Origin of the sequence: Pseudomonas sp. NPDC089396 (assembly GCF_044749545.1) — a bacterium.
Lineage (GTDB): Bacteria > Pseudomonadota > Gammaproteobacteria > Pseudomonadales > Pseudomonadaceae > Aquipseudomonas.
In genome coordinates this window covers 111,162-159,652 of record NZ_JBIVIC010000001.1, presented here as the reverse complement: position 1 = coordinate 159,652, position 48,491 = coordinate 111,162, and the positions used below count along the sequence as shown (strand labels likewise).

Below are 48,491 nucleotides of genomic sequence, written 5' to 3'. Positions count from 1 at the left end.
CAAGCCCGAATCCAGGAAGACCTGACCGTCGGTGATGGAAATCACGTTGGTCGGAACGAACGCGGAAACGTCGCCAGCCTGGGTTTCGATGATCGGCAGAGCGGTCAGGGAACCGGTTTTGCCAGTCACTGCGCCGTTGGTGAACTTCTCGACGTACTCTTCCGAAACGCGCGATGCACGCTCCAGCAGACGGGAGTGGAGATAGAACACGTCGCCTGGGTACGCTTCACGTCCTGGTGGACGGCGCAGCAGCAGGGAGATCTGACGGTAGGCAACGGCCTGCTTGGACAGGTCATCGTAAACGATCAGTGCGTCTTCACCGCGGTCACGGAAGAACTCGCCCATGGTGCAACCGGCGTATGGCGCCAGGAATTGCAGTGCGGCGGATTCCGAAGCACTGGCAACAACCACGATGGTGTTGGCCAGGGCGCCGTTTTCTTCCAGCTTGCGAACGATGTTGGCAACGGTGGAACGCTTCTGGCCGACAGCAACATACACACAGAAAATACCGGAGTCTTTCTGGTTGATGATGGCGTCGATGGCCATGGCGGTCTTGCCGATCTGACGGTCACCGATGATCAGCTCGCGCTGGCCACGGCCGACAGGGATCATGGCGTCAACGGACTTGTAGCCAGTCTGTACAGGCTGGTCTACCGACTTACGCCAGATCACGCCTGGAGCTACTTTCTCGACCGCGTCGGTCTGGGTGTTGCCCAGAGGACCTTTGCCGTCGATCGGGTTGCCCAGTGCGTCGACGACGCGACCCAGCAGTTCCTTACCAACCGGAACTTCCAGGATGCGGCCGGTGCACTTGGCGCTCATGCCTTCGGCGAGGGTGTCATAGGCACCCAGGATCACTGCACCTACGGAGTCTTGCTCCAGGTTCAGTGCCATGCCGTAGACGCCGCCCGGGAACTCGATCATTTCGCCGTACATTACGTCGGCCAGACCGTGGATCCGCACGATACCGTCGGAAACCGAAACGACGGTACCTTCGTTACGGGCTTGGGAGCTCACATCGAGGTTGTCGATGCGGCCCTTGATGATTTCACTAATTTCGGAAGGATTGAGTTGCTGCATTGCTCTGCTGCCCCTTCAAACTCAAGATTTCAATGCTTCGGCCAGTTTCGCGATTTTGCCGCGAACAGAGCCATCGATTACCAGGTCACCAGCGCGGATGACGACGCCGCCAATCAGGCTGGCATCCTCCGACGCGTGCAGGCGCACTTCCTGGCCTAACCGTGCACTGAGAACCTTGGCGAGTTTGTCTTGCTGTTCTTGGTTCAACGCGAAGGCACTGGTGACTTCCACGTCCACGGATTTCTCTTGCTCGGCCTTGTACAGGTCGAACAGGGCGGCAATCTCCGGCAGAAGCAGGAGACGGTCGTTTTCCGCGGCAACATGAATGAAATTCTGTGCCTGTGCATTGAACTTGTCACCGCACACGTCAATGAACGTGGCGGCCTTTTCTGCGCTCGTCAGTCGCGGGGCCTTGAGCAGGCGCTGCATGGTGTCGTCTTGCGACACCGCAGCAGCCAGGCCGAGCATGGCTGACCAATTGGCCAGTTGCTGATGGGCCTGGGCATGCTCAAAGGCAGCCTTAGCGTAAGGTCGGGCCAACGTGGTCAGTTCTGCCATGATCGCCCTCGCTTAAATTTCAGCGGCCAGTTTGTTAACCAGCTCCGCATGCGCGTTTTGATCGATTGTGGCGCCAAGGATCTTTTCAGCACCGCCAACGGCCAGAGCACCCACTTGGGCACGCAGGGCGTCTTTAGCGCTGTTCAGTTCCTGTTCGATCTCGGCCAGAGCCTGAGCCTTCACACGGTCAGCTTCGACGCGGGCCTGATCACGGGCTTCCTCGACAAGCTGAGCAGCGCGTTTCTTGCTTTGCTCAATGATTTCGGCTGCCTGTGCTTTAGCTTCACGCAGTTGCTGACCCACTTTCTCTTGGGCCAGCTCCAGGTCGCGAGCTGCGCGGTTGGCAGCGTCCAAGCCGTCAGCAATCTTCTTTTGGCGCTCGTGCAGAGCAGTGATGACCGGAGGCCATACGTACTTCATGCAGAAGAGTACAAAAATCAGAAAAGCAACGGATTGGCCAATCAGGGTTGCATTAATGTTCACGCCAACACCTCGCTCGGTCTTAATTCATACAGCCATCAACTCGTGAATACGAGTGATTAGCCGGCGATCTGACCAACGAACGGATTCGCGAAGGTGAAGAACAGAGCGATACCAACACCGATCATGGTTACGGCGTCGAGCAGACCGGCAACGATGAACATTTTGACCTGCAGCATCGGAACCATTTCAGGCTGACGAGCAGCGCCTTCCAGGAACTTGCCGCCCAGCAGGCCGAAACCAATGGCGGTACCCAGAGCACCCAGGCCGATCAGCAGAGCAACAGCGATAGCGGTCAGACCAACTACAGTTTCCATCTTTCCTCCCGACTTTTACGTCGTATTGGTTAGGTTTTTAGTTTGAAGCGGTAAAACAAATCGTTTGGTACAGCTGCCCTTGCGGACTTTTTAAGCCCTCCCCCCAAACGAGCGGGGAAGGCTATCAGACACGCCAGGCGGTCTTAATGGTTATCTTCGTGAGCCATCGACAGGTAGACGATGGTAAGCATCATGAAGATGAAAGCTTGCAGGGTGATGATCAGGATGTGGAACACAGCCCACGCCCACTGCAGCACCACACCCAGGCCGCTCAGCCAGAGGATGCCGGCGCCGAACATCACCGCGATCAGGATGAACACCAGCTCGCCGGCGTACATGTTGCCGAACAGACGCAGTGCCAGCGAGATCGGCTTGGCGATCAGGGTGACGAATTCCAGCAGGAAGTTGACCGGAATCAGCAGGATCTGCAGGAAGATGTTCTTGCTGCCGAACGGGTGCAGGGTCAGCTCACCGATGAAGCCGCCCAGGCCCTTGACCTTGATGCTGTAGAAGATGATCAGGGCGAACACGCAGAAGGCCATGGCCAGGGTCGCGTTCGGGTCGGTGGTCGACACGGCGCGGAACGGAATGTGCGGGTCACCGGAGATCAGGATGGCCAGCTGAGGAATCCAGTCGACCGGAATCAGGTCGATGGCGTTCATCAGGAATACCCAGACGAAGATGGTCAGCGCCAGCGGTGCAATCACCGGGCTACGGCCGTGGAAGGAGTCCTTCACGCTGCCGTGGACGAAGTCCACCATGACTTCCACGAAGTTCTGCAGAGCGCCAGGCTGACCGGAAGTCGCCTTCTTGGCCGCCATGCGGAAAATGAACAGGAAGATCAGACCCAGCGCTACGGACCAACCGAGGGTGTCCACGTGGAACGCCCAGAAGCCCATTGCCTTGGCTTCTGCAGCCGAATGGGCAAAGCCCCAGCTGCCGTCTGGTAGTTGACCGTAGGTCAGGTTCTGCAAGTGGTGCTGGATATAGCCCGAAGCGGTTTCTGCTGCCATGGTTGCCTCAAACGCCCTAAGGTCTCGAAAGTCTTTTATTCATCAGCAGGGGCGCGAACCAGCTGACCAAAAGGGTCAACACGAAGACGCCGAATACTGCTAACGGCGCCAGTGGCTTCACTCCTGCGAAGGTCAGTGCAAATAGCACTGCCGTCAAAATCATCTTGCCTGCCTCGCCTGCGTAAAACGACTTGACGATGGCCTGTGCCGCTCGGGCCCCGCTGAAGCGAAAAGCCTTCCAGGCGAAATACACATTGGGCAGCCAGGCAATCAAACCTCCGCAAAGGCCTGAATATCCACTGACCGCCCCTTTCCACTGCCACAACACCAAGGTTGCCAGCAGTAGTACGACGAATTGAGCCAGCAGTACCGGAAAAACCGCCCAGCGATGGAAAGGCAAGCGGTTTGGCGTGCGGATTTCCATCACAACTGCTCCTCGGAAGTCGACCAACAAGTCAGTTATGACTTGGCATAATTTGTGCCGACAAAATGCGCGCAGAGTATAGGGGTGGATTAACCCCTATTCAACTCTTGGGTAGTGATTTCCGACTGCGCGCTACAACGGGAATTGTTTCAGCGGATGTGAGCAAGGACGCCCTGCAACTCGTCGAGCGAGTTATAACGAATAACCAACTGGCCTTTTCCCTTGTTGCCATGGCGTATCTGCACGGGCGAGCCCAGGCGCTCTGCAAGCCGCTGTTCAAGGCGCTCGATGTCCGGATCAGGTTTGCTCGGTTCGCCCGGATCAGGCTTGCCGTTGAGCCACTGGCGCACCAGTGCCTCGGTTTGGCGCACGGTGAGGCCACGTGCGACAACATGTCGCGCCCCTTCTTCCTGCCGATCTTCTTCAAGACCGAGCAATGCACGTGCATGACCCATTTCCAGGTCGCCGTGGGCGAGCATGGTCTTGATCGCTTCAGGCAGCGAAATCAAGCGCAGCAAGTTGGCTACGGTGACCCGCGACTTGCCCACGGCATCCGCCACCTGTTGCTGGGTCAGTTCGAACTCCTGCTGCAGGCGCTGCAGGGCCAGGGCCTCTTCCAACGGATTGAGGTCCTCGCGCTGGATGTTCTCGATCAGCGCCATGGCGATGGCAGCTTCGTCCGGCACTTCACGGACCATCGCCGGGATGGTGTCGAGGCCGGCCTGCTGGGTGGCACGCCAGCGGCGCTCACCAGCGATGATCTCGAAGCGGTTGCCGTCGATCGGGCGGACCACGATCGGTTGCATCACGCCATGGCTGCGAATCGAGTGCGCGAGTTCTTCCAGCGCCTCCGGATCCATGTCGCGGCGCGGCTGATACTTGCCACGCTGGATCAGCTCGACCGGCAGGTGTTGCAGTTCTTTCTGGTCGATCTTCACAGCCTGCTCTTCGAGCGCGCTGACGGAAGGACCACTGAGCAGTGCATCCAACCCACGTCCGAGACCCCGTTTCTTAACGGCCATGCGGATTCCTTAAGTTGTTTGTGCAGTGCGTGATTGACGGCGTTGACGGCGAACCAGTTCCCCGGCCAGGGCCAAGTAGGCAAGCGCGCCACGCGATTGCTTGTCGTACGCCAGCGCCGGCATGCCGAAGCTCGGTGCCTCCGCCAGGCGGATGTTGCGCGGAATGACCGTGTCGTACAGCTGCTCGCCGAAGTGCTCCTTGAGCTGCGCCGAAACATCGTTGTTCAGGCTCAGGCGCGGGTCGAACATGGTGCGCAGCAGACCTTCGATCTTCAGCTGCGGATTCAGACGGGCGGCGATGCGCTTGATGTTATCCACAAGGTCGCTGAGACCTTCCAGTGCGTAGTACTCGCACTGCATCGGGATGATCACGCCATCGGAAGCGACCAGGGCGTTCAGCGTCAGCATGGACAACGACGGCGGGCAGTCGATCAGGATGTAGTCGTAGTTCTCGCGGATCGGCGCCAGGGCATTGCGCAGGCGGCTCTCCTTGACCTGCATTTCCAGCAGCACCACTTCCGCGGCGGTCAGGTCGCGGTTGGCCGGCAGCAGTTGGAAGCCGCCGTGCTCGGAGTAGTGCATGGCCTGGGCAAGGTCGCATTCGCCGATCAGCAGGTCATAGACCGAATGCTCGAGTTCGTGTTTGTCCACACCGCTGCCCATGGTGGCGTTGCCCTGCGGATCGAGGTCGATCAGCAGCACACGACGCTTGGTCGCGGCCAGCGATGCTGCAAGATTGATACAGGTGGTGGTCTTGCCCACTCCACCTTTCTGGTTCGCGATTGCGAATACCTTAGCCATTGGTGCGTGTGTTCCCAGTCATGCCTTGCGGCGCAGTATCAGCAGATGGCGCTGGCCCTGGCAACCTGGAACGGTCAGGGCCTGTTCGCTTTCCACTGTGAAGTCTGCGGGCAATGCTACCAGTTCATCGGCAGGATGCAGCCCCTTCATTGCAAGCCATTGCGTCCCGGTGTCGCCCAAGTGGCGGGTCCAGTTGGTGAAGTTCTCCATGCTGCTGAAGGCGCGGGAGATGATGCCGCTGAACGGCTGCGCGGGCTGGAAGGCCTCGACCCGGCTGTGGATAACCGTGAGGTTGTCCAGTTTCAGCTCCATTTTCACCTGGGTCAGAAAACGCGTCTTCTTGCCATTGGCATCCAGCACCGTCACCTGTTTGTGCGGATGCAGGATAGCCAAGGGAATACCCGGCATGCCACCGCCACTGCCGACATCCAGCCAGCTTTCGCGGTCGTTGTGGATAAACGTCATGACACTGAGACTGTCGAGCAGGTGGCGCGACACCATCTCGTCCGGGTCACGCACGGCGGTGAGGTTGTAGGCTTTGTTCCACTTGATCAACAGGGCCAGGTAGCCCAGCAGCGATTCGTGCTGCTGCGCGGTCAACTCGATGCCGAGCTGGCGCGCGCCTGTGGACAACTCTTCTGCGTGCTGCGGGGTGACCAGGGAACTCAAGCGCTTTGCTCCAATTCGCGGCCAGCGCCGCGTTTTTTCAGATGAATCAGCAACAGGGAAATCGCCGCCGGCGTGACGCCGGGGATGCGTGAAGCCTGGCCCAGGGTTTCCGGGCGGGTCTGCCCCAGCTTGCTCTGGATTTCCTTGGACAGGCCGGAAATCGTGGTGTAGTCGATATCCACAGGCAAGCGGGTGTCTTCGCTGGCACGCAGGCGGGCGATTTCATCCTGCTGGCGGTCGATGTAGCCGGCGTACTTGGTCTTGATCTCGACCTGTTCGGCCACCTGTGGGTCGATGACATCACCGCCGGTCGCTTCAATCAGCCCGGCGTAGTCGATTTCCGGACGGGCGAGCAGGTTCAGCAGGCTGTACTCGTGGCTCAGCGGGGTACCGAACTTATCCACAACGGCCTGGCCCTGCGGGGTATTCGGGCGTACCCAGGTCGACTTCAGGCGCTGTTCCTCACGCTCGATGCCGTCGCGCTTGGCACAGAACGCGGCCCAGCGCGCGTCGTCGATCAGGCCCAGTTCACGGCCTTTTTCGGTCAGGCGCAGGTCGGCGTTGTCTTCGCGCAGGATCAGCCGGTACTCGGCACGCGAAGTGAACATGCGGTAGGGCTCCTGGGTACCCAGGGTAATCAGGTCGTCGACCAGTACGCCGATGTAGGCCTCGTCACGCCGTGGGCACCAGCTTTCACGGCCCTGCGCGCGCAGCGCGGCGTTGGTCCCGGCCAGCAGGCCCTGAGCACCGGCTTCTTCGTAACCGGTAGTGCCGTTGATCTGGCCAGCGAAGTACAGGCCGCCGATGACCTTGGTCTCCAGGCTGTACTTCAGGTCACGCGGGTCGAAGTAGTCGTACTCGATGGCGTAGCCCGGGCGCACGATGTGGGCATTTTCCATACCGCGGATCGAGCGGACCAGCTCCAGCTGCACGTCGAACGGCAGCGAAGTGGAAATTCCGTTGGGGTACAGCTCATGGGTGGTCAGGCCTTCCGGCTCGATGAACACCTGGTGGCTTTCCTTGTCGGCGAAGCGGTGGATCTTGTCTTCGATCGACGGGCAATAGCGCGGGCCCACGCCTTCGATCACGCCGGAGTACATCGGCGAACGGTCGAGGTTCGAGGCGATGATCTCGTGGGTGCGCGAATTGGTGTGGGTGATCCAGCAGCTGACCTGACGCGGGTGCATCTGCGCATTGCCCATGAAGGACATTACCGGGATTGGGGTGTCGCCCGGTTGTTCGGTCATCACCGAGAAATCCACCGAGCGCCCGTCGATACGCGGTGGCGTGCCGGTTTTCAGTCGGCCGACGCGCAGCGGCAGTTCACGCATGCGGTGAGCCAGGGCGATCGAAGGTGGATCACCGGCGCGGCCACCGGAATGGTTCTGCAGGCCAATGTGGATAAGGCCACCGAGGAAGGTACCGGTGGTCAATACCACTTGTTCGGCGAAAAAGCGCAGGCCCATTTGCGTGACCACGCCTTTGACCTGGTCCTGCTCGACGATCAGGTCGTCGCACGACTGCTGGAATATCCACAGGTTCGGCTGGTTTTCCAGGATCTCGCGCACCACCGCCTTGTAGATGGCGCGGTCTGCCTGTGCACGGGTGGCGCGTACGGCCGGCCCCTTGCGGTTGTTCAGGACGCGGAACTGGATACCGCTCTTGTCGGTAGCCAATGCCATGGCGCCGCCGAGCGCATCGATCTCTTTGACCAGATGGCTTTTGCCAATACCGCCGATGGCGGGGTTGCAACTCATGTGACCGAGGGTTTCCACGTTGTGGGTCAGCAGCAGGGTTTTCACACCCATGCGTGCAGACGCAAGCGCAGCCTCGGTACCGGCATGGCCGCCGCCGATGACGATCACTTCAAAACGGGAAGGGAAATCCACCACGCACCTCGTGCCTGTTTTTGCGAATAGAGAAGGTAAGCCGACAAGTATAGGGACTTCCCCCCCTCTAAAGAAACCTTTTGCGCAAATTTTGACCAGCTGTGGATGAGTGGCAGACAACAGAAATCAAAGAAGAGAAATTTAAAAAAGCTTTGTTTTTATGTTTATTCTTATGCACACACTTATCTGTGGATAAGGTTCTGTACGCCATATAATCCGCTGTGTAGAGAGAAATTAAACCCTGTGTCTGGAGTGCCTTGAGGGTTCTGGATAACGTCGTTTAGCCTGTGGATGAAATGCCTATTTACCCACAGGCCACTTTGTCCTCAGAAAAAAAGCCTGCTTATCAACTGAGCTGAAGGTGAGTTTTCCACAGGGCTCCTGCAGGCAAAAAAAAGCCGCTCCCTGTAGGAGCGGCCTTGGTCTTGCAGGTTGTGGACTACTTGCCGATGCAGAAACTGGAGAAAATCCTGCCCAGCAGGTCGTCGGAACTGAACGCGCCGGTGATTTCGCCCAGGGCCTGTTGTGCCTGGCGCAGGTCTTCAGCCAACAGCTCACCAGCGCCAGCCAGGGTCAATTGGGCGCGACCGTGCTCCAGGTGGTCACTGGCCTGGCGCAGTGCATCCAGGTGGCGCCTGCGTGCGCTGAAGCCGCTCTCCGCGGTCTGCTCGTAGCCCATGCAGGCCTTGAGGTGGTCGCGCAGCAGCTGCAGGCCCTGGTCGTCGCCCTTGGCGCTCAGGGTAAGCGTCACATGGCCGTCGTCGCACTGTTCCAGCCCTACTCGCTCGCCACTGAGGTCAGCCTTGTTACGAATCAGCGTGACCTTGGCAGGGTCAGGACGCTGGTCCAGGAACTCCGGCCACAGCGCAAATGGGTCGCTGGCTTCGGGAGCGGTGGAGTCCACCACCAGCAACACACGGTCAGCTTCGCCAATGGCCTTGAGCGCCCGTTCCACGCCGATTTTTTCCACATGGTCATCGGTATCACGCAGACCGGCGGTGTCGACCACGTGCAGCGGCATGCCATCGATGTGGATATGTTCGCGGAGGATGTCCCGGGTGGTGCCTGCGATATCGGTGACGATCGCCGCTTCACGGCCAGCCAGTGTATTGAGCAGGCTCGACTTGCCCGCATTGGGCCTGCCTGCGATCACCACCGTCATGCCGTCACGCAGCAAGGCACCCTGCCCAGCTTCGCGCTGCACTGTGGACAACTCGCTGCGCACGGTATCGAGCATCGACAGCACATGGCCGTCAGCCAGGAAGTCGATTTCCTCCTCCGGGAAGTCGATGGCGGCCTCGACGTAGATTCGCAACGCAATCAGCGCTTCGGTCAGGCTGTGCACACGCTTGGAAAATTCCCCCTGCAGCGAACGCAAGGCATTGCGCGCGGCCTGGCTGGAGCTGGCTTCGATGAGATCGGCGATGGCTTCGGCCTGGGCAAGGTCGAGCTTGTCGTTGAGAAATGCACGCTCGCTGAACTCGCCGGGGCGAGCCAGACGGCAACCGACTTGTACACAGCGCTGCAGGAGCATGTCCAGGACCACCGGACCACCATGGCCCTGAAGCTCGAGCACGTCTTCGCCGGTAAACGAGTTGGGGCCCGGGAAGAACAGCGCAATGCCTTCATCCAGCACCAGCCCCTGCTCGTCGCGGAACGGCCCGTAGTGGGCATGGCGCGGCGTCAACGTGCGGCCGGTGATGAGTTGACCGGCCTTGGCCGCCAGTGGCCCGGACAGGCGGACGATGCCTACGCCGCCGCGGCCTTGGGCGGTAGCGATGGCGACGATGGTTTCACGCACAGTGTTCATGCTCGAAAGCCTCTACGACAAAAACGACAGATAGCAAAAACGCCCCCGAAGGGGCGTTTTTATTCACAGGCTAGCGCAGTAGCCCGTCAAGCAGCAGCTTTTTTGGTCGCTGCTTCGATACGGCGGGTGATGTACCACTGCTGCGAAATCGACAGGCAGTTGTTCACAACCCAGTACAGCACCAGACCGGCTGGGAACCACAGGAAGAAGAAGGTGAAGATGATCGGCATCATTTTCATCACCTTGGCCTGCATCGGATCCGGCGGCGTCGGGTTCAGGCGCTGCTGGATGAACATGGTGGCGCCCATGATGATCGGCAGGATGAAGAACGGATCCTTGATCGACAGGTCGGTGATCCACAGCATCCATGGGGCCTGACGCATCTCGACGCTTTCCAGCAGTACCCAGTACAGGGCCAGGAATACCGGCATCTGCACCAGGATCGGCAAGCAGCCACCCAGCGGGTTGATCTTCTCTTTCTTGTACAGCTCCATCATCGCCTGGGACATCTTCTGGCGATCGTCACCGAAGCGTTCCTTCAGTGCGGCAAGCTTCGGCGCCACGGCACGCATGCGCGCCATCGAGCGGTAGCTGGCAGCCGACAGCGGGAAGAACAGACCCTTGATGAGCATGGTCAGGACAATGATCGACCAGCCCCAGTTACCCAGCAGGCTGTGGATATGTTGCAGCAGCCAGAAGATCGGCTGGGCGATGAACCACAGGAAGCCGTAGTCGACGGTCAGTTCCAGGCCTGGGGACAATTCCTTGAGCTTGGACTGAATCTTCGGACCGGCGTACAGCATGGCGCTGGTTTCGACCTTGCCGCCAGCAGGTACGCTGATGGTTGGGCCGGTGTAGCCGATGATGTAGTTGCCTTGGCTGTCCTTGCGGGTCTGGACGACGTTGTTGTCCGACTTGGCAGGGATCCAGGCAGTCACGAAGTAGTGCTGCAGCCAGGCGACCCAGCCGCCGGACACATTTTCTTTCAAACTGCCTTTGTCGATGTCTTTCATCGACACTTTCTTGTACGGCTCGCCCGCTGTCCACAGGGCAGCGCCCAGGTAGGTCGCGGTGCCGGTAGCAGTGCTCGAAGACGGATCGCCGCTGGCGTCACGCTTGAGCTGGGCAAACATGTTGCCGTTCCAGGCCTGGCCGCTCTGGTTGTCGATCAGGTAGCTGACGTTCAGGTCGTACTCACCGCGCTTGAAGCTGAAGCGCTTGATGTAGTTCACACCGTTGTCGCTGAACTTCAGGTCGACCACCAGTTGTTGCTGGCCATCAGCCATCTGGTAGGACTTTTGTTCGGCGGCGTACAGAGGACGGCCAGTGGAACGGGCATCCGGGCCGTTGGCGCCGGTCAGACCGCTCTGGGCCAGGTACACCCGCTCACCACCGTTGTCGAACAGCTGGAACGGAATGTTCGGATGGTCCTGACGGCGTGGGTACTTCGGCAGGTTCAGCTGGACGATGTCACCACCGACTGGATCGATAGCCAGTTCCAGGACATCGGTCTTGACCCGGATCAGATCCTTGCTGAGTGCAACGGGTGCCAGCTCGGCAGGGGTCGACTCGGCGTTGGCGCTCGGAACATCGGCGCTGGCGCCGTTGTTAGCGGCCGGTACGCCATCAGGCAGGCCCGGAGCAACAGTGCTGGCAGCAGTATTCTGAGTCGGCAAGGCAGCCTGCCCGTAGTCATCGTTCCACTTCAGGACCATGACGTAGGACACGATTGCCAGGGCGGCGATCAGGATCGTGCGTTTAATATCCATGATTACTCGGCTATCGAAGAAGTTCGGGAGGAAGGAGCGGGGGGAACGGGATCGAAACCGCCGTCGTTCCACGGATGACAACGCCCCAGGCGACGAACGGCTAGCCACCCGCCACGCCAAAGACCATGGTTTTCAATGGCTTCGTAAGCGTAACAGGAGCAAGAGGGGTAGAAACGACAGTGGCTGGCCATCAGGGGACTGATGGCGTAACGGTAAAACTGGATCGGAACGAGGGCCAGTTTACGCATTTTGACTGTCTACCCCTGCGGAATCGGCGTTTGCCGCTGGAGTGGGCCGGCTGCGTGCCAGGCGTTTCCAGAGCTTGCCAAAGTGTTGGTGCAATTCCGGGTTTTCTATCTCACCCAATCCCTTGCGCGCGACGATCACTATGTCCAGGCCAGCAAGCAGGTGCTGGTTGAGACGGAAGGAATCGCGCATCAAGCGCTTGAGGCGATTGCGTTGAACGGCGAGCTTGACGCTCTTCTTGCCGATTACCAGGCCGAGGCGCGGATGATCGAGACCGTTCTCGCGAGCAAGGATCAGCAGGTTTTTCCCTGGAACCTTGCCGGTTGGGGAGTCGAAGACCGCTTTGAAATGCCGGGGTGTAAGCAGTCGCTTTTCCCGACTGAAGTCCTGACTCACCACCTGTGCCGAAAAATCAAATGGCCAGACGCTTACGGCCTTTGGCGCGACGACGCGACAGAACAGCGCGGCCGTTCTTGGTAGCCATACGGGCACGGAAGCCGTGGGTGCGAGCGCGCTTGATGGTGCTTGGTTGGAAAGTACGTTTCATGGCGTGTTACCTGGGTTTGTCGACGACGGGCCGGGATGGCCCCCTTTTTAAGAGATCGGCGATTCTAGAGAAAGCAAGCCAATAGGTCAATTTCCAACCAGCCTTTCCTTATGGAAGGTGCAAACCCGGCGCCCGTCCAGGCGACGCTTGCTCGTGCAGACAAACGGACGACAAAATGAAAAAAAAGAAGAGACATATAAAAAGCTTTTCTGAAGAACTTATAACTCTTAAGTGGATAAGTATCTGTGGATAACGTTCTGCAGGCCTTTATTCATGGGCTGTACAGAATTTCAAAACCTTGTCCACAAGGGGTGCGGCGCCTGTGCTGCGCGTGGGCAAAACGTGTGGATGAAATCGCCGTTTATCCACAGAGGAGTTATCAACAGGGCTCGACCCAGGGTTGTGCATAGCCCTCATGTGCGGTTATCCACAGAGCTTATCCACCGTGCTATCGAGGTGTTTTGGTCGCTAAATGGCTGATTTGTCATTGCTCAGAATGTTTCCACATGTGGATAACTGAACGCTCGACCGGTACAATGGCGGTTTGTTTTTGCCTCATCCGGCTTTCAAACTCAGGGGATATCCGTGTCAGTGGAACTTTGGCAGCAGTGCGTGGAGCTTCTGCGCGATGAACTGCCTGCCCAGCAATTCAACACCTGGATCCGTCCGCTACAGGTCGAAGCCGAAGGCGACGAGTTGCGCGTCTATGCGCCTAACCGCTTCGTTCTCGATTGGGTGAATGAAAAGTACCTCGGCCGTCTGCTCGAACTGTTGGGTGAGAACGGCAGCGGCATCGCGCCTGCCCTTTCCTTGTTAATAGGTAGCCGTCGTAGCTCTGCACCACGTGCCGCACCCAACGCCCCGGTCAGTGCCGCAGTGGCAGCGTCTCTTGCACAAAGCCAGCCGCAACCCACCGCTGCGCCAGCCGCCTTTGTCGAGCCGGTCACCGCCGCCGTGGCTGAGCCTGTGCTGGTCAATGACAGCGCAGAGTCGTCATCGCGTGACAGTTTCGACTCCATGGCCGAAAGCAGCTCGGTGCCGGCCGCGAGCGGGCGCACCGAACAGCGCACCGTCCAGGTCGAAGGCGCGCTCAAGCACACCAGCTACCTGAACCGCACCTTTACTTTCGAAACCTTTGTCGAAGGTAAGTCGAACCAGTTGGCCCGCGCCGCTGCCTGGCAGGTGGCCGATAACCCCAAGCATGGCTACAACCCGCTGTTCCTTTATGGCGGCGTGGGTTTGGGCAAGACGCACTTGATGCACGCTGTGGGTAACCACCTGCTGAAGAAGAACCCGAATGCCAAGGTGGTCTACCTGCATTCCGAGCGCTTCGTAGCGGACATGGTCAAGGCGCTGCAGCTCAACGCAATCAACGAGTTCAAGCGTTTCTATCGCTCGGTCGATGCCTTGCTGATCGACGACATCCAGTTCTTTGCCCGCAAGGAGCGCTCGCAGGAAGAGTTTTTCCACACCTTCAACGCCTTGCTCGAAGGTGGCCAGCAGGTGATTCTCACCAGCGACCGCTACCCAAAGGAAATCGAAGGCCTGGAAGAGCGTCTGAAGTCGCGCTTCGGCTGGGGCCTGACGGTGGCCGTGGAGCCGCCGGAACTGGAAACCCGTGTCGCGATCCTGATGAAGAAAGCCGACCAGGCCAAGGTCGAGCTGCCGCACGACGCGGCGTTCTTCATCGCCCAGCGTATTCGCTCCAACGTACGTGAACTGGAGGGCGCCCTGAAGCGGGTGATCGCCCACTCGCACTTCATGGGCCGCGATATCACCATTGAGCTGATTCGCGAATCGCTCAAGGATCTGCTGGCGCTGCAAGACAAGCTGGTGAGTGTGGATAACATTCAGCGCACCGTGGCCGAGTACTACAAGATCAAGATCGCCGATCTGTTGTCCAAACGCCGCTCGCGCTCTGTCGCGCGCCCGCGTCAGGTGGCCATGGCGTTGTCCAAGGAGCTGACCAACCACAGTCTGCCGGAGATCGGCGACATGTTTGGCGGCCGTGACCACACCACCGTGCTGCACGCCTGCCGCAAGATCAACGAATTGAAGGAATCCGACGCGGACATCCGCGAGGACTACAAGAACCTGCTGCGCACGCTAACGACCTGATGGCCGTCAGCCCAGCTAACTGAAGGCAAGGGACTAGACCATGCATTTCACCATTCAACGCGAAGCCCTGTTGAAACCCCTGCAACTGGTCGCCGGTGTCGTCGAGCGCCGCCAGACCTTGCCGGTCCTGTCCAACGTACTGCTGGTCGTACAAGGCCAGCAGCTGTCGTTGACCGGTACCGATCTGGAAGTCGAACTGGTAGGCCGCGTGCAACTGGAAGAGCCGGCTGAACCCGGCGAAATCACTGTCCCGGCCCGTAAGCTGATGGACATCTGCAAGAGCCTGCCGAACGACGTTCTGATCGATATCAAGGTTGATGAGCAGAAGCTGTTGGTCAAGGCCGGCCGTAGCCGCTTTACCCTGTCGACCCTGCCGGCCAATGACTTCCCGACCGTGGAAGAAGGCCCTGGCTCGCTTACCTGCAACCTGGAGCAAAGCAAACTGCGCCGCCTGATCGAGCGCACCAGCTTCGCCATGGCCCAGCAGGATGTGCGCTATTACCTCAACGGCATGCTGCTGGAAGTGTCGCGCAACACCCTGCGCGCGGTGTCCACCGACGGCCACCGCTTGGCCCTGTGCTCGATGAGCGCAGCGATCGAGCAGGATGAGCGTCACCAGGTCATCGTGCCGCGCAAAGGTATCCTGGAGCTGGCGCGCCTGCTCACCGACCCTGAGGGGATGGTCAGCATCGTGCTGGGCCAGCATCACATTCGCGCGACCACCGGCGAGTTCACCTTTACCTCGAAACTGGTCGACGGCAAGTTCCCGGACTACGAGCGTGTGCTGCCCAAGGGCGGCGACAAGCTGGTGCTGGGCGATCGCCAGGCACTGCGTGAAGCGTTCAGCCGTACCGCGATTCTTTCCAACGAAAAGTATCGCGGCATCCGTCTGCAGCTGGCGGCTGGGCAACTGAAGATTCAGGCCAACAACCCTGAGCAGGAAGAAGCTGAAGAAGAGATCAGCGTGGACTACGAAGGTAGCTCGCTGGAAATCGGCTTCAACGTCAGCTACCTGCTGGACGTGTTGGGCGTGATGACTACCGAGCAAGTTCGTCTGATTCTGTCCGACTCCAACAGCAGTGCGCTGCTGCAGGAAGCGGGCAATGACGATTCTTCCTATGTAGTCATGCCGATGCGCCTGTAACGTAGCAGGCCTAATGTCCCTTCGACGTATCATGGTCACCGCGGTGCGCAACCTGCACCCGGTGACACTCACACCCTCTCCCCGCATCAATATCCTCTACGGCGCCAACGGCAGCGGTAAGACCAGCGTGCTTGAAGCTGTGCATCTGCTCGGCCTGGCCCGTTCGTTCCGCAGCACCCGCCTGAACCCGGTCATTCAGTACGATCAACCGGCGTGCACGGTGTTTGGCGAAGTGCAGCTGGCCGAGGGCGGCACCAGCAACCTTGGTGTTTCACGAGAACGGCAGGGAGAGTTCACCATCCGCATCGATGGGCAGAATGCCAGGAGCGCAGCGCAACTGGCTGAACTACTGCCCTTGCAGCTCATCAACCCAGACAGTTTTCGGCTGTTGGAAGGGGCGCCGAAAATACGTCGGCAGTTCCTCGATTGGGGAGTGTTCCACGTGGAACCCCGATTCTTGCCTGCCTGGCAACGTCTGCAGAAGGCGCTGAGGCAGCGGAACTCGTGGTTGCGTCATGGTACACTTGACCCAGCTTCGCAAGCCGCCTGGGACCGGGAATTGTGCCTGGCCAGCGCGGAAATAGATGAATACCGTCGCAACTACATCAAGGCCTTGAAGCCCGTCTTCGAGCGAACCCTGAGCGAACTGGTCGAGTTGGACGGGTTGACCCTGAGCTACTACCGAGGCTGGGACAAGGACCGGGAACTGCAAGAAGTCCTCGCTTCCTCTCTCCTTCGTGATCAGCAGATGGGCCATACCCAGGCCGGCCCGCAGCGTGCTGATTTGCGTCTTCGTCTGGCTGCCAACAACGCAGCGGACATTTTGTCGCGTGGTCAGCAAAAGCTGGTGGTGTGTGCATTGCGCATTGCCCAGGGCCACCTCGTCAGCCAGGCTCGCCGCGGTCACTGTATTTATCTCGTGGATGACTTGCCGTCGGAGCTGGACGACCAGCACCGCCGCGCATTGTGCCGCTTGCTTGAAGAATTACGCTGCCAGGTGTTCATCACCTGTGTAGATCACGAATTACTGAGGGAAGGCTGGCAAACGGAAACGCCAGTTGCTTTGTTCCACGTGGAACAGGGCCGTATCACCCAGACCCACGACCATCGGGAGTGAAGGCATGAGCGAAAATCAAACGTACGACTCCTCCAGCATCAAGGTGCTGAAAGGTTTGGATGCCGTGCGCAAGCGCCCCGGCATGTACATTGGCGACACCGATGATGGTAGCGGCCTGCACCACATGGTCTTCGAGGTGGTCGACAACTCGATCGACGAAGCCCTCGCGGGTCACTGCGATGACATCACCGTCATCATTCATACGGACGAATCGATCAGTGTGCGCGACAACGGTCGCGGCATTCCGGTTGACGTGCATAAAGAAGAAGGCGTTTCGGCAGCCGAAGTCATCATGACCGTGCTGCACGCCGGCGGTAAGTTCGACGACAACTCGTACAAGGTTTCTGGCGGCCTGCACGGCGTGGGTGTGTCGGTGGTCAATGCCCTGTCTGAAAAGCTGGTGCTCACCGTTCGCCGTAGCGGCAAGATCTGGGAACAAACTTACGTGCATGGTGTGCCGCAGGCACCGATGGCCGTAGTGGGCGACAGTGAAACCACCGGTACCCACATCCATTTCAAGCCTTCGGGTGAAACGTTCAAGAATATCCACTTCAGCTGGGACATCCTGGCCAAGCGTATCCGTGAGCTGTCCTTCCTCAACTCCGGCGTTGGCATCCTGCTGAAGGACGAGCGCTCGGGCAAGGAAGAGTTCTTCAAATACGAAGGCGGCCTGCGTGCGTTCGTTGAATACCTGAACACCAACAAGACCCCGGTCAACTCCCAGGTGTTCCACTTCAATGTTCAGCGTGACGATGGCGTTGGTGTCGAAGTGGCGCTGCAGTGGAACGACAGCTTCAACGAAAACCTGCTGTGCTTCACCAACAACATTCCGCAGCGCGATGGCGGTACCCACCTGGTTGGCTTCCGTTCTTCCCTGACCCGTAGCCTCAACAACTACATCGAGCAGGAAGGCCTGGCCAAGAAGAACAAGGTCGCCACCACCGGTGATGATGCCCGTGAAGGCTTGACCGCGATCATCTCGGTAAAAGTGCCGGATCCGAAGTTCAGTTCCCAGACCAAGGACAAGCTGGTTTCCTCGGAGGTGAAAACCGCCGTGGAACAGGAAATGAACAAGTACTTCGCCGACTTCCTGTTGGAGAACCCCAACGAAGCCAAGGCCGTTGTCGGCAAGATGATCGATGCTGCCCGTGCCCGTGAAGCGGCGCGTAAAGCACGTGAAATGACTCGCCGCAAAGGCGCGCTGGATATCGCCGGCTTGCCGGGCAAACTGGCGGACTGCCAGGAGAAGGACCCTGCCCTTTCCGAACTGTACCTGGTGGAGGGTGACTCCGCAGGTGGCTCGGCCAAGCAAGGTCGTAACCGTCGTACCCAGGCGATCCTGCCGCTGAAGGGCAAGATCCTCAACGTCGAGAAAGCCCGTTTCGACAAGATGATCTCGTCCCAGGAGGTCGGCACGCTGATCACTGCGCTGGGCTGCGGTATCGGTCGCGAAGAGTACAACATCGACAAGCTGCGTTATCACAACATCATCATCATGACCGATGCTGACGTCGACGGTTCGCACATCCGTACCCTGTTGCTGACCTTCTTCTTCCGTCAGCTGCCGGAACTGGTCGAGCGTGGCTACATCTACATTGCCCAGCCACCACTGTACAAGGTGAAGAAAGGCAAGCAGGAGCAGTACATCAAGGACGACGAGGCCATGGAAGAATACATGACCCAGTCGGCCCTCGAAGACGCCAGCCTGCACTTGGACGAATCGGCGCCAGCCGTTTCCGGTGTACAACTGGAAGCCTTGGTCAACGAGTTCCGCAGTGTGATGAAGACCCTCAAGCGTCTGTCGCGACTGTACCCGGAAGAGCTGACCGAGCACTTCATCTACCTGCCGGAAGTGACCCTGGAGCACCTGGGCGACCACGCCGTCATGCAGGCCTGGTTGGCGAGCTTCCAGGAACGTCTGAACAACAGCCAGAAGTCGGGCCTGGCCTACAAGGCCAGCCTGCGCGAAGACAAAGAGCGTAATGTCTGGCTGCCGGAAGTGGAAATCACCTCCCACGGCCTGGCCAGCTACATCACCTTCAACCGCGACTTCTTCGGCAGCAACGACTACCGTACCGTGGTCAACATCGGTGCCAAGCTGTCCAGCCTGCTGGGCGAAGGCGCCTATGTTCAGCGTGGTGAGCGCCGCAAGGCCATCGTCGAGTTCAAGGAAGGCCTGGACTGGCTGATGAACGAGACCACCAAGCGCCACACCATCCAGCGCTATAAAGGGCTGGGTGAGATGAACCCGGATCAGCTGTGGGAAACCACCATGGACCCAACCGTCCGCCGTATGCTGAAGGTCACCATTGAAGACGCGATCGCTGCCGACCAGATCTTCAACACCCTGATGGGTGATGCGGTAGAACCACGCCGTGAGTTCATTGAAAGCAATGCGCTGTCGGTGTCGAACCTGGACTTCTGATCAGGTGTAGGTTCACAGAATAGCTGCACGGTTTCACAAATAGTTGACCGACCGGGACTGCGACCTGGTCCCCGTCGGTCACCATCAAGCCCGCCATCGCGGGCTTTTTTTTTGCCCGGAGTTCCGCCGGTACGCCCTACTCCGCTCGTTGGAATTTTAGGGGGGATGGGGATGCATTGAGGAAGGGATCTGATGGGGCAGCCGGGAAAACTGAAAAGGTCAGCGGGCGGACCTTAGCTGTTGAGGGATTGCTGCGATTCCCCCAAATTTATAATCGTACAAATTAATAGTTAATTACACATACTTGTTAAGTATCTATTTTAATAAAATTAGTATCGAGGCAGTATTGAGCATAACTCGCCGAATTAGATTTATTGTAGATTTCGAAGTGATGTTGGAATAAGATCTATGACCAACTTTTTCAGCATCGCTCTGAAGATTTGTAATCCAATCAGCTGGTTGGAACGATAACTTCAGATCAGATCAAAACTGCTCGGGCGATCACCACGTAGCGGTTTAGAAGTAAATAGAGCAAGCCGTTTGCTTGAGATTCTGATCAGTCATGAGGGTCATGACTTATGAGCAGAAAAGGAGACCTGAAAAATGTAGAAAAACGCGATCAATCCCGAGAGGACTGACCGCGCTTAGCAAAGCAGACTTGCGTCCTGAGAACCCGCAATGTCTGCTTTTTCGAAGCGACTGTCAATCCTCTCCCAGCTTTTCGACCTTAGCGAGGCTACTCGACGGCACAGTGTTGCCTGTCGAAAGGCCTCACTTCGCCCGCCCTGCGCCTTGATTTTTTGGCGCAGCGTCGGCGCTCGTTTCGAGATTTTCGGAGGTGTTTCATGACAGTACGAAAGGTGGTCACGCGGCGGTCCAACCATTACCGCGGCTACTTCCCATCGCTCAAAAATAAAAAGCCTGTGCCCTGGGAGTCCCAGCTCGAAGGCGCTCTTTTTCGGCTTCTTGAGCTGTCTCCTACGGTCATCGGCTACGTCCCGCAGCCCAGTGAGGAACGTGTTCCATCGCTCCAGGGTTACTTCAAATACTACCCAGACGTACAGGTATTCCTCGCGGATGGGCGCGAGTGGTGGTTTGAAGTGAAGCCTCACGACCGACTGAAGATAGCCAGCGTCAGGCAGCGACTGGATGCCGCTGAGCGCTACTTCAACGCCACCGCCCGTAACTTTTCGGTGATCACTGACAAGTTAATTGAAGCTGAACCCCTGGCTACCAATCTTAGAAGGCTGATGTATCACCGGCGCGGTCCAGAGCTTTCGCATCAGGCGTTGGAGGAGGTAATGGCGGCCTTCAACGAATGGCCGCCTATGACCGTTGCAGATTTGCTCTGCGTGGTTGGTGAGAGGAAAGCATGGCGCTTGTTAGGCCTTGGGGTGGTGGGCATTGACCTTGATAGGTCAATTGACACTGACTCCCCGGTCTTCCTGCAAGGGGGGCACCGTCATGCAAACCTTTTCCCTTAGGGTGAAATTGGTCGTCATCGTACGTGGCGTATTGATGGTGCTTGAGAAGAGGCTTATTGACCGGAAGCTGCTCTTTTTCGATGAGCTTGGTGAGCCCACGAAGCTATCCGAGAAGGAGTTCTATGAGGCCTACGAGAAGCGCGAGATCGAGATTTCCGCTGATCAGCCTTATCTCGGGAAGGTTCCGTATGTGCGTAACGTCCCTCCAGATATTTCATGCTTCCCCAAAAAACATGGGGATGAGGCATTGCGTCGACGCAAGTATGTGGACGCATTAACCAAGCGTGGTCAAAACAAGCTGCCGGGTGACGAAGACATGATCAAGTACCTTAGAAAGATCGCAAAAAAAATTGGGGATGCATGCGCACCTTCGGTTTCCACCATTCGGCGTTGGGCAGCCAAATACATTGGTCAGAACGTAGTAAAGCTCATCCCTCAGCATGCCCAAAAGGGTCGAGCTCCCGCGATACAGGGCGAGCTCGAAGTTATTCTTGAAGGGGTGATTAATAAAACCTACCTGCGAGATACGATTCCTGCGGTCAGCGTGGTCGTTTTAGAGTTCGAGGATCAGATTAAAGAGAGGAACAAAAGTCGTTTGCCCTCGGATCAGCTCAAGATCCCAAGCGGAATGACTGTCCGAAGGTACATCGCCAAGCTGGATCCGTACCTTGTGGATAAGGAGAGGCTTGGAAAACACGCAGCAGACAAAAAACACCGCGTTGCGGCGGGTGTCCTACGTGTCCATGAGATTCTGGAACGGTGGGAGATTGATCACACGCTATTGGACGTACAGCTTGTGGATGAAACCTCGGGGTTGTGTATTGGGCGCCCCTATCTGACGATCGTCCTGGACCGCTTCTCTCGAATGGTGATGGGATATCTGCTTCACCTGTCGGCGCCAAATACGGAAACCGTGCTTCGTGTGATCGAACGCTCAATCCGCCCAAAGGCCGAACTGCTGAAGCGTTTTCCTAAAGTGAGAAATGAATGGTGGGCACGTGGGCTGCCGGCTCGCATCGTTCCAGACAACGCGGCGGAATTTCACGCGGGTGATCTCATCATGGGGTTCAACGAGTTGGGTATCGAGATCATGTATCCCGCTTCCAGGGCCCCTCAAAGGAAAGGTGCCGTCGAACGCTTTTTCAGCACACAGAACCTGGGGCTTATCCACAACCTCCCGGGTACCACATTCTCGAATATCCAGCAGCGTGGCGATTACGACTCGGAGAAAAATGCATGCTTCACGCTCCCTCAATTGGAAGCGGTGGTAGTGAAATGGATCGTCGATGGTTACCACCAGACTCCTCATCGGGGGCTGGACAACAGAACACCGGCTCAAGTCTGGGGGACTAGCGAGGCGAACCATGTCATTAGCCTTCCCGTCGACCTGGATTCGTTGGAGTGCATTCTGGCCAAGCGGGCCTCGGTGAAGGTTCACCATTACGGCATCGAGGTAGCCAAAGTGGGCTACCACTCTACGGAACTTGCTGAACTCCGTATGCGTTTGGCAGACGGAGAAAAGGTAAACGTCCGCTATCGAGACGAAGCCGGGCACGTCTGGGTTCACGACCGCTTCAGAAACTTGTTCTTCAAAGTGCCCGCCAAAGATGAGCGAATGGCCGGTAAGAGCAGGGAGGTGTGGAAGGCTGCCGAGAAAGCGCTTCGAGAAAAATACAATGAGCAGCCTAGCTTCGAGGCTACGCACAGGTGCTACCAGGAAATTATGGAGGATGCAGACGAGGCCCGCCGTTCGCAGACGCTCAGAAAACGGCGCGCAGCTGCCATAGCGAAAATTGACAAGGAGGGTCGAGTGACCGAAAGCACGCCTCCACCCAAGGTACTCGCTGAAGTGGAATGGACCAGTGACTCTATTCCTAATATTCCGCCAGCAGCCTTCAAGGTTTCGGTTCGTCGCCCTGCTGGGAGTTCTAAGCCATGAACGCCATCGATCTTTCTGAGTGCTATGAGAGTGGTGAATACAGCTTTACGCTCCGCGATCGTTTTATTCACAGCCCTCAAGTCGAGCGAGCGTTGACGCGACTAGGCGATATCCACGGCGATAGTCGGCGTACCAGAGCAAGTAAAGGGTTGCTGATCCAAGGTCCAAGCGGTGTGGGCAAGAGCACATTGGTCAAGGAGTACATTCGGTCATTGGTGGAATCGGAGAGCCATGACCCGCAGAAGCGGACAGTTCTGTTCGTCGAGATGCCTTCGTCTCCAACCAAAAAGAACCTTGCAGCAGCCATTTTGGCAGAGCTGAAGGATCCCTTCGCAGAGGCACGAGGACATTCGGCAGAGGTTAAATTTGCACGAGTAGTCCTGCTGCTGAAGAACCTTGGCGTGGAGATGTTGGTCCTCGATGAGGCGCAGCACCTGGTCGATTATCGTCGTAATGGAGCGTACGAGGCAGCAGACTGGATCAAGAGTCTGATGAATGAGACCAGCATCGCATTTGTTCTGATTGGCCTGAAACGCACCGAAAATCTGCTGCTGGCAAACGAGCAATTGCGACGCAGGTTTTCGGCCACGGTGGCATACGATCGCTTCACCATCTCCGCTAATACATCTCTGCATTTCGTGATGCTTTTGCAGGCAATTGAAGGCGAACTGCCTGTTCAAACCATCAGTTTTGTAGAGCCAGCGATGATTAAACGCTTCTACCTGGCCTCCAATGGCTTGATCGACTACCTCATAAAGATTGTGGACAGGGCTGTTTGGCTGGTTCAAGTCCGGGACCTTGCCGGAATTGAACTTCCGGTGCTTGCCGAGGCTTTTGAGGACGAGGTTTGGAGCTACGTCACCGAGGAGCGAAACCCCTTCAGCGCGAGCTTCAATTTCCAGCCGCTGTTCGGAAAGTGGGAGCCGTTTGAGAGGTTCGAAGAGAGCGATACCTGACGGCTACGGGCCGGGCTCATCAGCCCGGCCCTACTCCCCCAATCTTTATGTCTTCGATTTCACGGATGTGTAGGAATGTTTGGTCTTTTAATCAATCCACGACCCCATCACGACGAAAGTCTTTTGGGCTACCTTCAGCGCCTGGCGAAAGCCAACGGATTACCCAGAAAGGAACTGCTCACAGCCTTTGCACGAGCCGACGAGACTGATGTTGCAGACTGGCTGCAGATGATGGAAGGACCACTGAGCTGGCCTACGGTCGCTGCTGAGTTTCGTGATCCTAGGCCCAAGGGGGTCAAGTTATGGACGACTCATCACGCGCGGTACTGTCCGATCTGTTTGGGTGAGGCCGGTTATTGGAGAGAAAGCTGGGGCTTGACGCTGGTTACGACGTGTTCTGTCCACGGTACTGAACTCCACGGCCGGTGCCCCAACTGTTTGAAGGAAACCGATCCAAGCGCGATGAGTGCGAATTGTTGCCAAGCGTGTGGCACCTCTTTGTGCGGGACCAATTTTGAGATCGCGCCGGCGAGTGATACAGCCGCCTGGCTCACCTCTGGTTTTGAAGATAGGTTTTACGCCGACTCGTTGTCAGCTGACGCGGGATTGGCTGCCCTTACCTACGAACAGTTTCACGAGTTGTCATCGCGTCTCGCTGTCAGAAGTTTGCCTACGGAAAGAGCCCAGCCGCTGAAGGTTGCTGATTCGGGTTCGCTAGAGATATCGCGGCTTATGGCAAACGCTGCGGGCGTGGTTCTCATGAACTGGCCTCTCGCATTCAGAGAATTGCTGAGTGGCCTCAAGGAAGTCCATGCCGATAGCGGAAATTGGACGCTCAGCAGGTCGTTCGGCCCGATTTACCACGACATCCACCGTGGTCTGGACGACCCTTGTTTTGACTTTCTTCGTCGAGAGTTCGAATCATTTCTGCAGCATGCGTGGGAAGCACCGTTAGCGAAGCGAAATCGCAATTTGAGTGAGGAGACCATCGAGAGACATCGTTGGGTGTCGTTCGATTCTGCTGCTGAAGCTTGTGGTCTCGGGGTATCAGTCGTAAAACGCCTTCATCAGGAGGGACAAATCGCCTATCGGGAGAAGGCCCATGAAGATCGAGTCTTTACGGTCGTGGACCTGGATCATTTGAAGGCAATCTCGCAGCATCTCCAGGGCGTGGCTGATATGAAGGAAACCTCGACTTTGCTAAGCCTCTGTCGCAATCGGGTTAGGCAGCTGCTAGCTGGTGGTACCCTCCAGTTCTTTGGTGGAGAACCGCGCCCAGGCGAAAGGTGGCTGATTGACTGCCGCTCGATCAACGAACTGATTGATGAGAAGCTGCCTACCAGCTCTGACCAGAGCCTGGTGTCGATCAACTACTTGGCCAAGCATTCTCTGCCCAAGGGGGGTGGGTTGGTCGAGTTGGTTCAGGCAATACGTGCAGGTGAACTTCGTGCCTACCGACAGGCCGAGACTGGCCCGGTTGGTGTGGGGGCGTGGTTACTCAAGGCGCAAGAGTTTGCATCGTGGCAACAAGCCCGAACAGGAGGCAAGGGCTTAACCCTACCCGGTTTATCGGTGGTCAAAGCAGCTGCGCTATTGGGTGTTAAAGAAGAATGCGCTTACGCGTTTGTTCGGCTTGGCCTGCTTTGGAGCACCAACGTCGAACACGGCAGGCGTACGCAACTGGTGGTTAAGCCCCAAGCGATCGAAAGATTCAGGCGAGGCTACATTTTGGGACCGGAGATCGCTGTGTACCTGGGAACGTCGACCAAGGAAGCGTTCAAACTCCTTTGGGAGGCTAGGTTTCGCCCCGTTGCGGGACCAACCATACCAAATGCAGCATGCCGGCAGTACGTATGGGTGAGAAGCAAAAAACTGATTGAATACCTAATGGGTGAGGCGATGCAGAGCGACGACCCAGACGCCACCACCCTTTTATCCACGCCGATCCCTCAGCCTCGAGATAGCCGATTCAAGCATGTGGGATCAAGATAGTTAGCAAGCTCTCTTTTTTGGTTGCTAAAATCACCGAACATCATCTGGAGAATCCTATGTCCCGTCTCGCTGAATTTCGCTTACTCGAACAACAGCTCGCGGCCCAACTGGCCGAGCTGGAAGCGCTAAAAAATGACTCTTCCTTGAAGCAGGAAATGGAATTCGAAACGAAGCTTCGCGCCCTACTCAACGAGTACGGCTACGGTCTGCGCCAAGTGGTGATGATCCTCGATCCGCAAGCGGTGCCTTCAGCTTCGAATGCCCCAAAGACACTTCGGAAAGCACGCGTTGTAAAGGTCTACAAGAATCCGCACAGCGGTGAGACCGTTGAAACCAAGGGTGGTAATCAGCGCACACTCAAGGCCTGGAAAAACGAGTATGGCGCTGACGTAGTCGAGTCTTGGCTCGCCAGCTGATAGAGCTGCCGAGGGCTTCTGGCACGAGATAAAACGTGATGCAGCCCGAACGTGAATTCCCATTCTGGGGCGTGACGAAATTTTCTTGAGGTGGTGGTGACACACAGTTTGTGCGCATTAAATAGAGGTCCACTTCAAAAAATGGATGCTCCAAAAATGCGTAACGCTCTCGTCGCGATAGCTGTGAACACCATCTCAAGCGTTCTGACAGCACTGGTGCTTCACTGGATCACGCCTCCCCTTCTCGACGTAGCCATACGGCCCACTGCGGTCTCAAGCTCAGTATCGAATAGCGCAACGTAGCTTCAGATCTGTGCTGTCGCACGTACCCGAACTATCTGATCTGGCTAAACGCAGATTCCGGTTGAGTGCCCATCGATGGCTCGGGTTAGTAATGCCGAAACTGTAGTATCGCTGCAAGAATAGCCCCCACGCCTCGGGCAGGTCTCAGACCTGGACTGCGCACCAGGGGGTTAGTTGTTTCTGGGGCTAATCCAGGTCGTTAGGAGCATCCGTCAGACGCGTTCCAAGTGGAGGGTGACCGCCAAATGGGGCAGATAGGCATACTGCTACCTACCCTCGCTGGATACCATTACGAAACCCTTCATTGATACGGTTTCAGCAAAGATGGATGTCTATAAGCTCCGCATCGAGGACACAGAAAGCAAGATCATCAACAAGGATCGTTTCGAGGATGAGACGCTCCGCAGAGATCCGTGGTATCAGCCCGGTAGTGCAGGCAAGCTAGCTCAGTTTGCTGTGTGTCCGGCATGCGACAACCCTATCCAGCTGGTTGGACTCTATGAGTTACCGCCCAACGTTAAAAGCCCGTTCGGAAAGCATGCGACGAAGACCATTCCTGGAATCGCTCCATTTGATGGTGAGTCGCGGAACGACTGCCCGTACTTCAATCCTCGTCAGCACCAGAAGACCGACCGCAAATCCAGGTTTGACGGCGTCCCGCGGAAGATTCTCAAGCTTTTGATCGAGCAGTTTGACCGTGTGGTTTACATCCTGGAGAAAGACACCCAGGTGGCCCTCTCCGAGAATGCTTTAAGGGGCATGCTGCAGCGTTACAAGGGAGAACGCGGCTACCTCTATACGGGAGCGACGCTACGTAATGTGCCGTGGATCTTTGCGTACATGTCGGATGCCACCCGCCTTTTTGGCCAGAAGGTCGGTGGGAACGCTGAGCTTGTGGAAGCTATTGCCTCCAAGGTCCCAGGGGCAGAAATCAACGCTAACGGTCGGTTGGAGTCGAGAAAGCTGCCAGGTTCGAAGGGCACCTACTTCGATCTCAAGATGAGCTTCATCCGCCATCGGATCGTCAAAGATAACGAAGCGTCTGGACTGCTGGAAAGCATGGGATTTGTTGTGTCGCAACCTCACAAAGGGGGGCTTGAGCACATTTACAAGGACGTCATTACATTCGATCCGGCGAGGTTTGAATCCCTTATCCGGTTGGCTGCTGATCATCCTTATCGCAGATTGGATAGGGTGAAGTTGGCACGGGAGGAACTGGGAGAACTGCTGGGCCTACCGCAGGCTTGAGCGCCTCAGGGAAATTCAATGCCTTGACGAGATCCGTAAGGCATTGACGGATGGGCGAGCGCTGACGTTGCGAGCCGATACGGAAATAGCTTCTCCATCAGGGTGATGCAAGAGTGGCTTCTGAAACTTGCCACTTTCCCTGAGCACGTCCAGCGCTGGCAGATATCCCAGTGACAAGCGGCACTAGAAATACTTCGATCGTGTACTTGGCTTAGATGTGGGGCATCGCCAGCCCTGCCTCAGCGCACTCCATCATGGAAGGAGGACAGATATGTCGACCTTGTCGTTAGCAGGAAGCACCCACGCAATCAGCAGACAGGACTTCGAACAGAACCAGGAATGGCCTGATACACCTCAGAATCGCCGGTTACTGGCTGCATACGGGGCCGCTTGTGAGCTGTCATCTACCTCCGCTGTCGCTGCACTGAACGCAGAGCGAGGTGGCTGGACTGATGTTGACCAGTACAAGGCCAAAGCTGCGCACTGGGAAACAGTGGCGGAAACTCTCGTGTCAGTGTTGAGTATGGAAATTGAGAAGGGACGTGAAGAAATACTGCTGCCTGATCCCTGGCGGTAGCCAGGAATCAGCTGAGCAGTGGCAGCCGGACCGACGTATGAAACGAAATCGATCACATATTTCAAAATCAGGTGTTGGACCACGGCTTGTTAACCACTTTTTTTCACTGTAAACCACTGTGGTTTACAGTGAAAAAAAGTAGTTAACACCTCCCGGCTGGAGCAGGATCACTAGCCTATTGGGCATGAACTGTCCTGTTACGGATCTGAGTCACCATTTGGCAGGTTCGGCACGCCGAACCGCTCCAATCAGTGCCTGGAAGTGGGCCGCCTGCAGGTCCTCTCAGGAAGCGCTAAGGTAGAATTCAGAGCCTTCTGCATGAGGAGTGAAACCGCATGATGCAAAACGCGCACGGACAGACATGATGTTAGCCTCCCCTACTCAAACCCTCGTGCTGCCTCGGCGATGCAATCTGTGCCTGAAGCGGGGCACGATGACTAAGGATCACCTGTTTCCTAAGAGTCTCGTAGCTCCAGGTCAACGTCGCGTGACGAGGATCGCGCAGCAGGTTGATCCGAACTTCCGTGGGCGACAGGGCTCGTTCTTGGCGCAGAACGGTGTAACGAAATCGACGCTGTGCTCAGACTGCAACAACCGGGTTCTAGGGACAGAACTCGATCCTAAATTGATCGACGCATACAAAGCGGCATCAAAACCATTGGAGTCCGCGAAATTCCCTGTAATGGGTACGCTTTATTTGAATGGAGTGTATCTCAACAAAGTTGCCCGTGCTGTTGCTGGTCATATGATCGCGTTGAGTGACAAACCAGAGCCAAGGTCACCCATGATCAGGCACCTGCGGCGGTTCGTGCTTGGCCGAGGTGAGCTTCATTCCAGCCTGCAGTTCCACATGTGGCTCTACCCTTCATCCCGTCAGGGTATGCTGAAAGACCTATTCCATACGGTATTTGGTGCGGGCTATGAGCCGATGCAAATATCAGCATTCAAGACTTATCCGCTAGCTTTTGCCTTTAGCACTATTATCGAAAATCCAAACTATCGCCTGAATGGAGTAATGGATCTGACTCCATACATCTCAAACGAAACCATGGCATACAATTTAAAAATTCCAACGTGCCCCCTTGTCGATTTCAACTGGCCGTATGCCCCTCACCGCGATGGTGCGATCCTTACGGGCAACACCGGCAGCTTGACCACTCAACTCTTCACCAAAGAGTAGAAACGCCGTCCAATCACGCTTAGGGGCAGTTGGCAAAGCCCGTCGTGCCGGGCTTCTTTGTGGCTACAGGAGCGCTTTACAGGTGGTCTGGCTCAATGCCGATCTCCCGAAGTGACTTGGCCAGCGATGGGTCGATAACGGCCTCTCCAGTGGTCGACGCGGCCTGGTTGATACCCACGGTCCGGTACTTGATCAGGTGGCCGGAGACCATCTGCTTCAGGATCTGCTTGGCTTTGTCGCCGCCGGTCACTGTGTACGGGCTCATTAGCTGCGACGTGGACTTCATCGCTTGCTCCTGAGCGTTGTTGACCAGCGTGGCCTGCTCGCCCTGAAGTGTAACGATCGGCGCCATCGGTATCGACGGGGCCATACTCACCGGCGTCTCCTGCGGGGTGATCGTCCATGCATCGTTCTGATCGATACGCAGCTGAACGGTACCGACCGGTACCTTGAACCGGCCGCCGGACATGATGCCGACATAGATCTCGCCGTCTTCCTTGCGAACTACGGGATAGAAGTGCAGCGGCTGGGTAACGATCCAGCTTGGCGTGCTCTGATCACCCGTGGTGACCATCATAGTGGTCTTGTCAGTGAATTCGTCGGTTGTGGCCGTTGCCTTCCAGGTTTGCTGCTCAGTGGCGCATCCTGTGATGGATAGAGCGATAAAGAGTGTTGCGGCGATCCGTTTCATTTCGACCTCTCTGGTCTAGGTGCGGCGATTGTGTCAGGGTGCCACCATACCCCCTGCAGTACTGCCACAGCCAGAGCATCGCCCGGGCTTGACACCCAGCGTTCCTAATACGTCCATACCTGTCTATTCCTACGCACCCTGTTATGCTCGCCAAGGACTGACGAAGGAGAGGAATCGATTTGGAACCCCACGACATCGACCATATCCAGCGGCAGGATCGCGCGATTGAAGATGCTGATTTTGACGCTCTAGATCGGGGACCTTTCGTGGCCAGTCTCGTTAAGACGCTGGTGCATACTGAACATGGTCCTGGTGATAACTCAGAGATTTCCCGTCGAGCTACCGGATTCGTGGTCGGTCTGACAGGTGAGTGGGGGCTCGGAAAATCTAGCGTACTGAACCTGCTAAGTCATGAACTCAAGCAGATGGATGGAGTAGTCGTAGCAAATTTAAATCCATGGCTATTCAAAGGCCGTGATGAGCTTGTCGAAGCGTATTTCAATTCGCTGCGAGATGCACTCGGATCAAGCGTTGGCGAAAAACTCTTTAAATTTCGAGAACAGCTGGACAGATACAAGGCGTCGATCGAATTCGTAGGCACTACAACCGCTAGTTTAGTCGACGTGCTTGTTGGTACCGGTGCTGCGACCACGTTTTACAATAGATGGCTTTTGAAACTACTTCGCGTAATCAATAAGCCTAGAGCATTATCAGCAAGCCAAGAAAGAAAGAAGCTTGAAATAAAACTGGCAGATGCCAAAATTGCCGTCGTGGTATTGATTGATGAACTCGATCGTGTCGAAGATGATGAAGTACGCGCAGTAGCGCAACTTGTCAAAGCTGTCGGCGATATTAGAGGAATATCCTACCTTGTCGCTTATGACCCTGACCGTGTAGCCCAAGCTTTAGGGCGGGGGGCGACCCCTGAAGAAAAACTGCGAACCGGGGAGAGTTACCTAGAAAAGATTATCCAATTTCCAATCCCCTTGCGTCCGCTTTTCGAAGACGATGCTCGGGATCTCCTGCTGCGGGCGCTCCGTACTAACGGTGTTACGGTGCCATCGGTCACTCAACCGTATCAACAAGATATTTTCAATCAGCTGCTACGGGATATTCGCACGCCCCGTGAGATCAAAAGACTAATAGGCGCATTTTCGGTTTTAGAAGAAATTGTTCGCGGAGAGATCTGTCCTTTCGATGTGTTGGCTTACAGTTGGTTGGTTGCTAAGGCACCTAGTATCCGAGGGCGTATCTCCGAGAACGTTCATCAACTCGTAGATGATCCTGGTGTGTCGGAAATGATGACCCGCCATCGTCAACAACAAAGTGCTGGCAGTGGGGACCAAACGCTTATCGAGATTTTTGGTAATTCTGCTCAACGCCATATGGAAATCCTGCGACTGCTCTTCCCCAGATTCGCGGAAGGGAGTCAGCGCTATATAGAGCAAATTGACGGTCAGCGGCTTGCGAAGCGGCGAAACCTAGTCCGCTTGCTTTACCTTGGAAACCCGCCTGGGCAGTTTTCCAGAGCTGATATCGAAAGGCTTTGGGAGCTTACCAGTGCTGAGGCATTGTTGGTGGAATTGAAAACTCTCTTGATCGAGGGCCAACTTGGGTCTCTACTTGATCGCATTGGGGATTTTTCGGCAAACCTTCCTCAGCCAAGCTCGAATATTTTTTGGGTGGTCGTTAGTCGAGTTCTAGTTCGAGAAAATGACTGGATCGCAGGTGAAGAAGCTGAACGCGGCCTGGTGGACGACGTAGGCTCACTGCTCTGGCGCATTTCCCGCGGCTCTACTGCCGGACGGTCGTGGCTCTGGGAGACAGTACACACGCTGATTCAAGATGGTGACTTACTGATAGCACCTTGGATACTCAGAAAACATTTGTTCGCACATGGGTTAACCCCCTACAGTAACAATAATAATGGCGATTATTTATTCGATGAGGCTGAGACGATAACACTGCGACAAACGGAAATCCCTCGCTACCGCCAAGCTGTAATTGATGGGGTCGTATTAAGAAAGCTTCCTGATACAGAAGCCATATTCTGCATCGTTAATAGCAGTGCTTGGGACGAAGGCTTAAGAGTTTGTCTTACAGCACAAATTAATAGCATGGACGCACTTAAAACGTTCGCTGGGTTAATGATGCCCCCTGGAATACTTTGCGATCTCAGCACTCTTGATTTGATGCTTGAGGCTAATACTGTCCTTCGCAATGCGAATGAGTTGCTTCGAGAGAACGGAATGCCTGAATCTGAGTGGCTAGCCGCCGCCATTCGCCGGCTGCGGGCTGTACTCGCTGGTCGGGACGTACATTCCGCAGGCGCTTTACGAGATGACTTCAGCGTCGATGAAGAGGAGCCAGTTATAGAGGTCGAGAGATAAGAGTCGACGTTCTCACCCGGTAGTTAATCAAGTGGAACGATCATAGAGTGGTCTCGTTTACAATGAATCTAATGAAGCGCTTTTCTTTCATATAAGTATTTCTAAGTTCCTTGATGAATTTAAACTTAATGTAGCGTTGGACTTGAGCACGCCCAAAAGGTAAAAAATCAATCCACCAAGGGTATTCTATCAATTCATCAATTGCGCCCGCACTGCTAAATTTAATAGATACTAACCTTAATTTATTGCAATCAATGGGACCTCGGATGTGAGCACGCCAAGGTGGCTGGTGTATTAAGATGTTGGGAGGAAGAGGTGGTTCAGTAGCGCTGAGGAGCTCCACGAAGTCTCCTGCCCATTCAAACTCTAATATCGCACCTTTATCAGTAAGCTCTTGATTGGTGTTGTATTCGTTCATTCTATTCTTGATGAATCCATTCAGGCCGGAATCGAGATTCATTGGGTCTTTGAATTTCAGTATGAAGTCCCCGGTTTTTGCTATGGCGATAGCTTTTTCTGGACTGGTGTGGCGTACTATTCTTTCTTTAATATACATGTACTTTAAGTTCCATCTTCGAGGGTCAGCAGTGGGCGGAATTACTGAGCAACTGAGATGAATAGTCACATCGTGGTGCGAGAGCGGGGCACTGCCGGTGTGCGCAGAGCCGGATTCATTGTTTGTTGAATGGCACATTGCAGTATAAAGAAGTAAATAACTCCGGAAGCAAATACGATCACGGACAGGTAAGCCAGCTCAAAATCTACAATCCCAGAAATCATATACTGTTTAGTCGTGATAGATCCCAGGATTATTCCGGTGCAGTACATGACCCCTGTGAACTGATTGCCCATAAAACTCAGTACGCCGCTGAAGGCATTGTTTGCACTGAGTAGCACTGCTTTTAGAATGGTCCATGCGAGAAGTGGCAAAAATGCTTTAATCATGAAAGCGAATAGCATCGACGATGCAAATAGCTTTATCGGCGTTTCTGCCCACGGCTTGATGGTACCATCTAGTTCAACGCCGGTATACAAGAGGACATTCAGAGCAATTGCCATGGCCGTGCATATGCCGAGGCGTATCATTTCCCGCTTAAGTGGGGCCATCATTATCACTGCGTGAATCTTGCGTCCGATGAATCGATTTAGTCCTTGGGTCGACATTTCTCTTCCTATGCTCTCGTGGATGACGCTGTTGTAACGTTGTAAGAAGGTCACGCTTTTACCCGAAGAGAGGTGACGCTTCAACGGTATGAATTGCGGAGGAGGCTCATGTCCTTCCCTGGCGCAGTAGCTTGCTGAGAAATCCTCATCTACCTGCGTGGCAAAGATGCGGCCACACCGTCGCCGTCAGATCTCTGGAGGACTGGCTGCTGTCAGTAACTCATCAAGTGACGGAACCTTAGCGTTAGCACTGAGGACGAGTGTCCTGGATCGGAGTATGGATACGTCATAGAAAGATTCGCACTCGATTCTTCCATTCACTTCTCTCCAGTGGGTGACTTCTGGTATCAGCTCGTTAGGCACCGGATGTAGTGCCATAGGGTTATGGAAGACCTCCACTTCAGCAGACCACGGCTCGTAGCCATATTGCGGCCAGAGCTGACCGTAGTCGCTAGACGCTACATCCAACAGAAATGGGATACCTCGTGATGCTCCTGGAGAACGGTCGAAAAACTCACCAAACCGCAAGTATCGGTACCCGTCTAGATGAGCTCCACCTGAGATCGGCACTCGGCTGAGCTTTGGCACTGTGCAGGCATTGGTGAAAATGACCGCTGAAAGATGGGCATTTTCCCTCAGCGTAAATAGGCCGTTGGGACGCCCTGATAGCAGAGATGTCTCTTCCTCCACAGTTATCAGGTTCGTTACACGATGCGCAGATGAGTGAACTAGAAAGCCATAGAGATAGCTGATGAGCGACTCCCTGCTCCACAGCATTGAACTGGGCGCATGGAAATCGGCTAAGGCCAGAATGAGCGGCTTACCCTCCACGTGCGGTAGGGATTCGTAACGCTTGTCCAATTTGTTTTGGATGGTCCTCGCAAACCTTTCTGCAGCCGCTCCTAAGAAGCGCTCATGTCGATCAACTGGTGGGGGGACCGGTGAGGCGCCAAAATGCTCATACCGCTCTTCCGGGTTGGCTGTCACTGCTTCAACCCAGGCCTCACCTCCCAGCCTATTTTCGATGTGAAAATCGGGTGATTCTTTAGGCTGGGTGACCAAGAGTCCCTGTTCACGAAAAATCGCTAATAGGTGGGCCTCCCAAAGGCGGGTGTGAAAATTCTCGGTCTGGCAATCGGGAACCCAATTTCTGTCTGGGGATGGCAGTGCGAGATACAGTTGATTCAGCGCCCACGCCCCAATACGGCGGCTTGGATCAAATAGTGATTTGAACACCACGCTTGGTGTGCGCTTACCCATTCTGCTTAGAGGAGCACGTCGTCGTTCGCCTGAGGGGAGTGGAAGCGGATGGGCTTGGGTATTGAGAAAATGGCTGATTGAGGCGCGTGCTTCGGACTCGCGAGCTGTGCACTCACCATGGCTGAGGAGCACCCACACGCTATCGACACGACGCCGCATGGTGACTACTCCGAAGTTGCCGGATTGGAAATTTCGGGTTAGAGCGGCACAAGAAAGTCCATCCTCACTAAGCCATGCCCCTACAGGCGGGTTGTCCCCAAACCCCAACCCTCGTGGAAGCGACAATGCAATTAGATTGAACATCGGCGCAGCAATTTCTTTCATTCACTAATCTCGGCAGCCATCAAAATACATTCCATCAATGCCTCGGAGCGCGCCCGCCGGCGATGGCATCGGTGGAGGTACCTATTGAAGAAGGGGGCCTTGTTCCACCAGGACATCTCGGTTGGAGAAGATGGTCTCAATGGTTGCAGCCTCGGCAGCCACATGAGTCTTTCGGGTGATCTCTTCAAGGGCCAGTTCGAGCCGGTAGTCTTGGAAATGCTCGTACAGCTTTTCAGAGCTCTCGGCCTTTTGGCGTAGTCGTTGAAATCTACAGAATCAAGCCATTGGTTTCGGCTCATGATGGACACCGGCCCGACTACAAAAGGATGCTCATACTCCATACCCAAGGTCCATGCTGGGAAGGAATGGACAAAGTCGACCTGACTGCATTCCAAAATTTTGTTAACCGTGTCATCTAATAGTTTTAGGTTTTCTGACTCATCCCCATCTAGCAACCTATCGGCATGCAAGTCACCAACTGCTTGGCGGAGACAGGTAAGCAGCTCCTTTACATCCATTCGGATAGCTAGTTTGGGAACCTCTTTTGTCCATGCGTAGCACAGCATTCCAAGAGCTATACTTGCCTCGCGTGTGAATTGCCGATTATGTCCGCTCCGGGTAGTGATGAAATCCGGAGCGGCGACGGCACTTGCCAGCGCCGCAGCATCGTACCCGCCCTGTGGGTACAAGCGATTAAGCTCGTTGACTACCTTTGCCAGAGCTTGCTTTCTGTTCAATTCTGTTGTGTTCATCAGATCGAGCGATTCCTTGCATACTGATTGGTGGGAAAACTTAAGATTTTCGGTAACTGGTCGATCGTGCTTGTGTAAGACCTTAACCGGCTTTTCGGAATGTGAAATTGATTCGCTGGTCACCCAAGAGTGGATGGATCGATTCCTTAATTGGCATCACCCCGTGATACCGCATCCTATCAATACCGCCCCAAACTACGACATCGCCATGCGTGAGGGGAATTTTCGTGGTTTTGTCTGATCGCTCCAGCCCCCCAAAAAGAAAAATGGCATTCACGCCCAACGAGACTGAAACGATTGGAGCATCAAAATCTCGCTCGTTTCGGTCTTGGTGGAGGGAAAGCCTAGACCCAGGCAAATAGCGATTCACCAGGCAGGCATCAGGTTGGAAGTTCTCAAATCCTGCGGCCGCAGCAGCCTGGCGCGCAAGGTTGGCGAAGACAGCTGGCATCTCTGGCCAGGGTTGACCGCTGAGCGGATCGTTGGCTGTGTAGCGATAGCCTCGTCGATCAGTAGTCCAACCGAGATCTCCACAATTGGTCAGTGCGACCGACATCGTGAATCCACCTGCAGTCACCATGTGACGGAAAGGCGAGCCCTGCTGCAACGTACTAATCGCTTGGAGCAGCTGAGGTACCAGAGGCAATGCAAAGCCTCGAAGTACAAATGCCTGGGTACCAATCTTTTCGCGGAGATTGGCTTGGTCTGGTGGGAACATGTGGAAAGTTGCCATAGGTAACTGCTCACTTGGAGTCATGAAAAATGATCCCTACGGTGTGTCGAAGTCCGGCTGTTATGCGACTGACACCATGGCGCATGAAGACCTTCCTCGACTTCCCGCGTCGTCCAGCGACCGGTCTTGACTGAACCCCAAAAATGACAGCATCCCCCTGTTGTAGCGGTACGACTTCTGCGCGATGCGAGCTCGACGAGTACTCTGTCATCACGAACTCGCCCCCACCAAAATCGACATCTGGCACGGAGAGAAGGACGGCCGCCTGGAGAGGAAAGAGATGCTCTCCGTATAAGTCTTGGTGCAGGCAGTTGTAGTCACCGGCTTGGTACTGCAGCAGAAGCGGCGTAGCTCGCGTCTGCTTGGCTTGATGGCAGCGTTCGAGGAATGGAGCCAACATCATGGGGTAACGTACGGGGTCTCCAAGTCGCTCGCTCCAATCGTTAGCGATCGCTGCCAACTGCGGATAAAGCGAGTGCCTCAGAAAGCTGATTAGCGGCGGTAATGGATAGTCAAAATACTGATACTCACCGCTTCCGAATCCGTGACGCTTCATGACGATCCTAGAGCGGAAATGCTGCTGGTCGACATAAAGTGCAGCCAGCTCACGGCATTGGTCGGGTGTGATTATCGATGGGATTATCGCGTACCCCGATCCATCCAATGACCGTCGCATTTCGGACCAATCCAATGCCTTGAACTGATCGAGAGATCTGCAGTGTCGCGGCATCAGCAGGACTCCTGCTTCAGGAGAGTACGTTTACGATCAACACCCCAGCGATAGCCCGAGATGGCTCCGTCACGTCGAACAACCCGATGGCAGGGAATCGCGATCGCGAGTACGTTTGCGGCGCAGGCACCGGCAACAGCTCTTACAGCATCTGGATTACCTATCTCACAAGCAACATCACTGTAGGTGCGAGTTTGCCCTGTAGGAATTTGGTGCAGAGCAGCCCAGACCTTTTGCTGAAAGACTGTACCGCCAACGTCCAAGTCTAGGACCTTTGAGGTCTTGCCGGTATTTACCAGCGAGATGACCTGCTCAAGTTCAGATCCCAACGTCTCATCTGCTTGGGTGAATTCACGCTGGGGAAATGCCGCCTTCAATTGCCCCATCAGTCCCGAATGCGTGTCACCCAGGAAAATGGCGCAGATTCCATGGCCGCTGGAACCAACCAAAACCTGTCCAAGACTTGTGTGGCCGACTGTATAACGTATGGCTTTAGCAGGGAGCTGATCGGGAGCGCGGAAAATTAGGTTGATTGATGACAGGAGCGAAGTGTTCATTAGCGGTAACCCTGATCTGATCGAATGATGGGATCAGGTTACGTTTCGCGTCCAATGTGGACACTCCGCTCCTTGCGATTGAATTTTTCTTACGTGCTTTCAGGCGGATCCGCTTTGCTCAGCACGTAAGAGGAATGTGTTGATGCGCCCAATTGAAACGGCAAATCGGGCGCATCGACTACAAGTGCTTAGGAAGGGGCTGCCTTCAGATACAGACAGCCAAGGCGGATTAGTGGCGAATTTTCTTGTCGCTCGACATGCTATCGAGGTGGTACGAGCTAGCAGCTGATGTCAGAAATTCAGCTTGCTGACGCAGCTCTTCCAAACGCTCTGCTGAAGCTTTGCCTTGAGCCTCGGCATATTGCCGCTGCGCCGCGGTTGCTGCTTCCCACAATTCAAGCTGCTTTTGGATTGTCTCTGGGTCAAGCTTGTTCATCGAGGGAGCTTCCGCATATTGCTTCGGTAGGACATTGTAGAACGATTGGTTAATGACGGTGCTTTGATCGATGCTGACCAGAGGCACGCTGCAGCGTGGAAACGCCATCAGAAGGAGAAGCACGATTCGGAGCTTTGTGGCAGTCCAATACCGCTGGATGGATTTCGAAGCTGATTTCTTTGTGCTGGTAGTCATTAGTAAGATTCTCTTTGCATATTGTATGGCCTGTTTTGGTGGCCGTTTACAAAGCGAGGCTTTGCAAAGATTATTTACAGTTTTGAAAATCGGTGGCTTTAAAGGTGCCATTGATCCATTTAGCCGCACAGTTCAACCAGCAAATCACTCCTTCTGAATCTCCTGAAATGGTTTCAGGAGACCACCTTTTCGTTCCGAACCCTGGCCGATTCGGAGAATTAGTCTCACGCTCTAATTTATGTTTTCCCTCTCTCTTTCAGAGTGAGTCGGGCAGCGTGGATTAGGCTCAAAAAATGATTCCGTGAAATCGCCGCTAGCTAATCGAATCAGCCTAGAATCAATCACGTTGTCATTTCCAAAGCATAAAAAAGGCCCCCTTACGGGAGCCTTTTTTGGACCTACCGGTTTCCCAGTAGCAGCCTTGCAGTCTTACGCAGACTTTTTATCGACTTCGTAGAGAGCCAGGTAGCTCTCGTTCGGTTGGTTGACCAGGTTCAGCTGCTGCAGAGCCAGCAGTGCACCCTCCTCACCAATTTCTTCTACGATCTTGCCGTTTTCGATACGGAAGACGGTAGTGCCGGTGAAGCGGACCTTGCGACCGGAAGCAGCCGGCAGTGCACCAACTGGCAGGTCAGCAAAGGCTGGGCCAGTATGGGTGCCGCCGCCATCCCAGCGGCCTACAACGTAGTCGCCTTCTGCGATCAGAGGGCTGGTACCCCAGAAATTAAGGTCCGGGAAGGCTTCGCGGAAGTCGGTCATCATCTTGCGAACTGCCTCATGGCCGCGGATCGGACCATGCATCGGGTAGTGCACCAGACCGTTCGGAGCCAGCAGCTCCTCGATGATGCTCAGGTCAGCCGGGTTGCCCCAGAAGGCCTTGAACCAACGCTCAACGATATCTTTGTTTGCTTGCAGTTTATCTTGCGACATGTTCGCTCCTCAGTAGGCTTATGCCCGGCACCCGTCGGTGTCAAAGCAGGTGGTGATGTACATCTGGGAGCCAATTTAGGAGATGAAGCGATTGGTCAAACTCCGTTTTTTGCCCTTGAAGTTTTATCTGTAAATGCAGATTAGATGGCAAGAAATCGAGTGCGTGAATCAGCGTTTATGAGATCCTCTAGCGCACCCGGCTCACGCAATGCGCGCATGCGCAGAGCCCATGATCCGGCGACTGAGGAGTACGAAATGGCGATCCTTGGCGTCTTACGATACCCCGATCCGCGGTTGAGCAAATCTGCTCACCCGGTAGAGGTCTTCGGCCATGCATTAGAGGAATTGGTGTCGGATATGTTGGAAACGATGTATCACCACCAAGCGATAGGTCTGTCCGCTCCCCAGGTGAACGTGAAGAAACAGGTTGTGGTTGTAGACCTATCAGAAAACCAGAGTTCCCCGCTCGTCCTCATCAACCCAATGGTCTCCTCGGCAGCGCCTGATCATTCTCATTTTGAGGAAGGGTGTGTTTCGATACCGGGCTTCTACCTACCAATTCGTCGCAGCCGCAGCATCCAGATCGAAGCGTTGGATGCGCAGGGGCATTCCTTTTCGATGATTGCGGAGGGATGGCTCGCGGCCTGCATTCAGCACGAAATTGACCACCTGAACGGGCAAACGCTAATGGATCACGCCACGATGAAACAGCGCTCCCAATATCGTCGCAGCGCACATCGCTGATCACGGATGGTACCCAGCTGATTCAAAAGCAAGAGTCGGAGTTTTTTGTGGGTGCCCGGTCATTAGAGTGATGACCTCATCTTCAACGATTAGCAGGTCCGACGATGCCGGCACCATTGATTACCAGCAATTTCATCGACACCCCATCAGGCCGTATCAGCTACAAGCAGTCTTCCAGTGACGGCCCCGTAGCCTTGTTTGTTCATGGCGTTATCGTGAACAGCCACCTCTGGCGTCACCAGTTGGCTGCGCTTGCGGACATTCGACGTTGCATTGCGGTCGACCTGATGGGACATGGCGCTACTCAGATCGCACCCGATCAATCTGTCTCATTTGAAGCTCAAGCAGAGATGCTGGTCGAATTCATCGACGCACTAGGCATTGAAACGCTCGATCTCGTCGCCAATGACAGTGGCACTGGTATCGCGCAAATTTTTGCCGCTCGTTATCCACATCGACTGCGCAGCCTCACGTTGAGCAATGGCGATGTCCACGATAACTGGCCGCCTAAAGAATTCTCAGGCTTCCTCGACATGGTGGCCGATGGCGGCTTACCGAAGACCTTACGGAGCATGGTGGACGATAAATCGGAGTTTCGAGGGCCAAACGGCATGGAGGGTGCCTACGAGAACTCTAGCAAGGTCAGCGATGCGACGATCGACGCTTACGTTCTCCCTCACTTGATCTCAGCCCAACGAACTAACGACCTGGCGCGCTTCATCCTGGCATTTGATAACAGCCAGACAATCCGCCTGGAGCCGGCGCTGAAAGAGTTAAGTGTCCCAACACTGATCGTGTGGGGTACCGGTGACATTTTCTTCGGCAAGCAATGGTCCGACTTCTTGGCCGCCAGGTTGGCCGGCCCCGTCAGTCAGGTGGAAATTGCGAATGCTCGATTGCTCTTCCCAGAGGAGCGTCCCGATGAGCTCAACGAAGCCCTGCGCTCCTTCTGGCAAAAGCTGAGCTGATCATGCACATGACCTGGACATCCTCCGCTCCGAGTCTTGAGCCGACAGCGACCCAGCAAGCTGAGGTGAAATACCAGGTCATGGCAGATCTACAAGCGATCGTTGACGCTGGATTTGCTCGATGGATGGAAAACGATGACGGGGGTACCGAGCTACATCTGAGCAGTGGCGAAGTATTTCTTCTCGGAGAGCACGATCTCCTCCGATTGAGTTGAGGTATTCAGCATGCATCTATTTTTAAGCCACCTGAGCTCACCGTTAGGTGAACTGTTGCTGGTGACCGATCCTGAAAGGCGCATCAGGGCACTGGACTTCGCCGATCACGAAAGCCGTCTCAACCGAGGACTTCGTGCGCGATTCGGTGACCCACAGCTGGTTCAGAGCGAAGCGCCTGAGTTTGTCGCCGCTGCGCTGCGGGCCTATTTCGCGGGTCAGACCGGAGCGCTGTCTGAGCTGGCCATTGCCCCCGCCGGAGATTCGTTGCAGGGGCGTGTATGGAACGCCGTGCGGCAAATACCGGATGGTAAAACCACCAGCTACGGTGCGCTGGCACGTGAATTGGGTTTCGCCGATCCGCGAGCGGCAATCGAGATCGGTGCGGCAGTGGGCAGCAACCCCATCGCAATCATTATCCCTTGCCACAGAGTGGTAGCCAGCAATGGTGATTTGAAAGGATTTGCTTGGGGCCTGCATCGAAAACGTTGGCTGCTCGAACATGAGAAGGCTATCGAACCACCAGCACCACAAACTGCCTCTTTTCCCGGGTTTTAGAAACGTAGAAATGAAGATCCTTGCTGATGTTTCCCCCGAAGCTTATGCCAGTGCAGAGGCATTCTTGGGATGCCTTGATGACGATTGGAACCGCCATGTCGTCGCCACCGGCCCGTGCCGGCATGAGACGAAGCCCGGACGAGAACCGTTCGAAGCACTGGTTCGGGCTATCGCTTACCAGCAGCTTCACGCCAAGGCTGGAGATGCGATTCTGTCCAGGCTGCTGGCGTTGTATCCAAGCACAGCTTTCCCAGGCCCCGAACAGTTGCTGGCTACAGACCCTGAGCTACAGAGGGCCTGCGGTTTCTCAGCAACCAAGCTGGCGACTATTCGCGGCATTGCCCAAGCCCGCCTTGATGATGTCGTCCCTTCATTGTCCGAAGCGAAGGGCATGAGTGATGCCGAGTTAATTGAGCGGCTTGTATCACTTCGTGGCGTTGGTCGTTGGACTGTAGAGATGTTCCTCATCTACAGCCTGGAGCGCTCCGACATCCTGCCCGTCGATGACTTTGGCGTGCGAGAAGGGTATCGCCGTTTGAAGGGTCTCGAAAAAGCGCCTACACCGAGACAGATGCGAGAAATCGGGGAAAAGTGGAGTCCCTATCGCACGATTGCGGCCTGGTACCTGTGGCGGATACCGACTCGCTGATAGAGCCTGATTTCAATCGCAAGAACCGGAGTTCTTGCGATTGGACCTCTCTCTAAACTGGCCTCCACTTCGATTTTTGCGAGATGTCGCTATGAACCGAGCTCCTCAACCGGGCGCCTCCTTCGAGACAGACGAGCAGCGATGGAAAGCCGTTCTGGACCGAGATGCCGCAGCAGACGGGCATTTCGTCTATGCCGTGCGCACAACGGGCGTGTACTGCCGGCCTAGCTCATCAGCCAGGCTCCCTAAAAGAGAAAACGTGACCTTTTTCTCTAGTGCCGAACTGGCGGAGGCTGCCGGGTATCGCCCAAGCCGTCGCGCCGCAGGCGACCAAACATGCGCTAGCGAGCAGCGCGCAGAATTGGTAGCGAAAGCATGTCGCCTCATCGATTGTTCCGAGACGCCTCCAACTTTGGACGAACTGGCCGCTCAACTGGGCATGAGCGCGTTCCACTTTCACCGGGTGTTTAAAGCAGAAACTGGATTGACGCCGAAGGCATACACCTCGGCGGCCCGTGCACGCAAGCTGCGTGAAGAATTAGGGCACGCAGAGACTTCAGTGACGGAGGCGATCTACAGCGCTGGCTTTAACTCAAATAGTCGATTCTACGAGACTTCCGAGCAGCTGCTGGGCATGCGGGCGAAGGAATATCGCGACGGAGGTGTGGGGGCAACTGTTCGCTTTGCCGTCGGCGAATGCTCACTCGGCGCAATTCTCGTAGCTCAGAGCCAAAAAGGGATCTGCGCAATTCTCCTAGGAGAGGACCCCGATGTTCTTGTCACTGATCTGCAGGACCAATTCCCCAAGGCAAACCTGATTGGCTGTGATCACGAATTCGAGCAACTGGTTGCCCAGGTCGTTGGATTCATCGAGGCCCCGTCACTGGGTTTGAACTTGCCTCTGGATGTCAGAGGCACGGCCTTCCAGGAACGTGTGTGGCAGGCGCTTCGGGAAATCCCTCCTGGGACAACTGCGAGCTACACCGAAATCGCAGAACGTATTGGTTCACCTAAAGCGGTGCGAGCTGTCGCTCAGGCCTGCGGCGCCAACCACATTGCCGTTGCTATTCCCTGCCACCGGGTTGTACGCCGCGATGGCGATATTTCTGGATATCGGTGGGGAGTGGAGCGAAAGCGCGAACTCCTGAAACGCGAAACCATTTCCTGAGAGCTCGTGACCGCCATGAACAGATTCGCCACAGCCATCGAAGACCTCGATTGGCAGAACATTACCGCCCAACTCGATCAAGAAGGTTTTGCAGTTCTTCAAGGAATTCTGAATGCCGACTCAATCGCTGAGCTTGCTAAGCTCCGGACAGGCGACGCGGCTCAAGTTCGGATCAATCTGAGTGCCAAACAGTTGGGACAGGGTTTATCTATCCGCTGGATGAGCGAACTTCCGACCGTGCTTTCCAGCCTCAAAGAAGGGTTTTACGGGCCACTCGCACAGGTAGCTAATCACTGGAACGAGACTCTTCAGCTGTCTTACCGCTACCCCGAAAATCTGCAGCAGTTTGAGGCTGAGTGCCTCGAAGCCGGCCAGCAAAAAGAGCTGACAGAGCTGACCTGTTTTTGCGCAGAGGACTACTTGGGCCTGCAACAGAATGCTGACGGAGATCGTGTTTTTCCGCTCCAACTGGTTGGCCTGCTGAGTACTGCTGGAGAGGACCACACCGGCGGCGAGCTCGTTCTCACTGAGCAGCGTCCTCGGATGCAATCTCGACCCATGGTTGTCCCGCTTCAAAAGGGAGATATCGCGATCATCACAACCTCCCAACGTCCCTTCAAAGGCAGCAAGGGCTTTTACCGGGTCAACGTGAAACACGCAATCAGCCGTGTGCGAAGCGGTGAGCGAGTCGGCTTTTCAATCAGCTTCCATTTTTCACCCTGAGAACTGAGCCATGGTCCCTGATCGTACTTGGATGTTGATAGGTTCGGACGGCATTCTTTACCCAAGCACTCAAGCCGGCACATTAGGCGGCCACCGACGCACCAAGCTCTACGGAAAATTCGACTGCCGTGCGGCCTTGCAAGCTATAGCCCGCGGTGGATATGTGAAATACCGCGTTTTCTTTCTCGACGAATCTTCTGCTATCGCGGCGGGCTACCGCCCTTGCGCAGTCTGCATGCCCGCTGAACATAGACAATGGAAAGTAGGCAACTGGCCGCCAACAACACTCAACCAGGAACCCTAATGAGCAATCAATCAACGTTGGCTCTTGAGGACGGTCTCACGACTGATCACTCAGCAGTAGCCTGCATAGAGCAACTGGATTGGCGGGCAGTGGAAGTATCGATGGCCCGGGACGGTTTCGCGGTACTTCCTCAACTGCTACATCGAGATACCTGCCAGAGGCTGGCTGCTCTCTACGGCGATGGCCACCTCTTCCGAAGCCGAATCGTGATGGAGCGTTACGCCTTCGGTCGCGGGGAATATCAATACTTTTCCTACCCGCTCCCGGATATCGTTACCGAACTACGCAGTCGCCTTTATGGGCAACTGGCGCCCATTGCCAATCGTTGGCATTCGGTACTCAAGATTGAGGGGCAATTCCCGCCCACACACGATGAATTTAAGGACGTATGCCATCAAGCGGGTCAGTGCAGACCTACCCCCCTGCTTCTGAGCTACAAGGGAAATGACTACTGTTGCCTGCACCAAGATCTTTATGGTGAACACGTGTTCCCTTTCCAGGTCGTTTTCCTTCTCGATGAGCCAGGATTGGATTTCACAGGTGGCGAGCTCATCCTCACAGAGAGTGATCCGAAAAAACCCGGTCGAGCGGAGGTAGTCAATCTGCGCCAAGGCCAGGCTGTAATCTTTGCGGTGAATAGTCGTCCAGCGCGATCCACACGAGGGGTTTACCGCGTCAGCATGCGACATGGCGTCAGTCGCATACACAGTGGTGCTCGCCGAACCCTTGGCATCATTTTCCACGATGCCAAGTAACAGATCAGTAGCAAGAAACGGAGCTCAATCCCAGGGTCGTGCCGCAACAATATCGGTAGAACTCACTGACCTAGGAGCTCTTTTATGAGCGACGTAAATGCAGCTTTGTCCGGCCAGTTCAAGCTGGGCGATATCGAAATCAATCGCCTCGGCTATGGAGCGATGCGCATCGTAGGCGACGGAATTTGGGGCCCTCCCAAAGATCGCGAAGGCTGCCTTGCTACATTGCGTCGACTTCCAGACCTCGGCGTGAACTTTATTGATACCGCTGACAGCTACGGGCCCGAGATCGGCGAAGAGTTGATTCGCGATGCCCTCTACCCCTACGACGGCCTACTAATCGCTACCAAAGGTGGCTTTGTCCGACACGGCGAGAACAAGTGGGCTCCTGTTGGTCGGCCTGAATACCTACGCCATGCAGTGTTGATGAGCCTGCGTCGACTCAACGTCGAGCAAATCGACCTCTGGCAGCTTCACCGTATTGATCCGAAGGTGCCGCAGGATGAGCAATTTGGCGTAATCCAAGAGATGCAACAGGAAGGTCTGATCCGCAATGTGGGATTGAGCGAGGTTGGCATCGACCAGATCAAGGCGGCACAGAAGTACTTCCAAGTGGTCAGCGTCCAGAACATGTTCAACCTGGTCACGCGCCGCTACGAAGATGTCGTCGATTTCTGCTCCAGCCAAGGTATCGGCTTCATCCCGTGGTTCCCACTGGGCGCAGGCGACCTCGCCAAACCAGGCTCTTTCCTGGATCGTTTGTCGAAGACAACGGGGTTTACCCCGAGCCAGATTGCGCTCGCCTGGGTACTCAAGCGCAGCAGAGTAATGCTGCCCATTCCTGGTACCAGTAAGGTCAATCACTTGGAAGAGAACGTGGCAGCAGCAACGTTCGAACTTAGCGCGGCTGATTATGCCGAGCTGGATGCCCTCGGCCACGCGGCTCCGGAAACGCCCGGGCCGGGTGCTTGACTCTCCCGCCGCCTCTGAGTTGATCGCTAGCGCACGCCCACGTGTGCTAGCACAACTTTCTCGCCAATCACCCTGCTCGCTAACTCCCGGTAGGCCAAGGAGCAAATATGAAGTGAAGCGTTGGCAGTTAAGGGGGACAGCCTAGGTTGTCCTCAGCAGCGGGGATGTTTCGGGCGAGCAGGCAGTCATCAGTGGATGACGTTTTTCCCTACCTGTAGCGGGTGTAGAGATTAGGCAACCTGACCTGTGGTTGAAACCAAAGCCACTCATCGTACGTGCTTGAACAAGCGATCCCCCTTGGATAGCCTTGTAGCGGAGGACTGCAACTGCGCATTCGTCGGGACTGGGCACCAGTAAGACCCCCCCGCAATTTTGGCAGCAGAGAATGCTGGTTTCTCTGAAGTAGTGACGACGGGCATAGCCGGTCGGATTCTGAACCCAAGGTTGGAAGGCTGGGAGCTAAAGGATCGCTGCGACTACTCCTCAGACATACTGAAAAGGCACCCTTGGGTGCCTTTTTTGCTCTCGGTTTCTGCGGGGGCTGCAACCAGGCGTCGATACCACCAACGCTTCATTAGTATCGACGCTGGTACGAGGGACGACCCGCCGATTACAGCTGCATCTGTTTTTTGAGAATGTGGTAGGCGATTCTCATTTTTTCTGTGACATCTCCAATGGTGGATCACAGAAAAAATGCGGCTTTAGCCCAAAACGCTGGGCTTCAGATGCCAGCTTTTTTGTGACCCTACATCAGGTGTAGATAGACCGCCATAAAAAAACCCGCGCAAGCGGGTTTTTTTATGGCGGCTGATCCATGAAAGCTACGACAAGCCCAATTCCTTCAAACGCCGATACAAGGTGCGTTCACTCATGCCAAGGTGACGGGCCAATTCGCTGCGCGACCCTTGAAACTGTTCGAGCGCCTGCGCCAGCTCACCCAATTCGTTGCGTCCTCGTCCTTTACTGAACCCGCGAGCGTGTTCAGGGCCGACGTCTTCCGGCAAATGCTCTGGCCGGATCAGCCCGTCGTCGGCGAACAGGTGGGCCCTTTCCAGAATGTTGCGCAGCTCGCGGATGTTGCCCGGGAAGGGATGCAATTGAAGATGCTGCTGCGCTTCAACGCTCAGCCTGGAGGCGGGTTTGCCTGGCATGCGCTGCAACAGGCTCTGGGCGAGCAATGGCAGGTCTTCCACACGCTCGCGCAAGGCGGGCAAGCGGATGGGGAAGCCGCTGATGCGGTAATACAGGTCTTCACGGAAAGTGCCCTCCGCCACCATCTGCTTCAATGGTTTGTGTGTCGCCGATACCAGGCGGAAGTCCGAGTGCACGGTGCGCAGGCTGCCTACCGGGCGGAAGCTGCCGGACTCGATCAAGCGCAGCAGTTTGACCTGCATGGCCAATGGTACTTCACCGATTTCGTCGAGGAACAACGTGCCGCCATGGGCCGCTTCGGCCAGGCCGATCTTGCGTTGGTTGGCACCGGTGAAGGCGCCTTTCTCGTAGCCGAACAATTCGCTCTCGAACAGCGACTCGGTCAAGCCCGTGCAGTCGACCACCACCAAGGGGCCGTTGGCCCGTGGGCTGCCCATGTGGATCGCGCGGGCGAACAGTTCTTTACCCGTGCCCGACTCACCCTGGAGCAACACCGGGATTTGCGCCGGGGCCGCACGCTGCAGGCTGGCCAGTGCGGCCTTGAAGGCTGGCGCCCGTCCCACCAGGCCTTGTTGCTGTGGTTGTGCCGAGGCCAGGGT

Annotated in this window: 48 protein-coding genes and 1 pseudogene (1 of these 49 only partly in view); 23 read left to right on the top strand and 26 right to left on the bottom strand. The window is 55.7% G+C overall.

All coding sequences use genetic code 11. The annotated features are described in order from the left end of the window. The 15 genes and pseudogenes from atpA to rpmH form a co-directional block, all read right to left on the bottom strand. Window positions 1-1,080: pseudogene (gene atpA, locus ACIPZB_RS00795) on the bottom strand (F0F1 ATP synthase subunit alpha); the annotation flags it as partial. A 21-nt stretch (window positions 1,081-1,101) separates the two neighbouring features. After that, window positions 1,102-1,638: a F0F1 ATP synthase subunit delta gene (locus ACIPZB_RS00790; protein ID WP_003253191.1), complete on the bottom strand. Its 537-nt coding sequence runs from the start codon at window positions 1,636-1,638 to the stop codon at window positions 1,102-1,104. A 12-nt stretch (window positions 1,639-1,650) separates the two neighbouring features. Further along, window positions 1,651-2,121 carry a F0F1 ATP synthase subunit B gene (locus tag ACIPZB_RS00785; protein WP_008092228.1) on the bottom strand — a complete coding sequence of 157 codons (471 nt, stop codon included), beginning with the start codon at window positions 2,119-2,121 and terminating at the stop codon, window positions 1,651-1,653. A gap of 56 nt (window positions 2,122-2,177) precedes the next feature. After that, entirely contained in the window at window positions 2,178-2,435 is a 258-nt protein-coding gene (gene atpE, locus ACIPZB_RS00780; RefSeq protein WP_003097235.1) for a F0F1 ATP synthase subunit C, read from the bottom strand. A 143-nt stretch (window positions 2,436-2,578) separates the two neighbouring features. Further along, window positions 2,579-3,448, bottom strand: a complete 870-nt coding sequence (atpB, locus tag ACIPZB_RS00775; RefSeq protein WP_400638626.1) for a F0F1 ATP synthase subunit A — start codon at window positions 3,446-3,448, stop codon at window positions 2,579-2,581. Between the two features lie 16 nt (window positions 3,449-3,464). Beyond that, on the bottom strand, window positions 3,465-3,872 hold the full coding sequence (locus ACIPZB_RS00770) for a F0F1 ATP synthase subunit I (protein ID WP_008092225.1): 408 nt from the start codon (window positions 3,870-3,872) through the stop codon (window positions 3,465-3,467). 149 nt (window positions 3,873-4,021) lie between these two features. Then, on the bottom strand, window positions 4,022-4,894 hold the full coding sequence (locus ACIPZB_RS00765) for a ParB/RepB/Spo0J family partition protein (protein WP_400638625.1): 873 nt from the start codon (window positions 4,892-4,894) through the stop codon (window positions 4,022-4,024). A 9-nt stretch (window positions 4,895-4,903) separates the two neighbouring features. Beyond that, a complete protein-coding gene (locus ACIPZB_RS00760; protein WP_008092220.1) occupies window positions 4,904-5,695 on the bottom strand; it encodes a ParA family protein in 792 nt (263 codons plus the stop codon). Between the two features lie 18 nt (window positions 5,696-5,713). After that, window positions 5,714-6,364, bottom strand: coding sequence for a 16S rRNA (guanine(527)-N(7))-methyltransferase RsmG (gene rsmG / locus ACIPZB_RS00755; protein WP_008092218.1), 651 nt, complete (start codon window positions 6,362-6,364; stop codon window positions 5,714-5,716). Continuing rightward, window positions 6,361-8,253 (bottom strand): tRNA uridine-5-carboxymethylaminomethyl(34) synthesis enzyme MnmG, encoded by a 1,893-nt coding sequence (gene mnmG / locus ACIPZB_RS00750; protein WP_400638624.1) that lies wholly within the window; start codon window positions 8,251-8,253, stop codon window positions 6,361-6,363. Before mnmG ends, rsmG begins: the two co-directional genes overlap by 4 nt. Before the next feature lie 439 nt (window positions 8,254-8,692). Next, window positions 8,693-10,063, bottom strand: coding sequence for a tRNA uridine-5-carboxymethylaminomethyl(34) synthesis GTPase MnmE (gene mnmE / locus ACIPZB_RS00745; protein ID WP_400638623.1), 1,371 nt, complete (start codon window positions 10,061-10,063; stop codon window positions 8,693-8,695). A gap of 86 nt (window positions 10,064-10,149) precedes the next feature. After that, window positions 10,150-11,832 carry a membrane protein insertase YidC gene (gene yidC / locus ACIPZB_RS00740; RefSeq protein ID WP_400638622.1) on the bottom strand — a complete coding sequence of 561 codons (1,683 nt, stop codon included), beginning with the start codon at window positions 11,830-11,832 and terminating at the stop codon, window positions 10,150-10,152. A 2-nt stretch (window positions 11,833-11,834) separates the two neighbouring features. After that, window positions 11,835-12,080, bottom strand: a complete 246-nt coding sequence (yidD, locus tag ACIPZB_RS00735; RefSeq protein ID WP_078477749.1) for a membrane protein insertion efficiency factor YidD — start codon at window positions 12,078-12,080, stop codon at window positions 11,835-11,837. Beyond that, a complete protein-coding gene (gene rnpA, locus ACIPZB_RS00730) occupies window positions 12,073-12,477 on the bottom strand; it encodes a ribonuclease P protein component (RefSeq protein ID WP_008092213.1) in 405 nt (134 codons plus the stop codon). Before rnpA ends, yidD begins: the two co-directional genes overlap by 8 nt. Window positions 12,478-12,490: 13 nt before the next feature. Beyond that, complete coding sequence (gene rpmH, locus ACIPZB_RS00725) at window positions 12,491-12,625, bottom strand: 50S ribosomal protein L34 (protein ID WP_003253163.1); 135 nt, start codon at window positions 12,623-12,625, stop codon at window positions 12,491-12,493. A gap of 585 nt (window positions 12,626-13,210) precedes the next feature. Between rpmH and dnaA the strand changes: the two genes are divergently transcribed. From dnaA to ACIPZB_RS00665, 12 genes are all read left to right on the top strand, one after another. Then, window positions 13,211-14,743: a chromosomal replication initiator protein DnaA gene (gene dnaA / locus ACIPZB_RS00720; protein ID WP_400638621.1), complete on the top strand. Its 1,533-nt coding sequence runs from the start codon at window positions 13,211-13,213 to the stop codon at window positions 14,741-14,743. 40 nt (window positions 14,744-14,783) lie between these two features. Next, the gene (dnaN, locus tag ACIPZB_RS00715; protein WP_008092209.1) at window positions 14,784-15,887 is read left to right on the top strand and encodes a DNA polymerase III subunit beta; all 1,104 of its coding nucleotides are present in this window, start codon (window positions 14,784-14,786) and stop codon (window positions 15,885-15,887) included. Between the two features lie 13 nt (window positions 15,888-15,900). After that, a complete protein-coding gene (gene recF, locus ACIPZB_RS00710; RefSeq protein WP_400638620.1) occupies window positions 15,901-17,004 on the top strand; it encodes a DNA replication/repair protein RecF in 1,104 nt (367 codons plus the stop codon). 4 nt (window positions 17,005-17,008) lie between these two features. Continuing rightward, window positions 17,009-19,429 (top strand): DNA topoisomerase (ATP-hydrolyzing) subunit B, encoded by a 2,421-nt coding sequence (gene gyrB / locus ACIPZB_RS00705; protein ID WP_400638619.1) that lies wholly within the window; start codon window positions 17,009-17,011, stop codon window positions 19,427-19,429. A gap of 845 nt (window positions 19,430-20,274) precedes the next feature. Beyond that, on the top strand, window positions 20,275-20,913 hold the full coding sequence (locus tag ACIPZB_RS00700; RefSeq protein ID WP_400638618.1) for a TnsA endonuclease N-terminal domain-containing protein: 639 nt from the start codon (window positions 20,275-20,277) through the stop codon (window positions 20,911-20,913). Further along, window positions 20,894-22,852 carry an integrase gene (locus ACIPZB_RS00695; protein ID WP_400638617.1) on the top strand — a complete coding sequence of 653 codons (1,959 nt, stop codon included), beginning with the start codon at window positions 20,894-20,896 and terminating at the stop codon, window positions 22,850-22,852. Before ACIPZB_RS00700 ends, ACIPZB_RS00695 begins: the two co-directional genes overlap by 20 nt. Beyond that, on the top strand, window positions 22,849-23,808 hold the full coding sequence (locus ACIPZB_RS00690) for a TniB family NTP-binding protein (RefSeq protein WP_400638616.1): 960 nt from the start codon (window positions 22,849-22,851) through the stop codon (window positions 23,806-23,808). The genes ACIPZB_RS00695 and ACIPZB_RS00690 overlap by 4 nt, the downstream gene beginning before the upstream one ends. Window positions 23,809-23,883: 75 nt before the next feature. Then, entirely contained in the window at window positions 23,884-25,800 is a 1,917-nt protein-coding gene (locus ACIPZB_RS00685; protein ID WP_400638615.1) for a TniQ family protein, read from the top strand. Window positions 25,801-25,856: 56 nt separating this feature from the next. Beyond that, on the top strand, window positions 25,857-26,216 hold the full coding sequence (locus ACIPZB_RS00680) for a histone-like nucleoid-structuring protein, MvaT/MvaU family (RefSeq protein WP_400638614.1): 360 nt from the start codon (window positions 25,857-25,859) through the stop codon (window positions 26,214-26,216). Between the two features lie 627 nt (window positions 26,217-26,843). Further along, window positions 26,844-27,767, top strand: a complete 924-nt coding sequence (locus ACIPZB_RS00675) for a hypothetical protein (protein WP_400638613.1) — start codon at window positions 26,844-26,846, stop codon at window positions 27,765-27,767. Between the two features lie 271 nt (window positions 27,768-28,038). Beyond that, complete coding sequence (locus ACIPZB_RS00670; RefSeq protein WP_400638612.1) at window positions 28,039-28,344, top strand: hypothetical protein; 306 nt, start codon at window positions 28,039-28,041, stop codon at window positions 28,342-28,344. Between the two features lie 433 nt (window positions 28,345-28,777). After that, complete coding sequence (locus tag ACIPZB_RS00665; protein WP_400638611.1) at window positions 28,778-29,524, top strand: hypothetical protein; 747 nt, start codon at window positions 28,778-28,780, stop codon at window positions 29,522-29,524. Between the two features lie 76 nt (window positions 29,525-29,600). Here ACIPZB_RS00665 and ACIPZB_RS00660 read toward each other — a convergent pair whose 3' ends face one another. After that, complete coding sequence (locus tag ACIPZB_RS00660) at window positions 29,601-30,215, bottom strand: hypothetical protein (RefSeq protein WP_400638610.1); 615 nt, start codon at window positions 30,213-30,215, stop codon at window positions 29,601-29,603. A 179-nt stretch (window positions 30,216-30,394) separates the two neighbouring features. Between ACIPZB_RS00660 and ACIPZB_RS00655 the strand changes: the two genes are divergently transcribed. Continuing rightward, complete coding sequence (locus ACIPZB_RS00655; RefSeq protein WP_400638609.1) at window positions 30,395-32,605, top strand: KAP family NTPase; 2,211 nt, start codon at window positions 30,395-30,397, stop codon at window positions 32,603-32,605. Window positions 32,606-32,645: 40 nt separating this feature from the next. Here the strand turns inward: ACIPZB_RS00655 and ACIPZB_RS00650 are convergent, their stop codons facing one another. The 8 genes from ACIPZB_RS00650 to ACIPZB_RS00615 form a co-directional block, all read right to left on the bottom strand. Further along, on the bottom strand, window positions 32,646-33,161 hold the full coding sequence (locus tag ACIPZB_RS00650; protein WP_400638608.1) for a hypothetical protein: 516 nt from the start codon (window positions 33,159-33,161) through the stop codon (window positions 32,646-32,648). A gap of 65 nt (window positions 33,162-33,226) precedes the next feature. Beyond that, the gene (locus tag ACIPZB_RS00645; RefSeq protein ID WP_400638607.1) at window positions 33,227-33,769 is read right to left on the bottom strand and encodes a hypothetical protein; all 543 of its coding nucleotides are present in this window, start codon (window positions 33,767-33,769) and stop codon (window positions 33,227-33,229) included. A 186-nt stretch (window positions 33,770-33,955) separates the two neighbouring features. Then, window positions 33,956-35,353, bottom strand: coding sequence for a hypothetical protein (locus tag ACIPZB_RS00640; RefSeq protein ID WP_400638606.1), 1,398 nt, complete (start codon window positions 35,351-35,353; stop codon window positions 33,956-33,958). Next, window positions 35,350-36,105: a hypothetical protein gene (locus ACIPZB_RS00635; protein WP_400638605.1), complete on the bottom strand. Its 756-nt coding sequence runs from the start codon at window positions 36,103-36,105 to the stop codon at window positions 35,350-35,352. The genes ACIPZB_RS00640 and ACIPZB_RS00635 overlap by 4 nt, the downstream gene beginning before the upstream one ends. A gap of 82 nt (window positions 36,106-36,187) precedes the next feature. Further along, window positions 36,188-36,838 (bottom strand): DNA oxidative demethylase AlkB, encoded by a 651-nt coding sequence (alkB, locus tag ACIPZB_RS00630; protein WP_400638941.1) that lies wholly within the window; start codon window positions 36,836-36,838, stop codon window positions 36,188-36,190. A 10-nt stretch (window positions 36,839-36,848) separates the two neighbouring features. After that, window positions 36,849-37,568, bottom strand: a complete 720-nt coding sequence (locus ACIPZB_RS00625) for a 2OG-Fe(II) oxygenase (RefSeq protein WP_400638604.1) — start codon at window positions 37,566-37,568, stop codon at window positions 36,849-36,851. Further along, window positions 37,568-38,125: a methylated-DNA--[protein]-cysteine S-methyltransferase gene (locus tag ACIPZB_RS00620; RefSeq protein WP_400638603.1), complete on the bottom strand. Its 558-nt coding sequence runs from the start codon at window positions 38,123-38,125 to the stop codon at window positions 37,568-37,570. Before ACIPZB_RS00620 ends, ACIPZB_RS00625 begins: the two co-directional genes overlap by 1 nt. A gap of 229 nt (window positions 38,126-38,354) precedes the next feature. After that, a complete protein-coding gene (locus tag ACIPZB_RS00615; protein ID WP_400638602.1) occupies window positions 38,355-38,561 on the bottom strand; it encodes a hypothetical protein in 207 nt (68 codons plus the stop codon). A gap of 70 nt (window positions 38,562-38,631) precedes the next feature. Here ACIPZB_RS00615 and ACIPZB_RS00610 point away from each other — a divergent pair, with 70 nt between their 5' ends. Then, entirely contained in the window at window positions 38,632-38,913 is a 282-nt protein-coding gene (locus ACIPZB_RS00610) for a hypothetical protein (protein WP_400638601.1), read from the top strand. A gap of 272 nt (window positions 38,914-39,185) precedes the next feature. Here ACIPZB_RS00610 and ACIPZB_RS00605 read toward each other — a convergent pair whose 3' ends face one another. Further along, window positions 39,186-39,686, bottom strand: a complete 501-nt coding sequence (locus ACIPZB_RS00605; protein WP_400638600.1) for an ester cyclase — start codon at window positions 39,684-39,686, stop codon at window positions 39,186-39,188. 255 nt (window positions 39,687-39,941) lie between these two features. On the opposite strand from ACIPZB_RS00605, the gene def reads away from it, so the two are divergent. From def to ACIPZB_RS00560, 9 genes are all read left to right on the top strand, one after another. Then, a complete protein-coding gene (gene def, locus ACIPZB_RS00600; protein WP_400638599.1) occupies window positions 39,942-40,430 on the top strand; it encodes a peptide deformylase in 489 nt (162 codons plus the stop codon). 104 nt (window positions 40,431-40,534) lie between these two features. Further along, window positions 40,535-41,398 (top strand): alpha/beta fold hydrolase, encoded by an 864-nt coding sequence (locus tag ACIPZB_RS00595; protein WP_400638598.1) that lies wholly within the window; start codon window positions 40,535-40,537, stop codon window positions 41,396-41,398. A gap of 225 nt (window positions 41,399-41,623) precedes the next feature. Further along, window positions 41,624-42,169: a methylated-DNA--[protein]-cysteine S-methyltransferase gene (locus ACIPZB_RS00590; protein WP_400638597.1), complete on the top strand. Its 546-nt coding sequence runs from the start codon at window positions 41,624-41,626 to the stop codon at window positions 42,167-42,169. Window positions 42,170-42,179: 10 nt separating this feature from the next. After that, on the top strand, window positions 42,180-42,818 hold the full coding sequence (locus ACIPZB_RS00585; RefSeq protein ID WP_400638596.1) for a DNA-3-methyladenine glycosylase family protein: 639 nt from the start codon (window positions 42,180-42,182) through the stop codon (window positions 42,816-42,818). A gap of 91 nt (window positions 42,819-42,909) precedes the next feature. Continuing rightward, on the top strand, window positions 42,910-43,986 hold the full coding sequence (ada, locus tag ACIPZB_RS00580; protein WP_400638595.1) for a bifunctional DNA-binding transcriptional regulator/O6-methylguanine-DNA methyltransferase Ada: 1,077 nt from the start codon (window positions 42,910-42,912) through the stop codon (window positions 43,984-43,986). Between the two features lie 15 nt (window positions 43,987-44,001). Continuing rightward, complete coding sequence (locus tag ACIPZB_RS00575) at window positions 44,002-44,709, top strand: 2OG-Fe(II) oxygenase (protein WP_400638594.1); 708 nt, start codon at window positions 44,002-44,004, stop codon at window positions 44,707-44,709. Window positions 44,710-44,719: 10 nt separating this feature from the next. After that, a complete protein-coding gene (locus ACIPZB_RS00570) occupies window positions 44,720-45,013 on the top strand; it encodes an Ada metal-binding domain-containing protein (protein ID WP_400638593.1) in 294 nt (97 codons plus the stop codon). A 101-nt stretch (window positions 45,014-45,114) separates the two neighbouring features. Beyond that, the gene (locus tag ACIPZB_RS00565) at window positions 45,115-45,768 is read left to right on the top strand and encodes a 2OG-Fe(II) oxygenase (protein ID WP_400638940.1); all 654 of its coding nucleotides are present in this window, start codon (window positions 45,115-45,117) and stop codon (window positions 45,766-45,768) included. A gap of 84 nt (window positions 45,769-45,852) precedes the next feature. Further along, window positions 45,853-46,740 (top strand): aldo/keto reductase, encoded by an 888-nt coding sequence (locus ACIPZB_RS00560; protein WP_400638592.1) that lies wholly within the window; start codon window positions 45,853-45,855, stop codon window positions 46,738-46,740. Between the two features lie 821 nt (window positions 46,741-47,561). Here the strand turns inward: ACIPZB_RS00560 and ACIPZB_RS00555 are convergent. Continuing rightward, window positions 47,562-48,491 carry the 3' portion of a sigma-54 interaction domain-containing protein gene (locus ACIPZB_RS00555; RefSeq protein WP_400638591.1) on the bottom strand. Its footprint extends 369 nt past the window's final position, so only the last 930 of its 1,299 coding nucleotides appear in the window; the start codon falls outside the window, past its right edge; the stop codon is at window positions 47,562-47,564.

Bases quoted from the DNA above. Each gene is read 5' to 3' on its own strand.
- rpmH (WP_003253163.1), bottom strand. From the start codon at position 12,625: ATGAAACGTACTTTCCAACCAAGCACCATCAAGCGCGCTCGCACCCAC.
- ACIPZB_RS00640 (WP_400638606.1), bottom strand. From the start codon at position 35,353: ATGAAAGAAATTGCTGCGCCGATGTTCAATCTAATTGCATTGTCGCTT.
- atpE (WP_003097235.1), bottom strand. From the start codon at position 2,435: ATGGAAACTGTAGTTGGTCTGACCGCTATCGCTGTTGCTCTGCTGATC.
- ACIPZB_RS00675 (WP_400638613.1), top strand. From the start codon at position 26,844: ATGGATGTCTATAAGCTCCGCATCGAGGACACAGAAAGCAAGATCATC.
- gyrB (WP_400638619.1), top strand. From the start codon at position 17,009: ATGAGCGAAAATCAAACGTACGACTCCTCCAGCATCAAGGTGCTGAAA.
- ACIPZB_RS00690 (WP_400638616.1), top strand. From the start codon at position 22,849: ATGAACGCCATCGATCTTTCTGAGTGCTATGAGAGTGGTGAATACAGC.
- ACIPZB_RS00700 (WP_400638618.1), top strand. From the start codon at position 20,275: ATGACAGTACGAAAGGTGGTCACGCGGCGGTCCAACCATTACCGCGGC.
- yidD (WP_078477749.1), bottom strand. From the start codon at position 12,080: ATGCGTAAACTGGCCCTCGTTCCGATCCAGTTTTACCGTTACGCCATC.
- ACIPZB_RS00665 (WP_400638611.1), top strand. From the start codon at position 28,778: ATGACTAAGGATCACCTGTTTCCTAAGAGTCTCGTAGCTCCAGGTCAA.
- ACIPZB_RS00765 (WP_400638625.1), bottom strand. From the start codon at position 4,894: ATGGCCGTTAAGAAACGGGGTCTCGGACGTGGGTTGGATGCACTGCTC.
- ACIPZB_RS00610 (WP_400638601.1), top strand. From the start codon at position 38,632: ATGCTGACCAGAGGCACGCTGCAGCGTGGAAACGCCATCAGAAGGAGA.
- ACIPZB_RS00575 (WP_400638594.1), top strand. From the start codon at position 44,002: ATGAACAGATTCGCCACAGCCATCGAAGACCTCGATTGGCAGAACATT.
- ACIPZB_RS00570 (WP_400638593.1), top strand. From the start codon at position 44,720: ATGGTCCCTGATCGTACTTGGATGTTGATAGGTTCGGACGGCATTCTT.
- ACIPZB_RS00625 (WP_400638604.1), bottom strand. From the start codon at position 37,568: ATGCCGCGACACTGCAGATCTCTCGATCAGTTCAAGGCATTGGATTGG.
- ACIPZB_RS00565 (WP_400638940.1), top strand. From the start codon at position 45,115: ATGGCCCGGGACGGTTTCGCGGTACTTCCTCAACTGCTACATCGAGAT.
- ACIPZB_RS00595 (WP_400638598.1), top strand. From the start codon at position 40,535: ATGCCGGCACCATTGATTACCAGCAATTTCATCGACACCCCATCAGGC.
- def (WP_400638599.1), top strand. From the start codon at position 39,942: ATGGCGATCCTTGGCGTCTTACGATACCCCGATCCGCGGTTGAGCAAA.
- recF (WP_400638620.1), top strand. From the start codon at position 15,901: ATGTCCCTTCGACGTATCATGGTCACCGCGGTGCGCAACCTGCACCCG.
- ACIPZB_RS00560 (WP_400638592.1), top strand. From the start codon at position 45,853: ATGAGCGACGTAAATGCAGCTTTGTCCGGCCAGTTCAAGCTGGGCGAT.
- atpB (WP_400638626.1), bottom strand. From the start codon at position 3,448: ATGGCAGCAGAAACCGCTTCGGGCTATATCCAGCACCACTTGCAGAAC.
- ACIPZB_RS00645 (WP_400638607.1), bottom strand. From the start codon at position 33,769: ATGTCGACCCAAGGACTAAATCGATTCATCGGACGCAAGATTCACGCA.
- ACIPZB_RS00680 (WP_400638614.1), top strand. From the start codon at position 25,857: ATGTCCCGTCTCGCTGAATTTCGCTTACTCGAACAACAGCTCGCGGCC.
- mnmE (WP_400638623.1), bottom strand. From the start codon at position 10,063: ATGAACACTGTGCGTGAAACCATCGTCGCCATCGCTACCGCCCAAGGC.
- ACIPZB_RS00590 (WP_400638597.1), top strand. From the start codon at position 41,624: ATGCATCTATTTTTAAGCCACCTGAGCTCACCGTTAGGTGAACTGTTG.
- ACIPZB_RS00650 (WP_400638608.1), bottom strand. From the start codon at position 33,161: ATGTATATTAAAGAAAGAATAGTACGCCACACCAGTCCAGAAAAAGCT.
- ACIPZB_RS00760 (WP_008092220.1), bottom strand. From the start codon at position 5,695: ATGGCTAAGGTATTCGCAATCGCGAACCAGAAAGGTGGAGTGGGCAAG.
- ACIPZB_RS00635 (WP_400638605.1), bottom strand. From the start codon at position 36,105: ATGAACACAACAGAATTGAACAGAAAGCAAGCTCTGGCAAAGGTAGTC.
- ACIPZB_RS00605 (WP_400638600.1), bottom strand. From the start codon at position 39,686: ATGTCGCAAGATAAACTGCAAGCAAACAAAGATATCGTTGAGCGTTGG.
- ACIPZB_RS00770 (WP_008092225.1), bottom strand. From the start codon at position 3,872: ATGGAAATCCGCACGCCAAACCGCTTGCCTTTCCATCGCTGGGCGGTT.
- alkB (WP_400638941.1), bottom strand. From the start codon at position 36,838: ATGGCAACTTTCCACATGTTCCCACCAGACCAAGCCAATCTCCGCGAA.
- dnaN (WP_008092209.1), top strand. From the start codon at position 14,784: ATGCATTTCACCATTCAACGCGAAGCCCTGTTGAAACCCCTGCAACTG.
- ACIPZB_RS00660 (WP_400638610.1), bottom strand. From the start codon at position 30,215: ATGAAACGGATCGCCGCAACACTCTTTATCGCTCTATCCATCACAGGA.
- ACIPZB_RS00695 (WP_400638617.1), top strand. From the start codon at position 20,894: ATGCAAACCTTTTCCCTTAGGGTGAAATTGGTCGTCATCGTACGTGGC.
- ACIPZB_RS00670 (WP_400638612.1), top strand. From the start codon at position 28,039: ATGTCGACCTTGTCGTTAGCAGGAAGCACCCACGCAATCAGCAGACAG.
- ACIPZB_RS00790 (WP_003253191.1), bottom strand. From the start codon at position 1,638: ATGGCAGAACTGACCACGTTGGCCCGACCTTACGCTAAGGCTGCCTTT.
- ada (WP_400638595.1), top strand. From the start codon at position 42,910: ATGAACCGAGCTCCTCAACCGGGCGCCTCCTTCGAGACAGACGAGCAG.
- ACIPZB_RS00620 (WP_400638603.1), bottom strand. From the start codon at position 38,125: ATGAACACTTCGCTCCTGTCATCAATCAACCTAATTTTCCGCGCTCCC.
- ACIPZB_RS00685 (WP_400638615.1), top strand. From the start codon at position 23,884: ATGTTTGGTCTTTTAATCAATCCACGACCCCATCACGACGAAAGTCTT.
- yidC (WP_400638622.1), bottom strand. From the start codon at position 11,832: ATGGATATTAAACGCACGATCCTGATCGCCGCCCTGGCAATCGTGTCC.
- ACIPZB_RS00615 (WP_400638602.1), bottom strand. From the start codon at position 38,561: ATGAACAAGCTTGACCCAGAGACAATCCAAAAGCAGCTTGAATTGTGG.
- ACIPZB_RS00585 (WP_400638596.1), top strand. From the start codon at position 42,180: ATGAAGATCCTTGCTGATGTTTCCCCCGAAGCTTATGCCAGTGCAGAG.